This window comes from Rhodopseudomonas pseudopalustris (genome assembly GCF_900110435.1).
Taxonomy (GTDB): domain Bacteria; phylum Pseudomonadota; class Alphaproteobacteria; order Rhizobiales; family Xanthobacteraceae; genus Rhodopseudomonas; species Rhodopseudomonas pseudopalustris.
The window spans coordinates 57,672-112,816 of sequence record NZ_FODT01000012.1 but is presented as its reverse complement, the minus strand read 5'-3'; the positions used below and the strand labels follow the sequence as shown (position 1 = coordinate 112,816).

Sequence of the window (55,145 nt, the reverse complement as noted above, 5' to 3'; positions counted from 1 at the left end):
GACAGGTTTTGCGATCTCAGCATGTCGCCCGAACCGGTGCCGCTCGGGCCGGGCGGACCTGCGGGCAATTCGGCGATCAGCAACCACAAACCCGCCGCGAGATCCGACGCGAAAACCCCGGAGGTGTGCGCGGTGGTCGATCGATACAGCTTGCCCAGCAGAACAACGTTCGCCCCCGCCACGTAGGAGACACCCGCCTGCCACGCGTTCGCCGGCGCGAGCCCGGCAACCTGCAACCCCGGCGACAAGCTGTCGTAGGAGACAATGCCGTTGTTCAGCGCTCCGTCGGCTCGGATGGCTTTCTGCACGAAAGCCGCCACATTCTCGATGCTGGCCTGCAGCCCCGCCAGGTCGTCGTCAACCTGCGCGCCCGGAAACCCGCTGTTCCCTTGGGCTAGGCTGAAATCGGCGTAGCTGTAAGCTATGCTGTAGACTTCCGGGTATCCGACCAAGGCGAGACCATCGTTTTTGTCTGTTCCGTCGCAATACATAACAGAACGACAAGACAACGCAATCGACCCTCGATCGGCGCGGCCTGGCCCGGGCTAGTTCGGCCAGGTCAGGGCAAGGCCGCCGCCTGTGCCGGTAGTGCCCTGCTGCCTGGTCTTGACCGCAGCAATGTCAGACGTTGCGGCGATGCAGTTGCGTGATCCGCCGCACTTGAGCGTCACGTTATCAGCCACGAGGTAGTCCGAATTGAGCGTCGAGAGTTCCTCGTCGTGCGCGTAGATAACCGCATCGAGGCTGCTGACGTTAGCAATGAGGCCGTCGACAACAACGTTGACAGCCATATTGGCTGAACGGGCGCCGACATAAATCAATCTGGACGTCGAGACCGTGTCGTCGTAGCCGAGCTGGCTGTCTATCGTGATGTTTCGGAATATGAAGTTGCATTTTTGCTTTAGCGTGTTCCCGGGCGACAGGCGGATAAGCCCGTATGCCAAGTTTCCGTAGTGAACTATAAATTTGATGTTTTCGAGCGTGAATGTCCCGCCCAAGAACTCGGACCCGTAAACGGCGCTGCCGTTCGTGTCGCCCGGCATTTGCCTGATGATCGAATTTCTGGCGCTGACATTTTTCCCGGCAAGGACAAGGCCACCATCAAGTACGCAATTGTCGTAAAATATGCTCTCGACGCTGCCGTGCATATCGGCAGCACCGATGCCGTTGCTTGCATTGCTAAGCCTGGTGTTGACGATCCAAATGTAACGATTTGGACCGGCTCCAACCTCTTCGCGCTGCCCGAGAGCAATCGCGTGGCGCCCGGCGGCCGGCGATCCGCCGTCATACGTAAAGTTGGTGCAGCTATTGAGCGAGACGCCGTACATGCCGCCAGAAGTCGAGCTGTTCGAGCACGACACCCCGGAGAGCTTACCGTCAAAGCAACGGTCAATCTCGATCGCAGAGTAGTCTTTTGCCTTGAGTTCAACGTTTCGGATGTCGACGCCGCGAGCCCACAGCACGTAGACGATAGCTTCCACGGCCCCGCCCGTTATTGTAAGGTCGGACATGGAAAACGATATCGGATTGACCTTGTACATCGCCGTGTCTGACGGCGTGTAAAGGTCTGACGGGCGGCCGAATATCTTCACGTCTGTCGCGTTTGTAACGTTAGCGACTGTGAAGAACTCAGCCTGAGTGTAATTGCGCGCCTGTCCGGGGCGGTTAGAGTCGAAGAAGCTGTTCGCACCCGGCTTGAACGCAAGAAACAAGTCGTTCGGTGCAAGGCTGTGCGCGGACGAGAACGCCGCGTAGTCTCGTTCGGTGCGCATGTAAGAGCTAAGCGTCGGCAAAGCGCTGATTGACCCGTTGAACTGAAAACGAGCTGCGGCGTTGCTGAAATTGAGGACAGTGATCCCCTTCCCGTCTCCCGTGATTACTATCGAAGTGGTGCGCGGATCGGGGGACGTATCAATGCGGTACAACCCCGCGGGGAAGCGCAGCCATTTGACATCGGCCGTGCCGAAAATCCGGCTGATCAACCCGCCAGCGTCAACAACGCCGGTGGGATCAACGCCCCACCACGTCGCGATTGCGGGGCCGCTGAACACGCGCACCCACGCGCCGCTCGCGCCCGTAGGATCGAATGACGGTGCGACATAGAGCCCTTGAGATAGGTCGGAGGCAACCTTCGACGCCAGATTTTGCCCGACCCACTTGAAGCGACCTTCGCGCCCGGCTTCCATCAATTCAGCCGACCGATATGTCATAACGCTGGCAGGCAGGCCCGCCAATTCCGTTCGACCATTGACGATCGCCCCGACGCCGAGGTTATTCCGAGCGATTGTGTAGTTGGCAAGATCCGATAAATTCGCGGCCGAAAACATGTCACCGCTGCCAGGATCGCCAGCTAGGCTGATAGTCCAAGCCGCAAATGTGCCGCTACCGGCAAAACGCGTGACGTTAATCGTCATCGACGGGCCGATATACTCGGTGCAAATACCCTCCATGTAGTTAGCAGCACCGGCGGCCGGCGTGAGGCGCACGCGCGAACCATACACGTACGCGAGACCGGCCTGCGTCGTCACGGTCTTTACGCCGGGTTCGATCGTAAGGCTGGTGCTTGATGTTGCTGCGTAAGAGGCGCCGACCGGGCCGATCGCCCCGGTGTCCCCCTTCGGCCCGGTCGCGCCGACGTCACCCTTCGGTCCGACCGGGCCGAGCGGCAGCGCGAACACGAACTGCCAAAGCCCAGCCGCTAGATCAGCGGCGAAATTCGCTGACGCCGTATGCAGCGCGCGAGAGCGATAGAGCCCGTCGTTCACGACGGCAGGCTGGCCGGCAGCGAAGTTCACCCCGGGTGCCCAACCGTCGGCCGGTATCAGCCCTGCCGTCTGCAGCGAGGGCGCCAGGCTGTCATAGGTGACGACGCCGTTGTTCAGCGCGCCGTCCGACCGTATGACGCCCTGCATGAAGGCGGCCACGTTCGCGATGGTTTGGCTCAAGCCCGCCAGGTCCGCGTCAATACGCGTTCCGGGGAACCCGCTGTCGCCCTGCGCGGCCGAAAAATCGGTGTAGCTATAGCTCGGACTGTAAAGTCGTGGATACGGCACGCCCTGCCCTCATGTCCATCGTGTCACGAGACATATCAGACCATTGATTACAAGAAAAGGCCGCCGCGGAGGTGTCCGTGGCGGCCAAGTCAGTGCGTGGGAGACAACATGGCGAGTGACCGGCGGGTTCGCAACCTGAGAAGCCGGCCACGCGGTCAACGTATCGCCGTGTCTGTCACCCGTCAACGGCCTGAATTACGCCACCACCGGCATTTTGGGCGGCGGGTTCTGGATCAACCAAATCCGGCCGTGGTGCAGCATCATGAGGAACTGCGCCTCGGCGAGATCGTCATCGCCTTCGGGCAACATGATCGAGTAAGGCACCGTGCCGTCCTTGGCCCGGATGCAGAACATCCGCGGCGCACTGCTGTCGAACGGGATCACGCTCACCGACGGGACCTGTTCGACCAGCTTCCTCGCTGTCTTCCAATCCATTCACCGCCTCCGTGCAATTTTGCGGCGCGAGGACGGCTTGAACTTCCCGCACCAACTGTCGTCGAGGCCAACAATCGGGAAATGTGACGCGCCGGTTGCGGGGAAGACAGTCGGCGGGTTGAAGCAGCACAACGCGACGGCCACTTCCTCCCCCTGTGCGTTCTTCCCGGTGCCTGGGAGCGCCCTAGCATACACGCATCGGGCGCATGACGGCTTTGCTTCGGCCATGTCGTCAGTGCTTTCGCGACATGGCGGCCACGATCGCCTTGAAGACGTGGTCCTTCGCTTTCTGCCCGGGCGGCAATCGAGCGTACGGCACGAAACACGGATGCGTCTTCGCCTTGGCGTCCTTGGCCGGTCCGTAGCGCCAGCCGGTCGCGCGCTTCTCTTCGAGCCAACTGTCATGGTTGGCGCTCGGCGGCGCGCTGGGGTTGGCGATACAGAATTGAACACCCGCGATCGCGCTCACACGTTGCCATGCCGGGGCGTCGGCCCATGCAGGTTGGGTGTGATCGCCGAACGCCTCGCAAAGCGCCCGGTTCGCCTCGTGGCAAACCTCTGCGATCCTGCGCGGATCGGTCGTTGCGCTCCGCGGCTCGCAGCCGCCGGCGGGCAACCCCTCGTGCTCACTCATTGCGTTGTCCTCTCGCGTTGATGTCCTGCATGTATCTCATGAGTGACATACACCGTCAAGGTGAACGCCAAGCCCGGCGGCGTCTCGTCGCCTCGGCGTCTTGGCCGTCTCGGCCGTTTTCAAATTCGGATTTCGAGCGCAGCCCGAATTCGGATTTTGGGGCGCGATTTTGTGTGAGCACCCGACGCCGTCTGCGTTTTGGCGGGCAAACCGTCCCCCAGGGGCCAGCCCGGCCGCAGGCCGGTGCCGAGCCGCGTCGCCGACGCACCCCGCGTCCGATCGGGGTGTAACGATATCAGCGATGTTCACGCAACGCCCAATTTACTTAGGTTTCTGCGCGGATCGCCACCAGCTTTGCGCGCGGCCCTGCGCGCAGTCAGTCGAACACGTCGCCCGCTTCAACCTCGATCGCTGCGGGCTCGTGCTCGATCACGCGCGCCGCCGCCATGCGCTCGGACAGCAGCCGTTCCGCTTCTGCCAGCAGGCCGCGGATCTTCTCTGCCGGCATTTCAGCGAGGTCCGCCTCACTAAGCGCGTTAGCGCCCGCGATACCTGATAGCTGCACCAGGCTTTTCGCCGCCATGCCGCGCGTCGAACCCTTCTGTTTCTTGTCCTGGGCAAGCTCGATCAGCACGTCAACGCCGATCTGCGCGCCTTCGGTGCGCAAGCGGTGTTGCGCCTGCCGCCTGATTTCCTCCTGCACTTCCGGCCGCTGCAGCGTTTGCGACGAACGCACCGCAGGTTGCGCGTAGCCGGCCTTTGTCGCCGCATACAGCTTATCGCCTGTCCGCGCCATTTGCTTCGCAAACTCCCGCTCCATCGGCGTTAACCGCCCGTTCTTCAACGCCATTTCTCACAACTCCAATCCCCCGAATTACCCCATAGGCTTGTAAGCCGTTGAATTACTCCAGAAATCACCGTTTACACCCTACGCCTTTGATCTGCAAATTTTGTATCTCACACCACTTGACCACGGCATACAAATGACATACGTAAGGCATACGGCAATCACGCCGCTGAACACGAGGTTTCCCCAATGGCTCACAATATCGACATGACCAACGGCCGCGCCAATATCGCCTATCTCGGATCGCGCATGGATGTGTGGCACCGGCTCGGGCAGGAAATGCGCCCCGGTATGTCGACCGCCGACTGGTCGCGCGGCACCGCTGTATCAAATGGCGCAAGACAGTGAGGTGCAAATGCCCAACGGTTGGACGCTGCTAATCGGCTTCGCCGGCTCATTCGTCATCTTTGCTTTCATCATCTGACACGTAAACCATAGAGGTAACCTACGATGCTACGTTTCAACGCTAACTTGTTCCGCATAGCCATGCTCGCCGCTTCGAACGAGGAAACGAGATACTACCTCAATGGCGTTTTCGTCGAACCTCAGAGCGGCGGCGGTGTGCGAATGACCGCCACCGATGGCCGTAAGCTGATCTGCATTTTCGACGAAAGCGGCGAAGCCAACGAAAGCGCAATCATCAATCTGCGCGACGCATTGAAGCTCTGCAGGCCGAAAGGTAAGGAGCGCCGCGACGTTATAATCGACACCGGTTCCAATGACGCGCGGGTTTGTCTAGCTTTCGAATACAGCGACAAGAGCGGCAAGACGGAACGCGGGTTCGGACCGATGGGTGCCGCCTATAACGTTCGCATAGACGGGTCTTTTCCGGACTACCGTCGCGCTGTGCCGAAGGCGTTCAAGAACGTCGTGTCACCGGCTTTCGCCTCTCAGCACCTGGGGTTGATTTGCGCGATCGGTGCCGAAATCGCCGCGCACTTCCACGACTTCAGGCCTCGCGCATCAACAAGCGATGTCAACCGACTGGATCAGATCCTAATCACCGCGCAGGACGATGAGAGCCCTGGAGGTGGACCCGCGCTAATCACTTGGCCGCGGTCGCCTGCCGTGTTCATGTTGCTTATGCCGACACGGGCCTCTGAAATCCACGGCTCGTTGCCCGGCTGGTTCAACGCGCCGACGCCCGCGACGACGGCAACCGCGCAGGCCGCGGAATGACCGCGCCAACCTTGCCCGCAACTGGATGGATGGGCGATCCGAGAAGAGGCGCGGCGATGGGCCGCGCCGACCGCGGCGAAGCGACAACCGAAACCGTCAAGTTTTTCCTGTCCCGCGTCCGCCTGTTGCTGCCGTGATCGCCTGGGCAATCTTTTTCGCCGCGCTGCTGCTCGGCTTAACCGCGCCAGCCAGGATCTTCGGTTGGAGCTGTGAAACACTGCTGCGGAGGCTGATCAGAGACAACAAGCCGCCCGCCCCGCCGCCGAGAAAAGCGACACCGCGCTAAAACGTATGCTATCGAAGCCCCTCACGAGCCCCGTGAGGGGCTTTTTCGCGCCTGGGGGCAACCGATGCACGTCCTGACCCGATTTATCGCACTGGCGGCCACCGCGGGCGCGCTGGCGGGGTGCCAGACCGCCGAGCAATCCGAGCAATCGGCCGCTCCGAAGCTGCAGCGCCTGGTCGGACGGACCATCGCGCAGTTTTCCCGCGACGCCGGCTTGCTGCCGTCGGACGCGCTGCCCGTGCGCGGCGGCAAGGTGTTCATCGTGGTCAACGGCGCTTGTTGGCTTTGGCTCGACGCGGTGCCGGACGGCGCGGGGTCGACCGCGGACGATTGGCGCATCACGGCCGTGCGCTGGTCGGGGCCGTGCTGACGCGTCGGCCGCCCCCGGTTGGCGCCGACCGCCCGCCGCGCTCGACCCGTGCGGCCCTGCGCCGGCCGGGTGGCCTGGCGTCGGCCGCTGCCTTTGGCGTTTCAAAAGGCGTGGCAAACTTTTCATAAACCGCCCTTCGAATTTGTATGTCATCGCGCCCCTAGACCCCCGGGGGTGATGCTGCCCAACAGGGCATCACCCCCTTTAGGGGGTGGCCTCACTTGATGCACCCCGATGCACTGCGGAGCATTGAAATCGCTGGCGAATTTCCGCACTTGATGCACCCGAGAGCAGACATACATTTGGAACCGGAGCATTGAAATCATTGACGAATTTCGGCACTTGATGCACTCCGATGCACTGGAGAGCAGGCACTCGATGCACTGGAGAGCAGGCTGTTTTCGGTCAGTTGAAAACGTCTGCGCTTGTATGCAAAACGTATGACATAATCGGCATTCGATTAGCCTTCCTGCCGACGGGGGCCGCCCTCACCCGCCCCGCCTTGACGACGCGGTGCCAACCCGCCTCAACGTCGTCCATCGGGTAAAGCGACAGCACCGCCGAGCGTTTCCGCAGCACCTTGGGTGCGTACGCCCGGGCGTTAGCGGACGACGACAGCGCGACCGGCTCGGCCTCACCAGCAGCCTCGACAACGGCGGCCAGCAGCGCGTCGTCGATCACGTCGCTCATCGCCGGCGCGCCGCCGCCCGCCGCCCCAGCACCACCCGAAACGCCCGCCAAGCCGGCGTCGGCAGCGGCCGAAGCCGAGCCCTCGGCACCACCCCCGAGCGCGTCCATGTCGTCGGCGCCGAGCGTCTTGCCGCTTACCATGTCGAACGCACCGGCGTGCCAGCGCAGCATGAACGTGTCGCCCGCAGCGCCGTAGTTCGCCTTGCGGTTCTCCAGCCGGCGGAAGGGGCCCGAGCCATCTTGCGACGCGTGTTGCAGGTACAGCCGACTGCGGACTGACGCGTGCCACGCTGTCGACCCCGACGTGCCGTCGCCGCCGACCGCCTGGCCCGCCTTGGACGGGTGGCCGAGCGCGAGCACTGCGCCGCCGATGTCCTGCGCCAGCCGGCCGAGACACGCTTGCACGAATTGCCGGACCTGGCTGCGGTCGATCTCGGAGCCGCCGAAGGTGTCGGCGATCGTGTCCACGACGATCAGGCCCGCGCCCCACTTCACCGCGTCGTCGCGCAGGCGGTGCCAGACGTCCGACCGCTTCATCGTGCCGGTGGCGCGGTCCCAGGTGCACAGCAGGTTGTCCATGTATTTGCGGGACGCGATGCGCAGCACGTCCGAGACGTCGGCCATGCCGACGCCGAGAGCTTTGTTGATCGCCCGTTGCCGCAGGTGCAGTTCGTCTTCGCTGTCCTCGCACAGGAACATCATCACCTTGCACTGCGCGGTGCGGCGGCCGAGGAACGGCCTGCCGAGCGCAACGCATGTCATGCTCTGTTGCGCGAGCAGCGTCTTGCCGACGCCGCCGGCGCCCGTGAGCAACGTCACCTCGCCGTCCGGGATCATGTTGGCGATCTTGAACCGCCGGACGGGCGGCGTGACGCCCTCCCAATCGAGCGGTGCGACCCATTTGATCGTGATCGGTTCGGGGCGTTCGGGCGCGTCCTTGGGGAACAGGCTTTCCGGTTCGTCCGGCAGCTTGTCGAAAAAGGCGTCGACCTTTTGAAATTGCCCGCCGCTGTGTTGCTCGGCCAGCTCGTAGAGCCAGTTTGCGCCGCGGCGGAATGGCGGCTTCATGCGCCGCCAGTCGGCGGCTACCACGTCGGGATCGTTGTCGCCGTCTTCCCACCTGGCGCACCAGTCGGCGAAGATTTCGAAAGCCTCGGGCTCGTCGTCCGGGAGCGCGGCCTTGATCGCATAGCCGAAGTCCCGATAGGCCTCGCGTGAGCCGAACATGGCCGAGTTGTTGGGCGTCGCCTTCACGGCGGCGCGGACCTTCTCGGGGTCGCCTCTGAGAGAGGCTTGCGCGATCTCTGTTTGCGCGCCCTCGGTAACGATCTCGCCGGTGTTCGGCAGGATCTCACGCAGGTGCGCCATGAAGGCCTGCACCTGCTCGGGTGCGAAGATCGGGAGCTGGTGTTGCGGGACAAGCGGCGTGGTCCACACGTAGGGCTGCAGTGTGACCGGGTGGACGCCGTGCGCGACGAATTGCCTGCCGGCCGAGAGGCACTCGACGCGGCTGACGCGCCGGCCCTGTTCGTTCAGCGGCCCGAACTCGACGCGCGTGTATTGCATCGGCGCGCTGAGACGGATCAGGTACAGCGCCTTCGGCGAGCGGCCAATGCGGGTCGGCACTGCGCCGAAATGCTCCATCACCGCGATCAGGATCTTGCCGGCGCAGGTTTGATCGAGCGTGTCGGCGTCGATCGCGAGCGCTTCCTGGCCGGTCATGATGCCGATGCCGGCGCCCATGCGCTGCCAGCGGTTGAGGTCGGCGGCGTCCGGGTCGGGCTGGTTGAGCCAGTCGTAGCCGTACCAGCCGTTCGCTCCGCGGACGCCGACCGCCTTGCCGCGACTATCCTGCGGCGTGCCGATGCGCTTGAACAGCGACGACGTTTCGCTGATCGGCGCATTCGGCGGGATGATCGGAACTAAGCGCTTGTATCCGAGCGCGGCGTAATCAGCGAAGGTCTGCGGCGCGCGCATGATCTGGAGCATTTACTGTTTGTGTGCCGTCGGGGTGCAACCCTCGATCGCGCTCTTCAGCCGCGCCATTGCCGGCGCCACGTGGCCGTTAAACTCCCGCTCGGCGGCGAAGTCGCCAGGGTCGAATTCCTGCAGTCGGGCGAGCAGGAAGGCCGCAGCGAAGAGGACGGTTTCGCTTCTAACTTCCGCATCGGCGCACGCTTCCGCGGGCGCCGCCTGCTCGTTCCGCCACGCCCAATCGAATTGCTCCATCGCAGCGGCCGGTGTCGCGCCGAAGCCGGCGACGCCTTCCTGCAGGTTCTCGCCGTAGAGCGCGCACCACATATCGCCGTCCGGGAAAAGCGCCGGGCGCATCAGGACATGCGGCGCGCGGCGGGCGTCCTCGGCTGCGCAGGCCGCGCAGGCCGCGTTCCATTGCGCGTTTAGCACGCTCTGTTCCGTTGCACAGTTCATCGCCCAACCCCTTGTGCCTCGACCGCTTTCGCGCAAGCCAGCACCACGGCGCCGGCCGGTGTCAGCGCCCATCTGCGCAGCGGCCCGGTGCGCTCGATCAGGCCTCGCGCTTCGAGCCGTTTCGTCGTGCCGGGAAATTTGCGGATGACGTAGCTGTTCTCGATGTGCCCGAGAACGCGGCGATCGATCTCACGCATTGTCGGCCTCGACGGCGCAGCTTTCGATTTGCGGGTTCTCAACTTCGCCGCTGCAGTGGTGGCAGACAGATACTTGGCCGTTCGTGGCCATTGCCGCCCGCTCGGCCTCTTCCGCCGTCTCAGCCTCGAACGCGCCGAGATACTTCGTTGCGACTACGCTTCCGTAAACGTGCCACTTCTTCACTTCAATTCCTCCGCCAGCGCGCCGAGCGCGTCGGCCATCGTGTCGCGCGGCTCGGTTCCGCTGCCGGCGTATTTGGCGCGCACCGCGGCGATCACCTCCAACAGCTCGCGGCGAGACACGGGCTCGTCGAGGCGCTGCTCCGCCTCGGCCGCCCGGCGAGCGACACCGCGCGCTTCTTCGGCCTCCGGCTCGGCGATGTGCAGCAGTTCCTTTTCCTTGGCGGTGCGCTGCCAAGGGAGCTTGGCGCGTATGATTTCCAGGTCGGTCATGTCTAGCTCTCCGCGGGTTTGTCGTGGTGGTTCGCCAGCGCGACCATCATGAGATCGCACTTTGCCCTGCCGTGCTCGTTGACGAAGGCGGCGAGGTCGGCGCGGGCGCCGAGCCGGACGTCGTGGCGAGCGTCATTCGCCGCGAAGATCAGGTCCTCGAACCGGCGAAACTCTTCCTCGGTGCACGGGACCGCGAGGACGTGAACGGGGGCCTTGTTCACGATACGCGCTCGCCGCTCGACGTGCGTGCCTGGTGCCGGTGGCTGATGGTGTAGCCGGCGGCGCGCAGCTTCTTGACGTGCTGCTCGCGCTCGTTGGCGGCGCCGACCATCCACGAGCCCCAATCGGTCGCGGTATCGAACTTTTCATCGATCGCGGCGATGCGGGCGAAACGCCGCGTCTCTTCCATCAACCGCTTCAACTTCAAGACCGCGTCGGCGTGATTGGTGACGCCGAGCATGCCCCAAACGGCTTCGTGCGCGAGCGTGGCCGTTGACCCGGCTTCCGCGTCGAGTGCAGCGTAAAGAGGACGGAGCTTCCCGCCTCGCCGTTCAACAGCCTCGCGCAACGAGCGATTGACTATCGTCTTACTCGCCACGCCGCTAGGCCCTACGATCTGATAGCCCACCGGCTTTTGCTGGAGCCCCATCGAGCGCGCCGCTCCGATGATCACCGCCACTACGCGATCCCAGGCGGCAGCGAACACAGGATCGCTGCACCCGCTCGCAGCGAGAATTTCACGAGTATAGGCGGTGTCCGGCCAACCGGCCCAAGCGAGCCGTGCCCGCGTGCGCAGCTCCGTGGTCATTTCGACGTCTGTATGCTGTTGCATTTCTCCATTTAATACGCTAGTCATTGTGTTGTCCTCTGCTTGTCAGGTGGTGGATTGCGTTGGTGTCGGGCGGCGGGATCGAGAAATCGGCCCGCCGTTTCGCTTTGCCGGCAGAGCGTGAGCCTAAGCCCTCGTCTCTCGTTGCATCAAGTCAAAAGATACATTCAGGCCGTGAAGGCGAGCAGGATCAGCCCGAGCACGCCGGCGAGCGCGTAGCCGTAAGCGCCGGCGTTGCGCAGGCCTGCGATCTGGACGCGGATCACGAACAGCAGAAGCGCGATTGACGCGCCAGCGCTAAGCGCGGCGACATAAAGGCCGTGGATGATGGTCACTGCTTCGTCTCCAGGCGTTTGCGGATAGAGCGGTGCTTCGGCACGGCGCCGGGCTTCAAGAGCACGTACCCCTTGCAATGCAGCGTGTCGATCGTGAAGCCGCCCTTCTCCAGCAATCGACGCAGGTGCCACAGATGCGCGCCGAGAGCCTTGTCGGGCAGCTCGGGCGGTTGCGGGCTCTGACCCCACAGCCCGAAAATCAGTTCGTCAGCGGAGACGGATTTCGGGTGCGCGGCGAGCAGGATCGAATACAGCTCGGCGCATTTCGGCTTCACCCTGAACACCCCGCCGGGCAGCGCGATCAGGTTGGTGGTGAGATCCACGAGCGGCCACTCGGCCTCGGTCACGCGGCCACAGCAGGGGCAATTCAGGATCATGGCCTGTCGTCCTTCTGCGCGCACCGCGGCCCGCCGCCTCGGGCGTATCGTATCAAGTCGAGCCTGCGCTCCAGCTCCGCGGTGTCGGCGTCGAGGGTGTGCGCGGGGTCGCCGCCGCGAGTGTAAGCGCGATGGCGCGATCTGAGCTGCAACAGCAGTGCCGTCTCGTCATGTTCGAGCATGATGCGCCTCACTGGATCAGATCAACGGGCGGGAGAAGGGCTTCTACTACCCTCCGCATTTCGCGGGCTTCTTCCGGGGTAAGATGCGACGAGCCAACAGGCTGCGTAGCCGCGGGGAATTTCTGACCAAGCAGCACTGCGCTGAGCGCGCACCCTGAGGTGCGGCCGCCGTGGACAATTACCGATCGCACCACTGCGCGCAGGCTCTCGTGTTCAGCGGAGTTGTAAGACCCCCGCTGATTATGAATCGGGCCAAATTGCCACATGGCGCTAACTCGCCTTGCGGGGCGTCGTGTTGAAACGAACCTTCCCGTCGATCAGGCCATTGTACTTCGCCGCCTCGACAGCGAGGCCGATCAACATGAGCACCTGAGCTGCCGTCCGGCGGCGAGAAATCGTGTCGTTTCGCCCGGCGGAAACCCAATGCTTGCGGGCTTCTTTCAACGTGAGATACTTACATCCGGCCCTCACCATAGGCTCGCGCTCGTCGGTGCACTGCTGCAGGCGGATCGCGTAGCCGCGCATGTCGTAGCCGGCAAGAATTGACCAGTTACGTCCGATACGCAGGAAGGACACGCGATCGCGGTGCTGTGGGTAGCCAGCTTCTGGCGCAAAGGTGTTGCAGCTCATGTCGGTGGTCCTCCTAATCGAAAATGTCGCTGTCAGGCGGTGATGGCGCGGCTTCCGGCGGGGGCGCGAAAGCCGCGAGGATTGCTTCGGCGACAGTCGCGCCGGTGAACTTGTAGGACTGCCCGTCATGCAGGATTTCCAGCGTGACGGCGCCGCCCGGCGTGTAGGCGTAAAGCGCGAGCGACAATTCAGGTCGCGCCGCCCGGAGGTCATCCAAAGATGGAAGCATCGGCCGCCTTCCTGACCCGCTTGGACAGGCCGTCCCGCAGCAGCATTTCGATCATGCGGGCGAGCGAGCTGTTCTCCGCCTCGCATCGCTTGTCGAGCTGCGCGCGCAGATCGTTAGCGAGCCAGATCGACGTTCTGGTCTTGCTTGGCGCGGCTTGAGGTTTCTTTCTCGCTGCCAAGTCGCCCTCTCCTATAGTTGATGATTTGTATTTTGTATGTCATTTGTATGTTGGCGTCAAGTGACCATCAATCCTTGCGGTATCGCTTCCCGACAAAGCCGCTCGCCGTAAGCGGCAGGCCGTCCGCCCAGGGATCGAGCCGGCAGATCAGTTCGAGGAAGAAATCGAGATCGGCCACCCCGCGCGGCAGCTCGGCGATCAGTTCGTCATGGACGTGGCCGATGATCGGGTAGCCGTGCGCCTCGGCCAGCCGAATGCCGTTGCGCAGCAGGTCGGCCGCGATCGCCTGAACGATGTTCTCGAAGGCGAGCCCGCCGTAGAGCGCGAAGCGCACGTACTTGCGCGTCACACTGTCGACGCCGAGCGCGGTCGCGGCCGGCTTCGCCTTGCTTTCGACCTTCGCGAGCCCTGCCCGCTCCAGATGCTCGGCGGTCGTGCGGAGCATCACTTCGGCGTCGGCCCATGAGCCGTCCGGGTTTTTCTTCTTCGCCCAAACCTGCTCGCTGAGACGCGGCTTGCCGTAAGCCAGACACCGGCCCGAAGGCAGGCGGCACCAAAGGAAGCTGCGCGTCACAAGGTAGGTGCACTTCATCACCTGTACCTTGGCGCCGGGGTTCTCGATCGCCTCGCGAATGCCGTCTTCGAGCGCGCGCCAGGCGCCGACGATCGCCGGGTGCGTCGCCCGCCAGCCGACCTTGACCAGTTCGGCGGCGAGCCAGGCTTCGCGGGAGAGCTGCTTCGTTGTGGCCTCGCCGCGCTTGACGCACTGCTCGTAACGCGTCACGGCCGCCTCGCGGCGTTCCTCGCTGGCCGCCTCCCATGCAGGCCCGTAAACCGGATCGATCTTGAGCGAGTAGTTTCGCGCCATGGAACGGAACGCGCCGACGCCGCCCTGATACTGCAGCGACAGTTCGGACACCTTGCCGACTTGCCGGCGCGGGTCTTTCTTCGTCAGCAGATCGGTCGTGGTGTTGAAGATGCCGGCGGCGGCCCGCCGGTAGAGGTCCGGCAAACTCGGATCGGCGATCAGGTCGAACATCGCCTGCACTTTCCAGTGCTCGCCGGCGAACCACGCGGCAACGGCGCCCTCGATGCCCGAATAGTCGGCCGCCAGCAGCTCGTGGCCGGGCGCGGCCCAAATAAAGGACCGCAGCGCGTCGGAGATCAGATGCAGCGGCTTGCCCAGCTCGTCGCCGTAGCAGAAGCGCAGATATTTCGGGTCGGCGAAGCGGATCGCCTCGAACAGCGTTTCAAGGTTGAGCGCGTGCTTCTCCGCGAGGTCGCTGTAAACCTTCCGCGGGCGCGGCAGGTTGTGCATCTGCGCGCCGACTGATGACCATCGGCCCGTGCTCGCGGCGTTGAACAGGAATGCGCCTCGCACCCGTCCGTCCTTGCCGGCGCGGCCGAGGAAGGCCCTTAACTTCGATACGCTGCTTTTCGCGGCTTCCTGCCGCAGCTCCAGCACCCTGCGTACGTGCGCCGGCAGGTCGTCGGCTTCGAGCAGCTCTTCAATCTCAGCCTTCGCGGCGCTCGGGATTGGCACGCCCTGCGCGTTGACCCACTCGACGATCTTTCCGACCTGTGAGCAGGCCGTGACCGCGCCGCCGGTCGCTTCCTTCATGTCGCGATCGAGCAGGATCTTCGCACGCTCGGCGACGCGCAGCGCGGCGCGCGCCGAGCGCGTGTCGATCCGCATTCCGCGGTCATTGATGCGCTGGTCGAGCAGGTACATTTCCTGCTCGGCGTCGGACAGCGGCACCATACGGGCGGCGGCGCCCGCCTCGGCTTCCACGTCGTCATCGCAGTAGTCGTGAAACTGTTCGAACTTCTCCGGGAAGTCTTCAGGCTCGTTGAAGTAGATGCCGGGCGGCTCGCCTTTCTTTGCGCGCCTCGGGCTGGAGAAATGCCGGATCAGCGCCACGCCGTTCTTGTTTTTCTTGATCGGCAGATCGAGCGCGTCCGACAGGCCGCCTAGATCGCGCGGCAGCGCCATGGCGGCGGCCGTGGCGGCGGTGCAGCGGAATTGCTCGGTCGACACCTCGGGCCAGCCGAGCCGCGGCGTAAGCACCATCTGCCAGAGCAGGCGTTCGAAGCTGGCGTTGTGCGCCCAAATGAGCCCGCCGTTACGGACGTGCTCGACGATGTCCGCCGGGCATGGCTCGCCGTAGCACCAGCGGCGGAGCGGGCCGCCGTCGATCCTGTATGACGCGAGCAGCGCTCTGGTGTGCGCCGAGGCCATGTAGAGATAGGTGCCGGCCGTCTTGATGTTGACGTCGCTGCGCGTCTCGAAATCGATCTCCAGGCCCTTCATGCGAAAAGCCCAGCCGGTTCGCGCAAGCGGATGAACTTGCCGCGGATGCCTGACGTTTCGAGCCGGTAGGCGTCATATTCGCCGTAGGCGCAGAGCGCCGACGGCGCGCCGCAGTTGTTTTCCGCGCGACGGCCATCCGGGTAGTGGAAGTGAAGCCGCGGCGTACGTAGGAACAGGACGGCGTCGGCTCGCTCCCACACGAAGCGAAAAAAACTGTCCGTCTCTGTGCGCGCGAAGATCAGCGCTGTGCCGCTTCCGTGGTCGACCAGCCGCGGGAGCCAAGCCTTGATATCAGCCGTGCTGTAGGGCGGATTGAGCCAGACGCGCCCGCACCACGGCGACCGCAAGCCGTTTTCCGGGAGCGTGATGTGCCAAGCCGCTGTCGGCCACGGCCGGGGTTCGGGCGCGGCGCAGGGGTCGAGGTCGAACGGTCCGAGCGCAGCGATGATTTCCGGCGGTGTCAACCACACGTCGCTTTCAGCCGCAGGGCTGTGGTGCCCGCCCATCCCCTTCATACGAGCACCCGCTGAAGCGCGGCGACGCCGTGGCGGTTCGCACGGTTCTGAACGGGCGTCGCCCAAGCGAGATTTTCGCGCCGGCAGTTCAGGCTGTCGCCGTCGCGATGGTCGCCGATCGTGTGCTTGCGGCTCGGCGGGATTTCGCCGGCGCGGATCAAGATTTCCTTGTGCAGGAAGAGTTTCGTTTGCGGGCCGCCGCGACCGCTGAGCCGCGTCGACCGCGTCGCGTAGAACTTCCGGCCAGTGCTGTTCGGCGTGACCGACCAGGCCCATTGAAGCGCCCAGGCGTAATCGATCATGTCGACCACGGCGAACAGGTCATTCGCCGGGTCGAGCCAGACCCGCCCGGTGTCCGGCGGCGCGTCCCAGGTGTTCGGATCGAGGAAGTCGATCATCCGAACACTCCGACGTTCAGTCGAAGATGTTCGATCGCTTCGTTGGCGGCTCGGACGAATCCTTCGGCTTGCGCGAGGTTGACCGCGTTGCCATAGGCGCGCAGGCGTCCCACTCGGCCGGCAAGCCCATGAGCCAGCGGGAATGCGCCGGGTTCAACTGGCCGCCATTTGTCATCCCGGCAGAGCAGCCAGTCAGGATCTTGCCAGAGGCCGTTAGTCGGGCCGGGCCGCCAGTTGCGCCCTCCGCCGACCACGCCGCCAGATGCGTTGCTACCGCCGTCAGCGTATCGAACGTGCCCCGGCTCCAGCGCGCTCCGCTGCTCTCGCTGTCCTCTGCCCGTGGCGTCGGCCACGCCGCCAGATTGAACGCGGCTTGCTGCGTCAGCGAAGTCCCCGTCATGTTCGGCGTCAAAGACCCACCGCGGTCGCCGTCCGTCGCGGACGGCGTTGTCCAGCTCGCGAGCTGCGCCTGCCGCGGTAGCTGATCTACTCGTGAGCGCTCCGAACCGTCCGGGTTGGTCCCGGTCGTTGCCATGCCCGCTGTGTCCTTCCAGTCGCGAGCGCTCGGCGTCACCCATGACGTAAGCGCTGCTACCTGCCCGAGAGGCCGCCCCGTATCCCACGGGCGCGCGTCCTTCACTCCCCGGTGCGCGTCCGTCACGGTTGGCGTCGGCCACCCAATACAGTCGCTGTCTGATGTGCGGCGCACCGAAGCCCGCAGCGCAGGTATCAACCGCCCAAGAGGTGTAGCCCAGGATTTCCAGCGAAGGACAAACAGTGTCGATCCAAATTCGTCCGTCGTTGCTCGCAACCTGCTCGCCGTAAATTCGGCCAGGCCGGCAGTCTCGCGCGAGCCGCCAAACCTCGGGCCAGAGGTGCCTGTCGTCGGCCAGCCACGCGTGGCCGCAACCGCAGCATACGAAGTAGCCAGTTCGTCCAACATGCGGGACAGGGTTTGTACCACCGCAGCTTGGGCAGGCTTTTTTCTTTCCTGCGGAGCTGAACGGCGGGCATGGGCAACTCGCGCTCCAACCGTGTTCGTCGTCCCGGATGCCGCCCCCCCGGAAAGCCCGGCTCCAGACGCCGATGCCGGCGAACAGGTGGACTTGTCTGTATCCTCGGAGGTCAGAAGGCCGAACATCCCGAATGTCCCTTTCGTCCACGTCGCCGGGCGCGATGTGGCCCGCAACTATCAGGTTGCGAAGCCACGCCGCCGCGAACGGGTCGATCTCGTTGTAGTAGGCGGTCATCCGAAGATGCTGTCTTCGTCGTCACCAGCGGGCGGCTCGTCGCCCTCTTCAGCGAGCACGTCAGCCAGCGCAGCCTCCGCGAAATCCGCCTCGCTGCGCGTCATGATCGGCAGCGGCGGTTCGCCGAGCGCGTCGTCGATCGCGTCGACATAATCCATGTCGAGCACTTTTCGGATCGCTTCGCCCGGCGTCGCGCCACGCATACAGCGCCACCCGGCCGACGCCCCGGTCTGCATGTTCGCCTGCCAATGGTCGGGGCACTTCCAAAGCGTGAAACCGTGCAGGCGGCCGTCGGCGGCGAGCTGGTTCAGCTTGTCTTCGATCCCGTTTTGCTGCGCGAAGCTTGCTATCTCACGAGCCAAGTCTTGGCGTTCGGCTTCGACGTACGCCAAGCCCATTTCTCTCTGTCGGGCGTCCGCGCGGGTGGTGTATTTGCGATCGACGAAGGCTTGAGCGCTGGCAAGCAGCCCGGAACCAACAGCCTTGATGCTCATGCGAACACCCCGCCGTCTTGGGCCGGCAAGCCTTTCTTCAGCGCAGCGGCGACGCAATCGACTTGATAGATCGCATCGTCTAATGCGTTGTGGTGCACGCCGCGGCGGCGTAGATCGCGTGTTTCGAAGTTGAAGACGTGATACACGGTGCGCGTGTCGCGGACGTTCCAGAACTTCCACGGCACAAGAGCTTTGGCAGCTACGCAGGCGGCCTCCCATAACGGCGGGTCGAACGACGCGCCGTGGCCCCATGCAAACTCGGCATTGGCAGTGAACCACGCGCGAAACTCTTCCGCCACCTCGCGCAGAGGGCGTTGGTCGTTGCTCAGCGCTCGCTGAGCAGCAGGCGCTTGTTCAGCCCACCAGCGTTCAGTCGCCGGGTCGACGACGAGGCCAACGTCGAGGCACGATTGCTTGCTGATATTCCGGTAGAACGTCGCGCCGGTGTTGCCGTCGAGGTCGAACTGCACGGCGCCGATTGACCGGATCACGCAGCCGGGGCGCGTGCCGAAGGTTTCCAAATCGATCATGGCGTGGTTCATCCGAACACCCCCATGCCGAGCGCGTGCGCGTAGGTTTCGAGGATGGTCATTTCTTCGGTGAGTTCGTTCTGATCACGCTTGCGCATCGCGATCAGTTTGCGCAGCACCTTGACGTCGTAGCCGTTGCCTTTCGCCTCGGCATACACGTCCTTGATGTCCTGGGCGATCGACGACTTCTCGTCTTCCAAGCGCTCGATGCGCTCGACGAGCGCTTTCAGCGCGTCCTTTGCGAACTTGGTAGCAGCCTGTTCGGTGCCGCTGTTGTCGCCCGCGACGGCCCGCGGATTGTCTACCTTTGCCACGTTGTCAGTCTCCGGTTGCGGTGCGCGGCGGGCGCCATTGCCCGCCGCTGTCTTGCTCTATTTGATACACTTTAGCCGAAGAGGCCCCCAGCTCCCGCGCCGGTCTTCGTGCTCTCGGGCGCGTTGCCCTCGTCGGGAATGCTCTCGGCCCATTTGTCGACGTCGACACCACCGCCCCCACCTAGCCGGTCGCCCTTCTCGGTCGACTGGAACATGGAGATCCCGAACGTCAGGCCCTTGCCCTTCTTGTCGTTGTCCCAGGTGAAGCAGTGCAGCACTCCGTAGCCCCAGCAGCCGCTATAGAGCTTCGCCTTGTCGACGATCGGCAGTTTCTGGCGGTCAATCAGTGCCGGCCGATAATCGGCGCCCGACTTCACGCGAATGAAATTGTGCCCGGGGAAGCCGGCGTGCGGATCGCCCGTCTTTTTCGACTTGCCTTGCGGGCCGTCACCGTCGAGGAACGGGCTGTGAATGACCTTATCCTTGATCATCTGACGCGCCTTGTCGCCCCACTCGGCCGTGGCCGCTTCAAGCGCGGCCTTCTCGTAGACCGCAAGGCTATCGGCCTTCGGGATCAGCAGCGACGCCGTCCAATTCTTGTTACCCCAATCGTCTTCTTGCAGTTCGAACAAGCCGTTGGCGAACGCCACGCGCACCAAACCCGTCTTGAAGTCTTCCGATCTCGATCCCATGTTATTCAGTCCTTCAGTTCTTCGAAAAATCGATCCGCGGCAGGCCGAATTGCCTCCCGCGTCGTCTTGTCAGCACGCACTAGGTCGCTACCTTCGGATGGCGTGACCGACAGGCCAGCCAACAAGCTCTTTTTCGCCTTGCCGAGCGCCTTCCTGATCTGCTTCGGCGTCTTCGTCTTGGCCGGGTTCAGGTACTTACTTTCGGGCAAGCCTGCGTCGCGGCAGACCGACCGGGCCTTCGCTTCGGCTTCGTCATCGATAAATTTCTCCCGGCCGACCTTCGGCACGCGCACATAGTTCGGGATATCGACGCCCGCCTCGGACTGCTGGTGCGCGAAGGCGCGCCGTGCGTTGATCCAGTCTTGGATCATATCGAGCAGATCGAGCGTCTTCGACAGCGCCTCGGGCGTGTCGTTAGTTGGCGAATTGCTGATCTGCGGCCTGTCAAGGTCGTCGAACCACACCTGCGCCGCGTCGAGCGCGCGTTGCTCCAGCGCGGGGCATGAGCCTTCGGAGCGGCAGAATTTGCACGATCCCGGCGTCAACCACTTCGCCGTCCACGCCGCGAAAGGTAGCTCGCTGATTTCGTCTTGCGCCTGCTTCGAGAGCGCCATGCGCTGCAGCAGCTCGGTCGTCCAATCGATCAGGTCGCCAATGTGGAACGTCTCGCTCCGCACCCGGCCGTCCTTGTGCGGCGCGCGGGGCTGAACGATCGTCACCTTGATATCCTCGACGTCGCGCCCCGGGTTCGCCAGCACCGCGCCGAGTCCATAGGTGCGCAACTGCTTGTTGTCGGCCGCCTCGACGACGCCCCGGCCGCCCTTCAGGTCGACGACTTCGAGCGACCGCCAGCGCGGAAAGTGGATCACCGTGTCGCCGGTGCCGCCCGCATCGAACGGCGTCTTGAGGTCGTTCAGCGAGAAATACTGCTCGTGAACGACGATCGGCGCTGGGCCTTCTGGAAACTCGGCGTTGTATTCGGCCACGCGGCCACGGACGTAGTCGACATAAACCTGCGCCGTCTCGGCCATTTCCTCGTCGACTTCGACCGAACGCTGTTTCGTTCGCTCGGTCGTGCCGATGAATTCGTCGGCGTCCCGCCCCGCGGCGAAACACTTCTCGCTGAGCTGGTGGCACGCCGTCCCCCAGGCCGACGCTTCGCTTTCCTTCTCCGGCGTGGTGATACGCGTGTTGAGCGCGATCGCGCCCAAGCAGAGCCAGTTACGCGCTGTCGAGCTGGCCGACCACGTCGCATGGTCACGGGCTCCGTGATCGACCGGCTTCGTCATTGCGAGCGCTCCCCTTACTTGCCGCTGACGGCGAGCGCCGCCTGAACGATCGCCTTCATTTCAGCCAGCTTCTCGGCCGAAAGCTCGCCGGTCATTTCGCGCTTGTTGGGGTTCTTCTCGACGCCGTTGGCGATGCCGATCACGGCCTTCGCGAGCGCCGCCTGATCGTCGGGCAAGTCGCTGACCTTGTCGGCGCCGATGAAGCCCTTGCCGTCTTCTTGCACGGCGGTCATGCCGTAAGCCTGAACGTAGCCGCTGAGCATCTTCTTGACGTCGTCGTGCGTCAGTTTCCGCGGTTCGGCCGCCTTCTCCTTCGCGGTGTCGGCCGCTTCGTCCTTGGCGTCCTGCTTGGCCTCGGCTTCTTCGCCGGGCGCGACGCGCTCTTCGCCGGTCGAAATGTTCTGCGCAGTCTCGGCAGCGGTCGTTCTGGTGTTGCGGCGGCCCCTCGGTTTCTCCGCTTCGGCCGCGTCGGCGGTCGACGGCGCGCCGCCGACAGTGCCGCTGCTGATCGCAGTCGTGTGCCGACCGTAGCCGTTCAACAACGTCTGCAGATCGTCGTGCAGCGCGGCGACGGTCTCGGCGTGAAAGTTGACGGTGATGCTCATCCTAGAACCTCTCTGATTGCGGCCCATAGCCTCATGAGGCTGGCCTGTATTGCCTCGTCGATAGAGCCTTCGATCACACAGACGCGGACGACGGCCTGGCGCGCCTGGTTGTGATTGGTGATGCGGAGTGATGCCTGCTGCATGTCCTTCGGCGTGAAGGATTGCTCGACGAACCAGAGCAACGCCGCCGAGCTGAGATCGATCGCTTCGCCGGCCGCAACTATCTGGCCGAGGAAGACGCGTTTCGATTTGTCGTGAAGCCAAGCCTGCTCGATCGGCCCGCGCTGCGCGGGCGGCGTCGATCCGTCAAGGCGCAGCACACCGAACTTTTCGAGCGCCAATTGCAGCGCGTCGCCGACTTCCTTGTGCCAGTACATCAGCACGATCTTGTCGAGGCCGCCGTCGAACTCGTCTTTCACGGCGTCAACAACGGCGCGCGCCTTCAGAGCGCCGGTGTTGCGGCGCAGCGGCCCGAGGTGCATTTCCAGCTCGCGTGTACGGCCCTCGTCGATCGCTTTCAGGATCGCCGCGCGGTCGACGTCACCTTCGGCGTGCTGGCGCAGCGCCCCGCTGATCATCAGCGGCAGCAACTCGTACACGGGGGGCCGAATGCCGACGTCGGCCTGCGTTCGCCGAAGCATGAACCCCTTCAGGCGGGCGTTCAGCTCTTCGGTGTTGCGCCCGCCGACCACGACGTTGATGCGCCGAAACTGAGACGTTTTCTTCTTCCGCACGATGCAGTAGCGGCTCTCGAAAGCGCTGTAGCGCGTGACGTCCGGCCAGCCGCGCGCGGGGTCGGCGGCCAGGCGCTCCGGCGCAAGCGCGCGCAGCATCGGGTAAGCATCGCTCGGGTCGTGCGGCAGCGGAGAGCCGGACAAGCACCAGACGCCCGCCGCGCGAGCGGTGATCGAGGTTCGCTTTTCAAGCGCTTGCCCATCGTCTCGCAGGTCGCCGTACACGGCGGCCGTACGCTTGGCGTCAAAGCTCTTCGCGGCGTGGCTTTCGTCGAGGATGGCTCTGTCGAAGTCGCGCGACATCAGCGCTGCGCGCATCGCCGGCTCGGACACCTGCCCCCATCCGACGATCGTCACGCCGCCGAGCTTTTCCCGAGCGGTGGGAGGCCCCGAGAGAACGCGCACGGGGCGGCCGAAGTCCGACCACAGCGGCCATGAGCGGCGCCACACCGGCCGCCCCGAGGCGGTCGTGATAACGAGAATGTCCTGCTCAAGATTGAGGTCAGCGCCGATGATCGCCGTGCCTGTCTTTCCCACGCGAGGGGCGTCCGCCAGCAAGGCGTTCGCGTTCCGCGCGAGGAAAAGGCTTCCCGATAGTTGGGTCGGCAAGGGTTTCATTCAGGCCTGCGAGCAAATCTATCTTGGTGGCTTGGTGTTGTATGTCACTGTATGTTGTTATTTGATACAGTCAAGACACATCGAGAGCGATTTCACCTGCGATCGCGAAGTACGTGGCGCCGTCGACATAGGTGTCGCGCACCGGCTTCGGCGAAGTGGCCACGCGACCGACCTTGGTCAGCACCATGTCGATCGCTTCGAGTTCGCCGGCTGAAAGCTGCCGCCGCATATGCTTCCGGAAGACCGCTTTGAGTTCGCCCGAGCACGCGAGATTGACCTTCGGCGGGCCGTAGCTCGCATCACGCGAGCCGTTCGTCAGCCCGGCGCCCTCTTCGAGGATCGTCACACGAACGGGCTTCACGGCCACGTCTCCGCAATCGCAGGCCGATGCCTTCTTTGCGCAACCAGAGCAATAGATTTCGGGGCTCATGCGAATATTCCTTCTGCTGGATTTATGGGCGTCACGCGGACCTCGGTGCGCGGCCGGTCGCTATACCACTTCTCGACGTGGCCGGAGACAATCTGCTTGTCGTCGATCCACACGATAAGGTTGAGCGCGTCCGTGAGCTTTCCACCGTTATCCCAATCGGGTTTAACCGTCGGCCTGATGTCGCCCCGCAGCGCGGCCGAGCGCCACGCCTTCGGCTTCGACGCTGGGATGGGCATGTGCATAGTTACTTCAAGGCGAAGCGGCCCCTCGAACGGCGGTCGATCGCCCATCGCGAGTTGCGCCGCGTAGGCTAGACGCCCCTCGAAGGTGACGGTGCGCTCGGGGGTGTATGAGTGGCCGTCGCGCGCCTGCTTCACGCGCTCTTTGCCGCGGGGCGCGCCGGCTAACTCGAAATAAATCATGCGTGGACCGCGACAGCCTCTTGCGCCGCGTTGATCTGCGCGGTGCAAGCGCGTCTGATCCGGACGCTTTCGCTGTGCATCCGCATGATTTCCAGCTCGTCTATGTGGTGTTCTACGGCCGCACAGTCACAGGCCCGTCTCGCCGCGGCCAGGTCTGATGAGATCGCGAAAAACTGCTGCAGCTCAAGCATCGCGTCGTGGCCACACGGCATTATTCCACCTACGTATCAACTGCCTAGTCAGGCTGATTGCGTTTGTCTCATGTATTACACTGTATGCCGACCAAGCTGGACGGTCAAGATATAATATCGCCACATTCACGCCGGCGTCACGCGAACGGCGACCGGCAATTTCAGGTTGCGTCAATCTTTCTGATGTTATGCTGACTTTTTGGCGTTGACCGCCCGCCATACGTATGCTAGTTGCAGCATACAAAAGGCATACGAATATTGCATACGTAAATTGAGGCTACTATGGCTAAGTCTTATCGAACCCACCTCCCCGCGTCGGAGGGAGATATGCCCAAATTGATACCGAAGCACCTCGCGAAAGACGAATTTGCTCGTCGCCTGTTGACCCTGATGCGCCGCAAGGGTTGGCGCCAGGCCGAATTCGCTCGGCAGGCCGGGCTCGCGCGCAACGCGATCTCTGTTTACCTGCGTGGCAGCAGCCTCCCGAACCCGGAAAGCCTGCAAAAGCTCGCCAAGGCGCTCGGCGTGAAGCCCGAAGAGTTGCTGCCGAACTACCAGGAAGCCGCGATCGAGCGCGACCACCCCGAGCTGGAGCTGCGCGTTTCTCCGGGCGATTCGAAGACGGCCTGGATCAGGATCAACCGGGCGATGCCGACGACGCTCGCTATCAAGATCATGGGACTGATCGAAGCGCATGATACCAAGACAGATGAGTGAGGCCGAAGCCGCGGCCCTGCTGAACCGGACCGTCAGCCAAATTCGGCGGCTGCGCCACACCGGCAAGCTGGGATACACGCCGGGGCGACCAGTCCGCATCGGCGAAGACGACATTGAAATTTACCTTCGGTGTATCAAATGCCATCCTACATCCTACGACAACATGACAACGGGGCCTTCTACATCCACTGGACAGAAGGTCGACGAAGCCGCCGTCGCAGCACGGGTACGGAAAGCGAGGCTGAAGCGCAGGTGTTCCTCGCGCGCTGGATCTTGAGCGATCAGCAGGAAGCCGAAACGGGCGCGCCGAGCTACACGGTCGGCGAGCTTTGGGCCGCCTACTACGAGCGCCACGTCGAAAAGAACAACGTCGAGACCCGCCCCGCCGACACGGCTTGGAAAAATCTCTCGCAGCACTTCGCGGCCTTGACGTTGGCCGACTTCGCGAAAAAGGACGCCTCCGGCGCCGACGCGGTCGAACGCTACGTGGCGCTGCGCGCCGCCGGGAAGATCGGCCGGTGCAAGGCCGCGCCGGCCACGATCAGGCACGAGGTCACGTTGCTGCGTGCGGCCCTCAATTGGTGCGCGAAACCGAAAGTCGCGATCATCCCGGCCGCCCTGATCCCGGTATTTGATATACCGCCAGACAGCGACCCGCGCGATCGGTGGCTGCGCGTTGACGAGATACAGGCGCTGTTCGCCGCCGCGGCCGCGCTGCGGTCAGGCCCTCGCCTGTCGCGTGGCGAGCGGTTCCTCTGGTTGGCGCTCGAAACGGCGGCGCGCCTGCAGGCGATCCTTGATTTAACCTGGGATCGCGTCGATTTTGAAACCGGCATGGTTCACTACAACGTGCCGGGCCGGAGGAAGACGAAGAAGCGGCGCGTCAGCGTCCCGATCTCGAAGGCGCTGCGCCCTGTGCTGCTGCGGGCGCACGACGAACGCGAAGGCGATCTCGTGATGGACAACAAGGTGCTGACGATCTGGCGGGCAACGCAGGCGATCGCCAAGCACGCCGGCGTCGAGCGCGTTAGCCCGCACGTCTTGCGCCACACGGCGGCCACGCACATGCTGCGCCGCGGGGTGCCGATCTGGACGGTTGCCGGCGTCCTCGGCAACACGGTCGCGCTGGTCGAGAAGGTGTACGGGCACCATTGCCGGGAAGGCCTGGCCGGCGGTGTTGAAATGATCTCTGGCGGGCTTTTGGAGTTGGCAGAATGAGCGACAACCCGTTTTGGAGTTGACAGAATGACATGCGATCACACCGTCACACGAGGCCGGGAAGGCGTTGAAGGCTACTGGTGCGAAGCCTGCGGCGTTCAGGTTATGGCCGTGAGCGCTCGTTACGACGACAAAGGGCACCTGCACCACCGCCCGCGCGGGCCGGACGGGAAGCTGATTTGATGCGCGCACTTTGGGGTGCAAAGCGCTCAAATTGAGCGCGAAACGAGATACGTTGTAATACGAAATGGGATACAATGCAGCATACAAACAGAAGAAGACGAAGCTAAATCAGGGCTATTTCGGGTTAAGTGGTTGAGATACAACCGAATTACAAATCGCGCGAAATGATATTCGGAATGCTCACGCGACGTTCCCGGATTCCGGCCCAGAGCCGGCGATACCCTTGAACTTTCGACGGCGGGACGGGCTCGTTGTCTACATAGTACATGCTGGGCCCCCTTGCGAGCCATTGCGCGCTGGCGGAATCCGACGTAACCACCCCAAAACCATCGTTCGGGCGCGGGCAAGCGGGACTTAGGTCTAGCGCGACCGACGGGGTCAATCGGCGGCGGCTTCGTGCCGGGCGGCAATCCAGGCCGCGCAGCGCCTTTATCTTTGAGGGAGCCGGCCATGACCGAGCGGAAGCACGGCCTCACCTATGCTGATTCCGGCGTCGACATCGACGCGGGCAATCGTCTTGTCGACCTGATCAAGCCGATGGTGCGGGCCACCGCTCGCCCCGGCGCCGATTCCGAAATCGGCGGCTTCGGCGGGCTGTTCGATCTGAAAGCCGCAGGCTTCAAGGACCCGGTTCTGGTGGCGGCCACCGACGGCGTCGGCACCAAGATCAAGGTTGCGATCGAGGCCGGATTGCACGCCGGCATCGGGATCGATCTGGTCGCAATGTCGGTGAACGACCTCGTGGTGCAGGGCGCCGAGCCGCTGTTCTTTCTCGACTACTTCGCCTGCGGAAAACTCGATCCAGAAGCCACGGCCGAAATCGTCGCCGGGGTGGCCGAAGGCTGCCGCGAGTCCGGCTGCGCGCTGATCGGCGGCGAGACCGCCGAGATGCCGGGGCTCTACAAGGACGGCGACTACGATCTCGCCGGCTTTGCGGTGGGCGCGGCCGAGCGCGGAACCCTGTTGCCCTCCCCGGACATTGCCAAAGGCGATGCAGTGATCGGGCTCGCCTCTTCGGGCGTACATTCGAACGGCTTTTCGCTGGTGCGCAAGATCGTCGAGAAATCCGGCCTGCCCTATGACGCGCAGGCGCCGTTCTCGCCGGTGATGACGCTCGGTGGCGCATTGCTGACGCCGACCAAACTCTACGTGAAATCGTGCCTGAACGCGATCCGCACGACCGGCGCGATCAAAGGACTGGCGCATATCACGGGCGGCGGATTCACCGACAACATCCCGCGCGTACTCCCTAAACATCTCGGCGTCGGAATCGATCTGCCGCGACTTCCAGTGTTGCCGGTGTTCAAATGGCTCGCCGAGCAAGGCGGCATCGCCGAACTCGAATTGCTGCGCACCTTCAACTGCGGCATCGGAATGATCGCGATCGTCAGAGCCGACGCCGTCGACGCCGTCACCGAGGCGCTCACCAGCAGCGGGGAAAGCGTCCATCTGCTCGGTGAAGTGATCGAGGCCACGGGCGAGCATCGCGTCGTTTACGACGGTCACCTCGATCTCGGTCGGTGACCCCGGTGAAGCGTCGCGTCGCTATCCTGATTTCCGGGCGCGGGTCGAATATGGCCGCGCTGATCGAAGCCGCGGCCGAGGACGGGTTTCCCGCCGAAATCGCCGTCGTGATCGCCAATACAGCCAGCGCTGGCGGCCTCGCGATCGCCCAGCGCAGCGGCATCGAAACCCTGGTGATCGAAAGCAAGCCGTTCGGCAAGGATCGCGCTGGCTTCGAGGCCGTGCTGCAGGCGGCGCTCGACGAGCGCCGGATCGAACTGATCTGCCTCGGCGGCTTCATGCGGCTGTTCACGGCGGACTTCGTGAATCATTGGTACGGCCGGATGCTCAATATTCACCCGTCGCTGCTGCCGTCGTTTCCGGGGCTCGATCCGCACGGTCAGGCGTTGCGCGCGGGCGTGAAGATCTCCGGCGCAACCGTGCATTTCGTCATCGCCGAAACAGACGCTGGCCCGATTGTCATTCAGGGTGCGGTGCCGGTGCATGACGACGACACAGCGGATGCTCTTGCCGCCCGTGTTCTCGCGATCGAGCATAGCATCTACCCGAAGGCGCTCAAGATGGTTGCGTCCGGCCAGACGCGGTTCGAGGGCGATCTGTGCAAATCGACCCCGAGTGACGCTTCTGATCAGACGTTGATCGTGCCCGCGTAAAACTCGTCGATACCAGGAGAACACCCCGGACTGTCGCCGAGGTAATAGCTCCGGCGATCGCACCCGTTCAAGAGACCTTCAGGTTCTCTGCCGACGTCTTGCCGCGATTGTCGACCAGTTCATACTCGATGGTTTGGTTTTCATTGAGCGTGCTGAGCCCGGCGCGCTCGACCGCCGAGATGTGGACGAACACGTCCTTGTCGCCGCTGGTCGGACGGATAAAGCCATAACCCTTGGTCGGGTTGAACCACTTGACGGTGCCCTTTTGCATCGCCTGTCTCCTCTCTAGACACAAAAAAGACGCGGCGCGCTCAATGCACGCCACGCCACAAACGGCGCTCCAGAAATCTGCTTGTATTTCCAGTCGCGAAACATAAAGCCGAACGACCCAAATCCGATTGCGGGTCAATTGCAACACGATTTTTTGCAGTTAGCAAGTCTTGCGAGTGCCGCAGAAATGAGCGCCGCAACGGTTAGGTTCCGAAAGCCGATCGCGCGCCGACGTCGCAAGGATCTATCAGTCGGCAGCGATCGCTGTTTCGCGATGAAATTTCTCATCGAGCGATGCGTAGCAACGCAATCCCAATCGAGCTCGGCAGCGAGGCAATTTCTTGCTGCAGCGCGAAAGCCCCCTTTGTTCCCGCGCATGCGACAATATTGAGCACCCGCTACGGTGTTCATACGTCTTGCTCATGACTATCGTTGCCGTGAATCGGCTCCAGCCCGGTTCCCTCCCCTAAAAAGCCCCCGCGCGAGGAGTTGAGTTCTGCCCCTTTCAAGCGACATCAACGAATGCCCTTCAACGGTGAAGAACCGCGTTCTGGCGCAACTGCCGCCGGACGATTTTCTCGCCCTCAAGCCGATGTTGACGCCGGTCGAGTTCAAGGGACGAGCCGTGCTGCAGGAGGCCAACCGCCCTGTCGAGTACGTGTACTTCATCGAGGACGGCCTTGTTTCGCATATGGCCGGTAGTCGAACCGACTACGTCGAGACCGCCATGGTCGGCGTGTTCGGTTATGTCGGCGTTCCGCTGCTTCTCGGGAATCCGGTCGCTGCACAGCGCTCGATTGTTTCAGTGCCCGGAACCGCTTTGCGGATTGAGGCAGAGGATCTTTCGCGCGTGCTGACAACTCGGCCGCAGGTCCGCGACCAGCTGTTGCGCTACATCTCGGCGCTGATCGCACAGAATACCCAGAGCGTGCTGTGCGCTGCCCGGCACGAAATTAACCAGCGGTTGGCGCGCTGGTTGTTGCTCGCCAACGATCGCATTCAGAATGACGTGCTCTACATCACTCACGAATTGCTGGCGACCAGCCTGGGCGTTCGCCGCGCCAGCATCACCAATGCGCTGTTGCATTTCGAGGCCGAAGGCATTCTGCAAAAGTCGCGCGGAGCAGTGCGGGTGATCGACCGGCTCGGCCTCGAGAAGCGCGCCTGCGATTGCTACAACATTGTCCGGGACGCCTATGCGTGGGCGCAGGTCACGCACGACGACCACCATCACGCCGGATGCGCTCATGGGCAGGACGGCGACATCATCGCCGGCACCGCCTGACGGCGCCGCGCCGCGGGCGCGGAGTTGCCTTCGAAATCGGTGATCAGTGCTGCGCGGTCGAGCCTGCAGCCTGATCACCTGCCGCCCTCCGCCGCCAGATCGATCCTGCAATCAGGACCATGGCTGCGCCCGACAGCGCAAACAGATACTCGCCGAAATTGCAGCTACCGGAGAAATCGGTAGCCAGACCGATCGTCCTGAACAACGCATCGATCGGAGCGCCTGGCCCGTCGAAGCTCGACATCAGCGGACAAATCGCCGGGTCGGTCGCGCGATCACTTCGCCGGCGATCCAGCCGAGCAGCGCCGCTCCGGCCCACACCAGCGGCGTCAGTTTCTCCAGCACCAGCATGATCAATGCGGCGCCGGCAACGATCATCGGCGCGCTGATCGTGAGGCCGAGGATCAACAGCGGCACGCTGCCGTTGGCGGCCGCGGCCACGGCGATGACGTTGTCGAGACTCATGATGATGTCGGCAACGACCACGATCTGCACGGCGTGCCACAGATGCACGCCTGATTCGACGCTGTCTTCGTCGTCATTCACAGGCACCAGCAGCTTCGCAGCGATCACCAGCAGAGCCAGTCTACCGACCAGCTTGAGGTAGGGCCACTCCATCAGGGAGACGACGATGCCGGTGAAGATGATGCGGAGATGCAAAGCGGCGCCGGCGCCGAGATCATCCCCATAGCCGATGCCGCAGATTGGGCCCCCGGCAGGTCAACGCGATCCAGCGCGTGGTCGCCCGACAACAGCACGTTGATCCGGATGATCTTGCCGATGGAGAGCCAGAAAGCAGGGCCGTTCAATGCTCTTGAACTGAGCGATGAGCCCCTAAAGGGTCGCGGGGTCGAAGGTGCTCAGAACCCAGTCCATGGCCTCTGCTCCCCTCGCTTTTCTAAGACCGCGGCCGCTCGATCAGCGGTCCGCGGTCTCGGTTGGTCAACGTTCAGCCGACGATTTCGTTGCCGGCGAAGAACTGGGCGATCTCGATCGCCGCGGTCTCCGGCGCATCCGAGCCGTGAACCGAGTTTTCGCCGATCGACTTCGCGTGGGCCTTGCGGATGGTGCCATCGGCCGCCTTCGACGGATCGGTCGCGCCCATCACGTCGCGATACTTCGCGATGGCGTTCTCGCCTTCCAGCACCTGGACGACCACCGGGCCGGAGATCATGAAGTCAACCAGCTCGCCGAAGAACGGGCGTTCCTTGTGGACAGCGTAGAAAGTCTCGGCCTGACCGCGGGTCATGTGGATCCGCTTCTGCGCCACGATGCGCAGGCCGGCCTTTTCGATCAGGGCGTTGATCGCGCCAGTGATGTTGCGCTCGGTCGCGTCGGGCTTGAGAATCGAGAAAGTCCGTTGAATCGCCATGGAAATATCCTTGAAATGCTGGGCGGATGAGTTGCGGCGCTTATATCGACGCCACTGCGGCACGGCAAGCCGCGCCGTCGGCTGATCCGACCGCTTCGGACACGTTGCGCCCCTGCCCGATCACAATCGATCCGATCCCGGTTGCCTTTGCCGGCCGTCCCGGTCAAAACGCGCCATGCTCACACTGTCCGACATATCGGTCCGGATTGCCGGACGACTGCTGATCGATCAAAGCACGGTCCAGATCGCGCCTGGCGCGCGGGTCGGGTTCATCGGCCGCAACGGCGCCGGCAAGTCGACGCTGTTTAACGCCATCCGTGGCGAACTCGCCACCGAGACCGGCCGCATCACCATGCCGCCACGCTGGCGGGTTGGCAGCCTGGCGCAGGAGGCCCCCAACGGTCCGGAGACCCTGCTCGAAGTGGTTCTCAAGGCCGATCTCGAACGCGACGCGCTGCTGCGGGAGGCCGAGACCGCGCACGATCCGCACCGGATCGCCGACATCCAGACCCGGTTGGTTGATATCGATGCGCATTCGGCTCCGGCGCGCGCCGCTGCCATTCTCAGCGGCCTCGGCTTCTCGGCCGCGGATCAGGCGCACTCCTGTTCGGAATTCTCCGGCGGCTGGCGGATGCGGGTGGCCTTGGCGGCGACGCTGTTCGCGGCGCCCGACCTGCTGTTGCTGGACGAGCCGACCAACTATCTCGATCTCGAAGGCACGCTGTGGCTCGAAGATCACCTCGCCAACTACCCGCGCACGGTGATCGTGATCAGCCACGACCGCGATTTGCTCGACACCTCGGTCAACGAGATCCTGCATCTCGACCGCGGCCGGCTGGTGCATTTCCGCGGCGCCTACTCGGCCTACGCTGAATTCCGCGCCAACAAGGAGGCGCTCGACGCCAAGAACGCCAAGCGCGAGGAGGCGCGTCGCAAGCATCTGCAGGAGTTCGTCGACCGCTTCAAGGCCAAGGCCTCCAAAGCGCGCCAGGCGCAGTCGCGCGTCAAGATGCTGGAGAAGATGAAGCCGGTGGCGCGGCTGGTGAGCGACGACGTGCCCGACATCGTCTTCCCCGCGCCCGAGAAGATCCTGTCGCCGCCGATCCTCGCCGCCGACAACGTCTCGATCGGCTACGACCCCAAGCACCCGGTGCTTCGCCATGTCACGCTGCGGATCGACACCGAAGACCGCATCGCCCTGCTCGGCGCCAACGGCAACGGCAAGTCCACACTGGTGAAGCTGCTGGCCGACCGGCTGACGCCGTTCTCCGGATCGGTGACGCGCGCCGACAAGCTCTCGGTCGCTTACTTTGCCCAGCACCAGCTCGACGAACTCAACGAGGACGGCTCGCCCTACGACCACATCCGCCGGCTGATGCCGGATGCGCCCGAGAGCAAGATCCGCGCCCGCGCCGGCGCGATCGGCTTTTCCGGCAAGGCCGCAGACACGCTGGTGAGGAGCTTGTCAGGCGGCGAGAAAGCACGGCTGCTGCTCGGGCTCGCGACCTTCTACGGCCCGAACATGATCATCCTGGACGAGCCGACCAACCATCTCGACATCGACAGCCGCGCGGCGCTGGCCGAGGCGATCAACGACTTTCCCGGCGCGGTCATCATGGTGTCGCACGATCGCTACTTGATCGACGCCTGCGCGGATCAGCTCTGGGTCGTCGCCGATCACAAGGTGAAGCCTTACGACGGCGACCTCGACGACTATCGCCGCGCTGTTCTGTCGTCACGCGGCGCGCGCAGCGGAGCGCGTGACGCCAAGGAGCGAAGCGCGGACAGCGCCGCCGCGAAGGCAGCGCGTCCGAAGGCCGAAAAGCGCGTCCCGCTGAAGCAGAAGATCGCCGAAGCCGAAGCCGAGATCGAGCGTATCACCGCGATCATCGCCAAGATCGATGCGGCGCTCGCACTGCCGGATCTCTTCACCCGCGATCCGAAACAGGCCGCACAACTCTCGACCGCGCGCGCCAATGCACAGGCAGCGCTTCACAAGGCCGAAGAGCAATGGCTGGAAGCGAGTTCGGCCTGAGACATGGCGCAGGCTGAACGGCCGAGGCTACGCGCCCGGACTACGACGCCTGCTTCTGACGCTTCGGTCTCGCTGATTTCGGTTGCGCGACCGGATCCGGTCCACGCTCGATCGACGTCAGCCGCCCTGCGGTGAACGTGTAGATGCCGGCGCGCGAACCGCGCGAGTAGTTCAGCAGCGCAACGCGCTGGCCGCGTTCATTGGTCGACAGATTCACGCTGTCCGGCGCGCCGGCGCCGCGCGCGACGTCGCATTCGGTATGGCCGAGCGCCACCGTGCCGCCGCGGGGCGCCGTCGGCGCTGCGGCGTCACCACCCGGAGCCGAATTTGCGTCAGGCGATCCGGGGGCCGCCGACATGCCGGGGCACATCCCATCGGCGCTGATCAAATCCTCCGCCATCACCGGCTTGTCCGGCGTCAGCGGCGGGGTTTCGATCGAGATGTTCTTGATGAACACCCGGCCCGGACGCGAAAACCAGTCGGCATCGCGCGACATCAGCTCGGACGCGCCCGAACAACCGGCGAGCAGCGGCGCCGCCAGCACGAGGGTGAGCACGACCAGGCGGCAAGAAAGCTTGTGTTGCACGATTGATTGGGTCCCATCCCGCAGCATAAGCATCTGTCCAAACATCGATTTACGGCACGACCGTGGCCGCGTCGGCGCAACCGCCAGGTTGCCAGAATAACGTTAACGGCCTCGCGAGGCTATTCCCGCCGCTGCCAGCGCCCCGCGGCGTCGGCCTGCCAGTAGGTGACGTCGAAGCCGCGCGACTTGCTCTGCTTCCACGCGACACGCGCCATCGCCACAGCATCGTCATCGTCGCCGTCGAACAGCAGCACCATTCTTTCGTAGCTTTCCGCGTCGGCCGGCAAAGCCACGTTGTCGAGCAGAAACCGCACCATCGCAGCGTTCGGATTCCCCTCCTCGGCCGTCAGCACGATCGGCTGGTGGGCCGCATCCGCAACGCGCGAGGTGGCATGCGGCAGAAACGAATCATCACGATAGGTCCACAGATGCGCGTCGAGCGTTTCGGTTCTCTCCTCGGAACCCGACTGCACCACCACCCGCCAGCCGCGCGCCAGAGATTTCTCCAGCAACGGCGGCAGCACCTGTTCGATCGTCCGGCCCTGCAGATGATAGAAGAGGACGTCGGTCATCGCATTGTCTTGGGGTTATTTCTTGGCTTCGTAGTGCTCCGCGACGAGCGCGTTCAACAGCCGCACGCCGTAACCGGATCCCCAGCTGTGGTTGATGTCGGACTTGGGCGCGCCCATCGCCGTGCCGGCGATGTCGAGATGCGCCCACGGCGTGTTGTCGACAAAGCGCTGCAGGAACTGAGCGGCAGTGATCGAGCCGCCATTGCGCGAGCCCGTGTTCTTCATATCGGCGAACTGCGAATCGATCTGCTTGTCGTATTCGGGTCCGAGCGGCATCCGCCAGACACGCTCGCCGGTCGAGAGGCCCGCGGCGGTGAGCCGCTCCGCGAGTTCGTCGTTGTTCGAGAACAGGCCGGCGTGATCGGTGCCGAGCGCGACCATGATCGCGCCGGTCAGCGTCGCCAGGTCGACCATGAATTTCGGCTTGTGCTTCTGCGCGACGTACCAGAGCACGTCGGCGAGAACGAGACGCCCTTCGGCATCGGTGTTGATGATCTCGATGGTCTGACCGGACATCGAGGTCACGATGTCGCCTGGGCGCTGCGCGTTGCCGTCCGGCATATTCTCGACCAGACCGATCGCGCCGATCACATTGATCTTGGCCTTTCGCGCTGCAAGCGCGTGCATCAGCCCCACCACGCAGGCGGCGCCGCCCATGTCACCCTTCATGTCTTCCATGCTGGCCGACGGCTTGATCGAGATGCCGCCGGTATCGAAGCAGACGCCCTTGCCCACGAAGGCGACCGGCTGCGCGCCCCGCTTGCCGCCGTTCCAGCGCATGATCACGGTGCGTCCGGGATGGGCCGAGCCCTGCGACACGCCGAGCAGCGCGCCCATCTTCAGCCTGGTCATCGCCTTGACGTCGAGGATCTCGACCTGAACGCCGAGCTTGCGCAATTGCGCCGCGCGCTTGGCGAATTCTTCCGGGTAAAGGACGTTCGGCGGCTCATTGACGAGTTCCCGCGCCAGGATCACGCCATCGACGACATGGCTATCAGGCGCAAACGCCTTCTTCGCCGCGGCAACATCGGCAACCGCGATCGACACGTTGGCGTTCGCCGCGTCGGCGTCGTCGTCCTTCTTTTTGGTCTTGTAGCGATCGAATTTGTAGGCCCGCAACCGGATACCCGACGCGACCGCAGCCGCCTGCTCGGGCCTCATCGCCCCACCCGGCAGTTCAGCGATCACGGTGACCGCACTATCGCCCGCGCTCAACTTGCCGGCGACCGCCCCACCCAGCTTGACGATATCGTTGTCCTTCAGGGCCGCAGCCTTGCCCGTACCGATCACGATCAGGCGACCGACCTTCAGTCCTTCAGGCGCCAGCAGATCCAGAGCGGAACCCGACTTGCCCTTGAACTGACTTGCCGCGACCGCGCGCTTCACGGTGCTGGCCGCCGCCCCCAGCGCTTTGCCGGTGACCGAACCGAATTTCAGCGTGTCGTCGCAGAACACCACCAGCGTGCCGCGCGCGGCAGCGGAAAACGGGACGAAGCCGACCTTGACGGCGTCGGGCATGGATATTCCTCCAATCAGGGCTGTCGGACCCGACCAGAACCGGCGGGCGCAGGTGTATGTTGCTGTTTTGGTGTCCTATGGCTCCAAGTCAAGCCAGCAAGTCAAGCCAGCATTCGCTCGGGACGATTCTCTCGTCGAGAGAAAATGGCCGGTCGATTCCGATGCGATCGTCAGAGCCGGTTCCCAGGCCGCGCCGACCTAAGGTGCTCAGACACCCTCTTCCCGGTCGATTTAGTGGCCCGCGTGCGACACTTGCACAAGATTAACCATATCCGGTCGCCGCCGCCGATCAGCCATTTTGTTGACAGATCAGACAGATGGTAATGCGTTTGTGGGATAGCCCGTGAGGTCGGCCGCCATGGGGAGGATTCGGATCGAATCCTGGCGGCGAATATTGGGCGCAGGGGATTTCGTCAGCCGATGGGTGCCATCGACAGCTATATTTTCCGCACGACGTTGACGTCGTTTGCGGTGGTCATGGCCAGCCTGACGGGCGTGATCTGGATTACCCAGGCGTTGCGTGGCATCGATCTGATGACCAGCCAGGGCCAGACGATCGTGACCTTCCTCGGCCTGACCGGCCTGGCCGTTCCCGTCTTGATTTTGGTGATCGCTCCGATCGCTCTAATGATCGCTGTGGCGCATACGCTGAATCGTCTCGCGACCGATTCCGAAATCATCGTCATGAACGCCGCCGGCCTGTCGCCGATCCGGCTGTTCCGTCCGTTCGTGTATGCGACGATCGCGGTCGCCGTGCTGGTGACATTGATCGGGGCCTATATTGCGCCGGACGGATTGCGCCGCATCGCCCGATGGGACAGCGAAATCACTGCTGACGTGCTCGCCAACGTGCTGCAGCCGGGCCGCTTCGCCCAGCTCGAGCAGAATTTGACCATCCGGGTGCGCGAGCGTCAGGCAGGCGGGCTGCTCGTCGGCGTATTCATTGATGATCGCCGCGACCCCAATGACCGCGTCAGCATCATCGCCGACCACGGCACGGTGGTGAAGAACAGCGACGGATCGTTTCTCGTCCTGGAAGACGGCCATCTCGAACGCTTTCAGGCGGGAAAGCAAGAGCCGGCGCTGGTTGCCTTCAGCCGCTATGCGTTCGACATGTCGAAATTCTCGCGCGCCCGGGACGTGACCTACGGAATTCGCGAGCACTATCTCTGGGAACTGATCTGGCCGGACCCGAAGGATCCGCTGCTGGCGCAAGTGCCGACACAATTTCGCGCGGAGATGCATGACCGGCTGCTGGCGCCGATCTATCCATTCTTCTTCGCTGCGGTCACTTTCGCCTTTCTCGGGATGCCGCGGACAACGCGCCAGAGTCGTAACTTCTCGATGGTCGGCGCAGTCGCTTGCGCCTTTGTCGTGAGGCTTGCCGGTTTCGCATTGTCTGTGGTCGCCAACCACACACCCTACATCGCCGGGATCCAGTATCTGCTGCTTGCGGTCGCGATCGGGGTCAGCCTGTGGCTGATCCGGCGGCACGTGGTGATCGAACCGCCCGCCAGACTTGTCGAGGCGCTCAACGCCCTCACCGCTTCGCTGAGCCGGCTGGTCCGGCGCCCGATGACGGCATGATGTGGTGTCCACCATGGTCATGAACACGCTCGGACGCTATTTCGCAGCCCGATTCGTCACCTCTGCGCTCGGCGTTTTCTTCGGGCTGTTCGTGCTGCTCGTATTCGTCGACTACATCGACCTGCTGCGCCGCGCCGGCGGGCTCGCGGTTTCAGCACTGGTGATCGCGCAGGCGTCGTTCTACCGGGTCCCGCAACTGCTCGAGCGGCTGATGCCGTTCTGCATTCTGATCGGCGGCATGACGTGCTACCTCGCGCTGTCCCGCAGTCTGGAACTCGTGATCGCGCGGGCCGCCGGCCTGTCGGCTTGGGAGTTTGTTTCGCCTGCGCTATGGAGCGCCCTCGCGCTCGGGGTGTTCGCGAGCGCCGTCTTCAATCCCATGTCGGCGTATATGCAAGAGCGGGCCAAGCAGATGGAGGCCGAATTGTTCGGCCAGGGATCTGGAAGCCTTCAGGACGCAAGCGGTTTCTGGATGAATCAAGTGAGCCCGGAAGGACAGTCGATCATCAATGCAGCGCGGAGCCAGCAACAAGGCGCCGTGCTGAGCGGGATCAGCGTGTTCCGCTTCGAGCCCGACTTCCAGTTCAAGGACCGAATCGAAGCCCGTGAAGCGGTCCTCGAACCCGGGCATTGGCTGCTGAAGGACGTCCGGCGCTATACGCTCGACAGCGCGCCGGTTCAGGAAGACACTTTCCGGCTGCCGACTGCGCTGACGCTTGCGCAGGTCCGGAACAGCTTCGCCACTCCAGAAAGTGTGTCTTTTTGGCAACTCCCGTCCTACATCAGAGCATCCGAGAGTTCGGGCTTCGCGACCTCGGGCTATCGTCTGCAGTATCATAAGCTTCTGGCAAAGCCGTTTTTGCTGGCCGCAATGGTGATGCTAGCTGCTTCTGTCAGCTTGCGATTCTTCCGTTTCGGCGGCGTGCAAAAGATGGTTTTGAGTGGCGTGGGGGCAGGCTTTCTGCTCTATATCCTGTCGAAAGTGACTGAGGATTTGAGCAAGGCTGAGTTAATGCATCCGCTTGCTGCGGCGTGGTTGCCCGTTTGTGTGGGCGGCCTCGCTGGTTTTTTGGCCTTGCTGTACCAGGAGGACGGGTAGTGGCCATGATCGCCGCCCTCCTAGAAAAGCTGCCTGCTTCGCGGCTGCGCACCATCGTGCGCAGCAAGCGTTCGCTCATGGCGAGTTGCGCGATTCCGCTGGCCGCCCTGCTGCTCGCGGGCGCCGCGGACCTTGCGTCGATCTCGTCGGCGGAGGCGCAGAGCTATACCTATAATCCGCGCCCGGCCCGGCCGCGTCCGCCCCAATCGGGGCAGGATGGGCAGATGCTCGTGCAGGCGACCGAGGTCAATTACGACTATAACAACCAGCGCGTGTCGGCGATCGGCAACGTGCAGATGCATTTCAACGGCACCAGCGTCGAAGCTGATCGCCTCGTCTACGACCAGAACACCAAACGTCTGCGGGCCGAGGGCAACGTCCGCATGACCGATGCGACGGGCAAGATCACCTACGCCAATATGCTCGATCTCAGCGACGACTACCGCGACGGCTTCGTCGATTCGCTGCGCGTCGACACCGCCGAAGACACCCGCATCGCGGCGTCGCGGGCCGACCGCACCAACGGCGACTACAACGTCTTCCAGAACGGCGTGTACACCGCTTGCGCGCCGTGCCGGGACAATCCGAAGAAGCCCCCGCTGTGGCAGGTCAAGGGCGCGCGGATCATCCACGATCAAACCGACAAGATGCTGTATTTCGAGAACGCCCAGCTCGAATTCTTCGGCGTTCCGTTGGCCTATCTACCGTATTTCTCGACTCCGGACCCGACGGTGAAGCGCAAGACCGGCTTCCTGATGCCGGCCTACTCGACCAACACCACCTTCGGCATGGGCTTCGAAGTCCCGTTCTATTGGGCGCTTGCACCGGACTACGACGTCACCCTGACGCCGCGGATCACGACCAAGCAGGGCGTCCTGATGCAGGCCGAGTTCCGGCAGCAATTGCTGAACGGCGCCTATCAGATCCGAGCGTACGGTATCAATCAGGCCGATCCCGCTGCGTTCGGCAGCAATCCGGGCAACCGTGATTTTCGTGGCGGCGTCGACACCAAGGGCCAGTTCGCGCTGAACGACAAATGGGTGGTCGGCTGGGAAGGCGTGCTGCTGTCCGACCGGGCGTTCTTCCTCGACTATCGGCTCGCCCAATACCGGGACAGCTGGGGCACCTTCCTCAATCAGAGCACTGAAGCGACTTCTCAGGTCTATCTGACAGGCGTCGGTAATCGCTCCTATTTCGACCTGCGAGCGATCCACTATCTTGGTTGGGCTGCCGCCGACATCCAGGGGCAAATCCCGGTCATCCACCCGGTGATCGACTATTCGAAGACGCTCGATCAGTCGATCTTCGGCGGTGAGGTCAGCTTCAAGACCAATTTTGTGAGCCTGACCCGCCAAACTGCGCAGTTCGACCCGATCACCACGATCGCCAACACCTCCGGCCTGTGTCTGACCACGTCGGCCGATCCGCTAGCGCGAATGCCGTCGAGCTGCCTGCTGCGCGGCATCCCGGGCACATACACGCGGGTATCGGCCGAGGCCCAATGGCGCCGGTCGTTCACCGATTCCTACGGTCAGATCTGGACCCCGTTTGCATCGATCCGAGCCGATGCGATCGATGCGTCGATCTCAAATCAGCCCGGCGTGTCCAACTATCTCCCGGTCGGCGATACCCAGGCGTTCCGGGTAATGCCGACAATCGGCCTGGAATATCGCTACCCGTTCATCAACGTGCAGCCGTGGGGCACCACGACGATCGAACCGATCGGCCAGGTCATCATCCGCCCCAACGAAACCTACGCCGGCAGGCTGCCGAACGAAGACGCGCAGAGCATGGTGTTCGATGCCAGCAACCTGTTCAGCGTCGACAAATTCTCCGGTTACGACCGGATCGAAGGCGGCGGGCGGGCCAATGTCGGCGTTCAGGCGACCACGCAATTCGATCGCGGCGGCGCGGTTAATGTGCTGTTCGGTCAGTCTTATCAGCTGTTCGGACTGAACTCCTTCGCGGTGCGGGATATCACCAACACCGGCCTCGATTCCGGCCTGGCGACGACCCGCTCCGACTATGTCGGCCGGGTGTCGTACTCGCCGAACTCGACCTACAAATTCACCACCCGCGCGCGTCTCGACGAAGCGACGCTCGCCGTCAACCGATTCGAGGCCGAGGCCAGCGCCTCGTTCAATCGCTGGTCGGTCTCCGCGATTTATGGAAGCTATGCTGCACAGCCTGAACTCGGGTTCCTGGGCCGCCGTCAGGGCATCCTGGGAACGGGTTCGATCAAGGTGGCATCGAACTGGGTGGTGTCGGGCGGCGCCCGTTGGGACCTCGAGGCCAACCGCATCAATCAATACATCGTCGGCGCCGGCTATGTGGACGATTGCTTCGTCATGGCCGTGAACTACGTCACCGGCTATTCCTACACGAATTACGGAACGACACCGACGCTGAATCACTCGGTCATGCTGCAGATCGGGCTCCGCACCATCGGAATGGGCGCGATTCAGCAGAGCGTGTCGAACGCCTCAAGCGGCGTCTTCGGCCAGTAGTACCGAAAACGCATACGGGCAGCCTCGTTTTGAACAAGCGCAAATCGGCTGGGAGGCATACGCGACCCATGACGACAAAGTTCTTATTTCGCATTCTCGGCTTGGCTCTGTTCTGCGCGGTGGCGGTGGGCGGCGGACTCGGCGTTGCGACCGCGCAATCCGTGGCCGTGATGGTCAATGGTGAGCCGATTACGAATTTCGACATCGAACAGCGCTCCAAACTGGACAGGCTGTCGCGTGCGTCGAGGACTCGCCAGCAGGTGCTCGACGAACTGATCGATGAGAAAGTGAAGATCCGGGAAGGCAAGAAGTACGGCGTCAGCCCGAGCGATTCCGACATCGAATCGTCGTTTTCAACGATGAGTTCGCGGATGCGCATGTCTCCGGATCAGATGACCAAAATGCTGAGTGCCCAAGGCATTCGTCCCGAGACCCTGAAGTCCAAGATCAAGGCCGAGATGGTCTGGGCCAGCCTGGTGCGCGGACGTTTCAAGGACAGCCTGCTGGTCGGCGAAAAGGACATCCAGGCGCAGCTCGGTGCGAAAGGCGGCGACGAGCCGGCCACGACAGAGAGCTTCGAGTATCAGCTGCGACCGGTCGTGCTGATCGTATCGCGCGGCTCCGATTCGAGCGCATTGGAAGCCCGGCGCAAGGAAGCCGAGTCGCTGCGCAGTCGCGTCCAGAGCTGCGCCGACGCCGACCGGATCTTTAAAGCACTGCCGAATACCGCGATCCGCAGCACCGTGGTCAAGACATCGGCCGACCTGCCGCAGGCCTTGCGCGAGATCCTGGACAAAACACCGGTCGGGCAAATGACCGCGCCGGAAGCCACCAAGCAAGGAATCGAAATGGTGGCGCTGTGCTCGCGCAAGCCGACCACCGCCGATACGCCGAAGAAGCGCGAAATCCGCGATAAGTTGTTCGCCGAAAAATTTCAGGCCAAATCGAAGGAATATTTGCGGGAAGTCCGCAATGCCGCGATGATCGAGGTTCGGTAGAGCATTTTCGGTATTTTGCTCGAAAACGCGATAGAAGTTCCGCTGCCGCGCCTCGACGAGCAAACGCGGCGAGCGCCGACGGTGGCGGCGGACGGAAGCGAGATGATCAAACCTCTGGCTGTGACGCTGGGCGAGCCCGCAGGAATTGGCCCCGACATCACAATTGCGATGTGGCTACGCAGGGGAGAATTGCGACTGCCGCCCTTCTATCTGCTTGGCGACCGTGACTGCATTGCGCGCCGCGCCTGTGCGCTCGGCGTCGACCTTCCGATCGCTGACGTCGGCGTCGAGGAAGCGATCAGCGCCTTTCCCAATGCCCTGCCCGTGGTCGCCACGGGAAACCTCGCCACCGCCGACCCGGGCAAGCCGGACGCCACCAGCGCCGCCGCCGCGGTCGGCGCGATCCGCCAGGCCGTCAGTGATGTCGGCGCCGGCCGAGCCTCCGCCGTGGTCACCAATCCGATCGCCAAGAGCGTGCTGTATCAGGCCGGCTTCGCGCACCCCGGACACACCGAATTCCTCGCCGAGCTGGCTCGCGGCGATGGCGCCGCGCCGCAGCCGGTGATGATGCTGTGGTGCCCGAGCCTCGCGGTGGTGCCGGTCACGATCCATGTTTCGTTGCGCGACGCGATCGCCACGCTCACGACCGAGCTGATCGTGTCGACTGCGCGTATCGTGGTGAAGGATCTGCAGAGCCGCCTCGGCGTCGCGGCGCCGCGGCTCGCGATCGCGGGACTCAATCCACATGCCGGCGAAGACGGCTCGCTCGGGACCGAAGACCGCAGCGTTGTCGCGCCCGCGGTGGAGATCCTTCGACGAGACGGAATCGACGCCCGCGGCCCACTGCCCGCCGACACCATGTTTCATGCCGCCGCGCGGAAAACCTACGATTGCGCAATCTGCATGTATCATGATCAGGCGCTGATCCCGATCAAGACCATCGCCTTCGACGAAGGCGTCAACGTCACGCTCGGCCTGCCCTTCATCCGCACCTCGCCCGATCACGGCACCGCCTTCGATATCGCCGGCACCGGGCGCGCCGATCCGTCGAGCCTGATCGCGGCGTTGCGGCTCGCGGCGCGCATGACCGCTGCGCAACCCGCATGAGCGCGATCGACGGTCTGCCTCCGCTCCGTGACGTGATCCGGCGTCACGATCTCGCCGCACGGAAGTCGCTCGGCCAGAATTTTCTGCTCGACCTCAATCTCACCGCCCGGATCGCTCGCGCCGCGGGACCGCTCGACGACGTGACTGTGGTGGAGATCGGCCCCGGTCCCGGCGGCTTGACGCGGGCGCTGCTCGCCACCGGCGCGAGGCGCGTCATCGCGATCGAGCGCGACGAACGCGCGCTCGGCGCGCTCGAAGAGATCGCCGCGCACTACCCCGGCCGGCTGGAGATTGTCTGCGCCGACGCGATGGAGTTCGACCCGACGCCGCTGCTCGGCGGCGAGCGCGCCAAGATCGTCGCCAACCTGCCCTACAATATCGCGACGCCATTGTTGATCGGTTGGCTCTGCACCGAACCCTGGCCGCCCTGGTACGACATGATGGTGCTGATGTTTCAACGCGAGGTCGCGCAGCGGATCGTCGCCCGCGAGGACGACGACGCCTATGGTCGGCTCGCGGTTTTGTCGAACTGGCGGTGCGAAACCAACATGCTGTTCGACATCGCGCCATCCGCCTTCGTGCCGCAGCCGAAGGTGACCTCCTCGGTGGTGCGTCTGGCGCCGCGCGCTGCGCCGGAGCCGTGCAATCGCGCAGCGCTCGAGCAGGTCGCCGCAGCCGCCTTCGGCCAGCGTCGCAAGATGCTGCGGCAGAGCTTGAAATCGCTCGGCGTCGATCCTGCGCGGCTGGCGGCGGCTGCCGGAATCGATCCGACGCGGCGAGCCGAAACCGTCGCCGTCTCCGGCTTTGTTGCCATGGCGAATGAATTGAACAATATACGCAACACAAAAACACAGACCTAAAGGGAGAGCCCCGACATGACGCAGATGCGTCGCCAATCTCTGGTGAAATTCGACGCCCCGCTGTGCGAGACCATCATCGACGCGCCAAAGCCGCAAGGCCGCGAAGTGCTGGTCCGGATCGAACGCTGCGGTTTGTGCCACTCCGATCTGCATATTCAGGACGGCTATGCCGACCTCGGCGGCGGCAAGAAGCTCGACACCACGCGCGGCATGACGCTGCCGTTCACGCTGGGGCACGAGATTGCCGGCGTCGTCGATCAAGTCGGCCCCGATGCGCCCGCCGATCTGATCGGCAAGAAGATGGCGGTGTTTCCCTGGATCGGCTGCGGCAAGTGCCGCGACTGCCTGACCGGCGACGAGAACCTCTGCGCCCGGAACCGCTTCCTCGGCGTCTCGATCGACGGCGGCTTCGCCACGCATGTGCTGGTGCCCGATGCGAAGTACCTGCTCGACTACGATCCGCTGCCGACCAATGTCGCGGCGACGCTGATGTGCTCCGGCATCACCGCTTATGGCGCGCTGAAGCGCCTTGTCGATCGGCCGCGCCAGCGCAACATCCTGCTGATCGGTCTCGGCGGCGTCGGCATGATGGGCCTATCGCTGGCCCAGGCGATGTTCAAACAGCCGATCTCGGTCGCCGATCTCAGCGAGGCTGCGCGCGAGGCTGCGCTCAAGAATGGCGCGTCCTTCGCGTATGATCCGTCGGAACCTGATGTGATCAAGCGCATCGTCAAGGAAACCGATGGCGGCTTCGACTGCGTGGTCGATTTCGCCGGCAACGACAAGTCGATGAACTTTGCGGTCGGCGCAGTGGCGCGCGGCGGCAAGATCGTCGTGTCCGGGCTGATGGGCGGACAGTTCAGCCTGCCGATGGTGCAATGGATCTACAAGCGCATGACCGTCGAAGGCTTCATGGTCGGCACGTTGGAAGAGACCAAGGAGCTCTTGGCGCTGGCGCGTACCGGCAAGATCAAGCCGACGCCGATGAAGGAAGAGCCGATGGGCGACGCGCAAAAATGGATCGATCAGTTGCGCGCCGGCAAGGTCGTCGGCCGTATCATGCTGACGAACTAATCGCGCCTCGCCGACGCGGGAACAGGCGCTGAATATCTGCGTTGCGGGTTCCAAGACACCCGCAACGCAGGCCCGATTCTTGTCTCAACCCCAACGAAATTGCGGCTTATTGCGACCCCATTTCATGCGGAAAACACGGAACGCTAAATTTCCGTTACCGCATCACGATCGGGGGATGCCATGCGTAAGCAGACCGCAAATGTTCTTTGCGCCACCGGCGTAGGATTGCTCGCAAGCCTCGCGCTCACCGCCATTCCAGGCGGCGACGCACAAGCGCGCGAATGCCTCACCCAACCAAAGGGACCGGCGCCTGCCGGGAGCCATTGGTTCTACCGAACTGATCATGCCAGCAAGCGCAATTGTTGGTACCTTCGCGCAGCGAGCGAGAAGTCGGGGAAACCGACAGAGGCCGCGTCGAACGACGGAGTTCCCGATAGCGCGGCGGTCGCAACCACCGCGCCGACAGCCACGAGGGAAACGGTACCGGCCGACCCCGCTGCTTCTCCTGCTTCTGCCGCCGCACTGAAGACCTTGCCGAAGCCTGTGCGAACAACTGCGGTTCCGCTGCATTCGTCGATCGCAAATGCGCGTGCCGAGTTTCAGTCTCCGCCGGAACCAGCGCCGATGCGCGACGTCGCTGCTCAGGATGCGGCATCGCAGTTTCCGGCGCCTCTACCGGCAACAAGCTCGGCCCAACAAAGCGATCCATCGGCCGAGGCCAGCCAAGGCTCACCGATAGAGCAGCGCTGGTCGGATGCCACCTCGAGCGATTCATCCTCAGCCAACCCCGCTTTGGCGGCCGATGCGTCCACCAAATTGCGCACGGCAGCGCAAGCGGCCGTTGCCAACGGCGCCGCGCCGGCAACGGCAGCACTCTCCTCGACCGGATCAGCATCCACGCTGATCATTGCACTTCTTGCCGCGCTGGCTCTCGCGGGCGTGATTGTCGGTGGCATCGTGAAATTCGGCAGGCGCGAACCGGTCGTTCGCCGCGATCTCAATGGTCGTCCGGATATCTGGGGCGCCGCGGCTAGACCGGCAGAACACGACATCGCGGCTGATCGAATTGATCTGGACGTCGACCCCTCGCCCCCGATGCAGCCGACCGAGCCTCCGTCTTGGATCAAAGCGGCGCGGCAGCGGCAGACCGACATCAAAGGCACCGACGAGATCGAGCAATTGCTGTCCCGCGCGCAAAAGCGTCCGGCGGCCTGATCGAATGCAAGATAGAAGCGGCAGCGGCGCTCGCCGCTGCGGTTTTCACCCGTGTTACTTCTCGAGCTGCCTGCGCATGTCGCGCACGAAGGCCTCGATTCCGATCTGACGTTCGCGCTTGAGCTGCTCGGCTCGCAGGATCGCTTTGACCGATTCGAACGCGACGCCGATGTTGTCGTTGACGACGATGTAGTCATAGGCGTCGAAATGGCTCATTTCGTCGCCGGCCTTCTTCATCCGTCCGCGGATCACTTCATCCGAGTCCTGCGCGCGGGTGTGGAGACGATGCTCCAGATCCTGAACCGATGGCGGAAGGATGAAGACGCTGACGACATCGTTCGAAGCCCGGCTGCGCAGCTGCTGCGTGCCCTGCCAGTCGATGTCGAACAGGACGTCGCGTCCCGCGGCCAGCGCGGCCTCGACCGGGGCGCGCGGCGTGCCGTAGCAATTGTCGAACACATGCGCCCATTCGAGGAATTCATCTGCCTCGACCATGGCGTCGAACTTCGGCCGGTCGACGAAGTAGTAGTCCCGGCCGTCGACTTCACCCGGTCGCCTCGGCCGGGTGGTCGCCGACACCGACATCGTCAATCCGGGCGCTTCGTCGACGAGCATCCGCGACAGCGTGGTCTTGCCGGCGCCCGACGGCGACGACAGCACGAACATCAGTCCGCGTCGCTCGACGCCATTGAAGCCGCCCGACCCGTCTTTCATGCTCACTCCAGATTCTGCACTTGCTCGCGAAACTGCTCGACCACATTCTTCATCGCGAGGCCGGTGTTTGTCAGTTCGAGATCGATCGACTTGGAGCAGCAGGTGTTGACCTCGCGATTGAACTCCTGAGAGAGGAAGTCGAGCCTGCGGCCGACGGCGCCGCCCTTGCTCAGCATTTCGCGCGCCTGTGCGACGTGCGAGGCGATGCGATCGAGTTCTTCGCGAATGTCGGCCTTGGTCGCCATCATGATGGCTTCCTGATGCAGCCGATCCTGGTCGAAGCGCTCCGAGGTCTCCAGCAGCGCCGCCACCTGTTCGGCGAGCCGAGCCTTGATCGCGTCCGGCTTGCGCCCCGGCGCGGCCTCTGCCTTTTTCGCAAGGGTTTCGATTTCGTCGAGACGCTGTAACAGCAGGCCGCCGAGCGTCGCGCCTTCGCGCTTGCGCATTTCGATCAGGCTGCCGAGCGCTTGCGTGAACGCGGCCTCGACCGCGGAACGGGCGGCGGTCTCCTCCGCCTCGTCGGCCTCGGACTCGACCATCTCGATCACGCCCTTGATCGACATCAGGCCGTCGATGCTCGGCGCGACCGCATCAACCCGCCCGGCCAGATCGCTCGCGACCTTCAGCACCGAGGACAACACCTCTTCGTTGATGCGCACGGTCGATCCCGCATCGGCGCGCTTGACGGTGAGGTTGGCGTATACGGTGCCGCGGGACAGCGCATCGGCCGCACGCTTGCGAACGCCGGCTTCGATGTCGTCCCACCCTTGCGGAATCCGGAGCCGAAAATCGAAGCCCTTGGCGTTGACTGACTTCAATTCCCATTCGAACGTATAGGGGCCGCTGCTCCCGTGGTGACGCGCAAACCCCGTCATGCTCGACAAAGACATCGCTGGCCGACTCCACAGATTGCAAGGTTGAGATTCGCTTGAAGCGTGAGCGGCGGACCTTAGCCCATCATGCCTTGGAATGGGAACAGGATGCGTGACGACCAGGGCTTTCCGTCAAAGCAGGCGTCGACGCGCGCACAAAACGATCAAACAGGAACTCTGAAGCAACGGTCGTGAGCACTCAGACCGGGAATTCTAGTTCTGGTCTGCGGCCGCCGGCGCGCCAGTTGGAGCGGCGCTGTCTTGCGTCCCGTTGCGCGTTCGCTTCTTCGGCGCCCCGGCATTTTTCGCGGGCTTGGGCGCCGCCGCCGGCGCGGCCGCCGATGACGCGTTGGCATCGGGAGTGATCGTTGCCGTCGGCGGAGCGTCCTCCGCCGGCTCGACGGTGTCGTTCTGCATCTGGCGTTCCTGCGCCCGCAGCTTCGCGACGTTCTTCAAGTGCTGATCGTAGCCGTCGCTGAAGGCGTGACCGCCGGTGCCGTCGGCGACGAAATAGAGATCGCGCGTGCGCGCCGGATTCGCCACGGCTTCGAGCGACGCACGGCCGGGATTGGCGATCGGCCCCGGCGGCAGCCCTTCGATGACATAGGTGTTGTACGGGGACGGCTGCTGGATTTCGCTGCGCTTGATCGGCCGTCCGAGCGTGCCCTTGCCGCCGACCAGGCCGTAGATGATCGTCGGATCGGATTGCAACTTCATCTTCTTCTGCAGTCGATTGATGAATACCGAAGAGACCCGGCTGCGCTCATCCGCCTTGCCGGTCTCCTTCTCCACGATCGACGCCAGCGTCACCAATTGCTCGGGCGACTTGATCGGAATTTCCGGATTGCGCCGCTCCCAGACTTCTGCGAGCACGCGCTTTTGAGCCTGCTGCATCCGATTGATCACCTGATCGCGCATCGTCCCGCGCGGGAATTTGTAGGTCTCCGGCAACAGCGTTCCCTCGCGCGGAATTTCGCGCAGGCTTCCGCTGAAGATGTTGTTCTCGGACAACCGCGCAACGATTTGTTCCGAGGTCAGGCCTTCCGGAATCGTCACGGTGTGCTGCACCACCTTGCCCTCAACGATGGTGCCGATGACGTCGCGCAGGCTGGCCTTCTTATGGAACGAATATTCGCCGGGCTTCAGTTCCGAACGCGCCTTCAAGGCCAACACGCTGCCGATGAAAGCCCAGCGATTGTTCTCGATCACGCCTTCACGCTGCAGGATCTCGGCGATATCGCCGAGCCCCGCACGCTGCGGAATATTAACAACCTTGTCTTCCTGCAGCGGACCGGCCGCCTCGATCTTCTGCTTGCCGTAGACGTAGATGCCGCCGGCACCGATCATCAGGACGAGCAGGATGGTGATGATGGCGTTGCCGATGATGACCAACGGGCTGCGCGCCCGATCGGACCGCTTCGGCGGCGGCGGGAGTTGCTCCGGTTCCAGCGCCGCACGCGGGCTTCTCGGCGAGATCGGCGGCCTTTCACTCATCAATGCAACCTGATTCCTGTCGTCTCGTGGGTGGTCTCGTTCAAGATTGCACCAGCGGCGCTGGAGATCACGGCATCACTCGATGGTCAGGCATTGGATCGCTCCGGACCGATCTGGCCACTGTCGATCATACTCCCAAATCAACGATTGTCGTAGGGTTTAACGGGGATTACGGCGGAACGTTGAAGTCGGGCCTGACGCGTCAATTCGCGACGCGTTGCAGGATCAACGATGCGTTAGTGCCGCCAAAGCCGAAAGAGTTCGACAGCACGACATTGATTTCACGCGCACGCGACTTCCACGGCACGAGATCGATCGCTGTTTCAACCGACGGGTTGTCGAGATTGATGGTGGGAGGCGCAACGTTGTCGCGAATCGCCAGCGTGCAAAAGATCGCTTCGACTGCACCGGCCGCACCGAGCAGGTGCCCGATCGAGGATTTGGTCGACGACATCGAGACCCGCGACGCCGCGTTGCCGAGCAGCCGCTGTGCGGCGCCGAGTTCGATCTCGTCGCCGAGCGGCGTCGAGGTGCCGTGCGCGTTGATGTAGTCGATGTCCGAAACGGAGATGCCAGCACGCTTGATCGCCGCCGTCATGCAGCGGAAAGCGCCATCGCCATCCGGGGTTGGCGCCGTGATGTGATAGGCGTCGCCGGACAGGCCGTAACCGATGACTTCGGCGCAGATCCGCGCGCCGCGCGCTTTCGCGTGCTCGTATTCCTCCAGCACGACGACGCCGGCGCCCTCGCCCATGACGAAGCCGTCGCGATCCTTGTCGTACGGACGCGACGCTTTTTGCGGCGCGTCGTTGAAGCCGGTTGAGAGCGCGCGGGCGGCGCAGAAGCCGGCCATCGCCAAGCGGCTGATCGGGGATTCGGTGCCGCCGGCCACCATCACGTCGGCGTCGCCGAGCGCGATCAGCCGTGAAGCGTCGCCGATCGCATGCGCCCCGGTCGAACACGCGGTGACCACAGCATGGTTCGGCCCTTTGAGTCCGAACTCGATCGACACATAGCCCGACGCCAGATTGATGAGGCGTCCTGGAATGAAGAAGGGGGAGATCTTGCGCGGTCCGCGCTCTTTCAACAGCAGCGCAGTCTCGGCGATTCCTTCGAGGCCGCCGATACCGGAACCGATCAGCACGCCAGTGCCGCAACGCTCGTCTTCCGTAGACGGATGCCATCCAGCGTCATCGAGCGCCTGCCGCGCCGCAGCCATGGCGTAGACGATGAAGTCGTCGACCTTGCGCTGGTCCTTCGGCTCCATCCATTGATCGGGATTAAAAGTACCGTTGGTACCATCGCCGCGCGGGATAATGCAGGCGATCTGGCTGGTCAGATCGGAGACGTCGAACGTCTCGATCCGACGTGCGCCGCTCTCCCCGTTAAGCACCCGGCTCCAGGTCGCGTCGACGCCACAGCCGAGTGGCGAAACCATGCCAAGGCCTGTGACGACGACACGTCTCATATCCTGTACTCCGGGCCAGAATGCGCGGTCCAAAGCAAGAAGCCGGTGGACCGCTGAAACACGGCCCGTCCGGCTTCATCATCACCGCGCAGAGCTTCAGCTCTTTGCGTTTTTCTCAAGGAACTTGGTGGCGTCGCCGACGGTGAGAATCGTCTCAGCAGCATCGTCTGGAATCTCGCAGCCGAACTCTTCTTCGAACGCCATGACGAGTTCGACCGTGTCGAGGCTGTCGGCGCCGAGATCATCGATAAAGCTGGCGCTATCGACCACTTTTTCGGGTTCGACACCAAGGTGCTCCACCACGATCTTCTTAACCCGCTCGCCAATCTCACTCATTCTATAAACCCCGTGCTGTTCCGACCCGACCGACAGACGATACGAGCCATCGTGGTGCGTCAACTCGCTATGTTCCCGTCGCAATCGCGAAAGTGTCTTGATTTTGCCCCGTCCCCGAGGTCGACCCCTGACCGCCTGAGCGGCCGGTCTCCATCGGCAATATACAGGGTTTGGACTTCCTGCAATGGCCTTCTTTGCCTATCCGCCGGAGCCTCGGTTATCATACTTCCGCTGCATTGACCACAAGCCCCGACCGCCGCCAAACAGGCGTTTCTGCCGCCAAAAGCCTGCATCCGTCGTCAGATCATGGCCATCCCGCCGTTGACGTGGATGGTCTGACCGGTGACGTACGCGGCCTCGTTCGAACTGAGATAGACCGCCGCCGCAGCGATATCCTCCGGAGTGCCGAGCCGGCCGGCGGGCACCTTGCCGAGAATCGCTTCGCGCTGCTTGTCGTTGAGCACGTCGGTCATCGGCGTCGCGATGAAACCCGGCGCGATGCAATTAGCCGTCACATTGCGCTTGGCGTATTCGGCGCCGAGCGTCTTGATCATCCCGATCAGTCCGGCCTTCGAGGCCGTGTAGTTGCCCTGCCCCGGATTGCCGGTGACGCCGACCACCGAGGTGATCGCGATGATTCGGCCGAACTTCTTGCGCATCATCAGCTTGGTCGCGGCGCGGGTCAGGCGGAAGGTCGCGGTGAGATTGACCTTGATCACCTCGTCCCAGTCTTCGTCGCGCAATTGCACGAAGAGATTGTCGCGGGTGATGCCGGCGTTGCAGACCAGAATGTCCAGCTGGCCCATCGCCTCGGCCGCCGCCGGCACCAGCGCCTCCACCTCGGACGCATCCGACAGGTTGCACGGCAGCACGTGAACGCGATCGCCGAGCTTGGCCGCCAGCGTGTCGAGCGCCTCGCGCCGGGTGCCGGAAATCGCCACCGTCGCGCCCTGGCCGTGCAGCGCCTGCGCAATCGCGCCGCCGATGCCGCCGGTCGCTCCAGTCACCAGCGCGGTTCGTCCCGTCAAATCGAACATAGTGCCCTCGTGAGAAGTCTCCGGCTCAGACCGAAGTCAGGATTAAGCGATCGTTTGCCGCAAGAAAACGCCCCGCGTCAATGACCTGACCCCGACCTTCGCCCCCCCCCCCCCCCCCCCCCCCCCCCCCCCCCCCCCCCCCCCCCCCCCCCCCCGCGACCCGGCTGCAACCAGCCGTGGCATACGCCTTGCTTTGCATCGTTTACCGCAAAGGAGACACCACCCAATGGCAGCCACTCACGTCCCGTCCGATTCCACCGGCCTACGAAAGGTTCTTGGCCCGTTCCAGCTTTGGGGCATCGCGGTGGGGTTGGTGATCTCCGGAGAATATTTCGGATGGAGCTACGGCTGGGCCAGCGCCGGCACGCTCGGTTTTCTGGTCGCCACTGCGCTGGTTGCGACCATGTACACGACGTTCATTTTCAGTTTCACCGAACTGTCGACGGCGATTCCGCACGCCGGCGGCCCGTTCGCTTATGCGCGCCGCGCGTTCGGACCGACCGGTGGTTTCATCGCCGGCTTCGCCACACTGGTTGAGTTCGTCTTTGCCCCGCCGGCGATTTCGCTCGCCATCGGCGCCTACCTCAATGTCCAATTTCCAGGCATCAATCCGAAATATTTCGCACTCGGCGCCTACATCATCTTCATCGGGTTGAACTGGATCGGCGTCGGTATCGCCGCCGCGTTCGAATTGTTCGTCACGGTTCTGGCCATCGCGGAACTGCTGGTGTTCATGGGCGTCGTCGCACCCGGCTGGTCGCTGGCGAATTTCGTCGCCAATGGCTGGGCCGGCGGCGACGTGCTCAATGGCGCGGCAATCTCCGGAATCTTCGCAGCCATTCCCTTCGCGATCTGGTTCTTCCTTGCGATCGAGGGCGCCGCGATGGCGGCGGAGGAAGCCAAGGACCCGAAGCGTACGATTCCGATCGCCTACGTCACCGGCATCCTCACACTGGTGACGCTGGCATTCGGCGTCATGATTTTTGCCGGCGGCGTCGGCGACTGGAGCAAGCTCGCCAACATCAACGACCCGCTGCCACAGGCCATGAAAATCGTGGTCGGCGAAAACAGCGGCTGGCTGCACATGCTGGTGTGGATCGGCTTGTTCGGACTGGTTGCCTCGTTTCACGGCATCATGATGGGCTATTCGCGGCAGATTTTCGCGCTGGCGCGCGCCGGCTACCTGCCGAAGACTCTCGCAGCGCTGAGCCCGCGCTTCAAAACGCCGCATCGTGCGCTGCTGGCAGGCGGCGCGATCGGCATCATCGCCATCTTCAGCGACGAATGGGTTCAGTTCGGCGGACAATCGCTGACCGCCAACATCGTCACCATGTCGGTGTTCGGCGCGATCATCATGTACATGACGTCGATGGCCGCTCTGTTCAAGCTGCGCCGCAGCGAACCGAATCTGGAGCGCCCCTACCGCGCACCGTTTTACCCGGTGTTCCCGGCGATCGCCCTCGGACTGGGGCTGGTTTGCCTGATCGCGATGGTGTGGTTCAATATCATGCTGACGCTGTTGTTCCTGGCGCTGATGGGCGTTGCTTACGCCTACTTCAGACTGACAGCAGGCCAGCGCGACGCGGCGGCGCCGGACGCGATGTTGACCGTGCCGGTCAGCTCCGTGCCGGCAGAGTAAGTCGGACCAGGGGATCAACGCCGTTGCGCTACCGGACCGCAATCGACCAGCAACTATTCGCCTTCGACAGCCTGAAGCAGGTGATGGCTTACGCCAGCCCCGCGCGCTCGGGTGACTATCTTGCGGGCATCGGCGCCGCCACCGCGCAGGAGCGGATGGCGGCGCGGCATGTGCTGGCGGAGGTGCCGCTGAAGCAGTTCCTCAACGAGGCGCTGATCCCCTATGAAGACGACAACATCACGCGGCTGATCATCGACGGTCATGATGCAAAGGCGTTCGCGCCGGTGTCGCACATGACCGTCGGCGATTTCCGTAACTGGCTTCTGTCCGAACAGGCGACGACGCAGGCCCTCGCCGCGCTGGCGCAGGGCCTCACCCCGGAGATGGTCGCGGCCGTCTGCAAGATCATGCGCAATCAGGACCTGATCGCGGTGGCGCGCAAGGTCCGGGTCGTCACCCGCTTCCGCGACACCATCGGGCTCGCGGGGCACCTCGCGGTCCGCCTGCAACCCAACCATCCCACCGACGATCTGCGCGGCGTCGCAGCATCGACGCTGGACGGCCTGTTGATGGGCTCCGGCGACGCCGTGATCGGGCTCAATCCCGCCTCCGACAGCCTGCCGGTGCTCGGCGATCTCTTGCGGATGCTGGACGAGGTGATCGATCGGTTCGAAATCCCGACCCAGAGCTGTGTACTGACCCATGTCACCAACACGGTGCAACTGATCAACGACGGCGCACCGGTCGATCTCGTCTTCCAGTCGATCGGCGGCACCGAGAAAACCAACCTGTCGTTCGGGGTGACGCCGGAGATTTTGCACGAGGCGCGCGAGGCGGCGCTGTCGTTGAAACGTGGCACCGTCGGCGACAACGTGATGTATTTCGAGACCGGGCAAGGCAGCGCGCTGTCGGCCGACGCGAATTTCGGCGTCGACCAGCAGACCTGCGAGGCGCGCGCCTATGCCTTGGCGCGGCTCTACCAGCCACTGCTGGTGAACACCGTGGTCGGCTTCATCGGCCCGGAATATCTTTATGACGGCAAACAGATCATCCGCGCCGGGCTGGAGGATCATTTCTG

60 protein-coding genes and 2 pseudogenes (2 of these 62 cut by a window edge) are annotated in these 55,145 nt (G+C 63.5%); 20 read left to right on the top strand and 42 right to left on the bottom strand.

The window, feature by feature from the left end; translation table 11 throughout:
- From BMY71_RS20335 to BMY71_RS20315, 5 genes are all read right to left on the bottom strand, one after another.
- Window positions 1-452, bottom strand: partial view of a carbohydrate-binding protein gene (locus BMY71_RS20335; protein WP_139202697.1) — the 5' portion only. The gene continues 802 nt to the left of window position 1, outside the view; the window shows 452 of its 1,254 coding nt (coding positions 1-452); the start codon lies at window positions 450-452; its stop codon lies beyond the left edge, outside the window.
- Window positions 453-545: 93 nt separating this feature from the next.
- The gene (locus BMY71_RS20330; RefSeq protein ID WP_139202696.1) at window positions 546-3,053 is read right to left on the bottom strand and encodes a phage tailspike polysaccharide lyase family protein; all 2,508 of its coding nucleotides are present in this window, start codon (window positions 3,051-3,053) and stop codon (window positions 546-548) included.
- Window positions 3,054-3,248: 195 nt separating this feature from the next.
- Complete coding sequence (locus BMY71_RS20325; RefSeq protein WP_092685940.1) at window positions 3,249-3,488, bottom strand: hypothetical protein; 240 nt, start codon at window positions 3,486-3,488, stop codon at window positions 3,249-3,251.
- A gap of 232 nt (window positions 3,489-3,720) precedes the next feature.
- Complete coding sequence (locus BMY71_RS20320) at window positions 3,721-4,104, bottom strand: RyR domain-containing protein (protein ID WP_210185069.1); 384 nt, start codon at window positions 4,102-4,104, stop codon at window positions 3,721-3,723.
- 394 nt (window positions 4,105-4,498) lie between these two features.
- Window positions 4,499-4,972, bottom strand: a complete 474-nt coding sequence (locus tag BMY71_RS20315) for a terminase small subunit (RefSeq protein ID WP_092685938.1) — start codon at window positions 4,970-4,972, stop codon at window positions 4,499-4,501.
- Window positions 4,973-5,158: 186 nt separating this feature from the next.
- Between BMY71_RS20315 and BMY71_RS25035 the strand changes: the two genes are divergently transcribed.
- From BMY71_RS25035 to BMY71_RS20305, 3 genes are all read left to right on the top strand, one after another.
- Window positions 5,159-5,317 carry a hypothetical protein gene (locus BMY71_RS25035; protein ID WP_175557742.1) on the top strand — a complete coding sequence of 53 codons (159 nt, stop codon included), beginning with the start codon at window positions 5,159-5,161 and terminating at the stop codon, window positions 5,315-5,317.
- Window positions 5,318-5,419: 102 nt separating this feature from the next.
- On the top strand, window positions 5,420-6,148 hold the full coding sequence (locus tag BMY71_RS20310) for a hypothetical protein (protein ID WP_092685937.1): 729 nt from the start codon (window positions 5,420-5,422) through the stop codon (window positions 6,146-6,148).
- Between the two features lie 350 nt (window positions 6,149-6,498).
- The gene (locus BMY71_RS20305; protein WP_092685936.1) at window positions 6,499-6,804 is read left to right on the top strand and encodes a hypothetical protein; all 306 of its coding nucleotides are present in this window, start codon (window positions 6,499-6,501) and stop codon (window positions 6,802-6,804) included.
- 405 nt (window positions 6,805-7,209) lie between these two features.
- Here the strand turns inward: BMY71_RS20305 and BMY71_RS20300 are convergent, their stop codons facing one another.
- The 25 genes from BMY71_RS20300 to BMY71_RS20185 all read right to left on the bottom strand — a co-directional run bounded on the left by BMY71_RS20300 (window position 7,210) and on the right by BMY71_RS20185 (window position 23,936).
- Complete coding sequence (locus BMY71_RS20300) at window positions 7,210-9,483, bottom strand: AAA family ATPase (RefSeq protein ID WP_092685935.1); 2,274 nt, start codon at window positions 9,481-9,483, stop codon at window positions 7,210-7,212.
- Entirely contained in the window at window positions 9,484-9,960 is a 477-nt protein-coding gene (locus tag BMY71_RS20295) for a hypothetical protein (protein ID WP_139202695.1), read from the bottom strand. It abuts the gene before it with no gap.
- Window positions 9,921-10,121: a hypothetical protein gene (locus BMY71_RS20290; RefSeq protein ID WP_092685933.1), complete on the bottom strand. Its 201-nt coding sequence runs from the start codon at window positions 10,119-10,121 to the stop codon at window positions 9,921-9,923. The genes BMY71_RS20295 and BMY71_RS20290 overlap by 40 nt, the downstream gene beginning before the upstream one ends.
- Window positions 10,114-10,305: a hypothetical protein gene (locus BMY71_RS20285; RefSeq protein WP_092685932.1), complete on the bottom strand. Its 192-nt coding sequence runs from the start codon at window positions 10,303-10,305 to the stop codon at window positions 10,114-10,116. Before BMY71_RS20285 ends, BMY71_RS20290 begins: the two co-directional genes overlap by 8 nt.
- Window positions 10,302-10,574 (bottom strand): hypothetical protein, encoded by a 273-nt coding sequence (locus tag BMY71_RS20280; RefSeq protein WP_092685931.1) that lies wholly within the window; start codon window positions 10,572-10,574, stop codon window positions 10,302-10,304. The genes BMY71_RS20285 and BMY71_RS20280 overlap by 4 nt, the downstream gene beginning before the upstream one ends.
- 2 nt (window positions 10,575-10,576) lie before the next feature.
- Entirely contained in the window at window positions 10,577-10,795 is a 219-nt protein-coding gene (locus tag BMY71_RS20275; RefSeq protein ID WP_092685930.1) for a hypothetical protein, read from the bottom strand.
- On the bottom strand, window positions 10,792-11,382 hold the full coding sequence (locus tag BMY71_RS24540) for a hypothetical protein (protein ID WP_139202694.1): 591 nt from the start codon (window positions 11,380-11,382) through the stop codon (window positions 10,792-10,794). The genes BMY71_RS20275 and BMY71_RS24540 overlap by 4 nt, the downstream gene beginning before the upstream one ends.
- Before the next feature lie 188 nt (window positions 11,383-11,570).
- Window positions 11,571-11,738 (bottom strand): hypothetical protein, encoded by a 168-nt coding sequence (locus BMY71_RS25030; protein WP_175557741.1) that lies wholly within the window; start codon window positions 11,736-11,738, stop codon window positions 11,571-11,573.
- Entirely contained in the window at window positions 11,735-12,115 is a 381-nt protein-coding gene (locus BMY71_RS20265) for a helix-turn-helix domain-containing protein (RefSeq protein WP_092685928.1), read from the bottom strand. The genes BMY71_RS25030 and BMY71_RS20265 overlap by 4 nt, the downstream gene beginning before the upstream one ends.
- 452 nt (window positions 12,116-12,567) lie before the next feature.
- Window positions 12,568-12,927: a hypothetical protein gene (locus BMY71_RS20255; RefSeq protein ID WP_092685926.1), complete on the bottom strand. Its 360-nt coding sequence runs from the start codon at window positions 12,925-12,927 to the stop codon at window positions 12,568-12,570.
- Between the two features lie 13 nt (window positions 12,928-12,940).
- Window positions 12,941-13,156, bottom strand: a complete 216-nt coding sequence (locus BMY71_RS24535) for a hypothetical protein (protein WP_139202693.1) — start codon at window positions 13,154-13,156, stop codon at window positions 12,941-12,943.
- On the bottom strand, window positions 13,137-13,334 hold the full coding sequence (locus tag BMY71_RS20250) for a hypothetical protein (RefSeq protein WP_092685925.1): 198 nt from the start codon (window positions 13,332-13,334) through the stop codon (window positions 13,137-13,139). Before BMY71_RS20250 ends, BMY71_RS24535 begins: the two co-directional genes overlap by 20 nt.
- A 67-nt stretch (window positions 13,335-13,401) precedes the next feature.
- Window positions 13,402-15,645, bottom strand: a complete 2,244-nt coding sequence (locus tag BMY71_RS20245) for a DNA polymerase family A protein (RefSeq protein WP_092685924.1) — start codon at window positions 15,643-15,645, stop codon at window positions 13,402-13,404.
- Window positions 15,642-16,160 (bottom strand): DNA N-6-adenine-methyltransferase, encoded by a 519-nt coding sequence (locus tag BMY71_RS20240; RefSeq protein WP_092685923.1) that lies wholly within the window; start codon window positions 16,158-16,160, stop codon window positions 15,642-15,644. The genes BMY71_RS20245 and BMY71_RS20240 overlap by 4 nt, the downstream gene beginning before the upstream one ends.
- Window positions 16,157-16,558, bottom strand: a complete 402-nt coding sequence (locus BMY71_RS20235; protein ID WP_092685922.1) for an HNH endonuclease family protein — start codon at window positions 16,556-16,558, stop codon at window positions 16,157-16,159. The genes BMY71_RS20240 and BMY71_RS20235 overlap by 4 nt, the downstream gene beginning before the upstream one ends.
- A 16-nt stretch (window positions 16,559-16,574) precedes the next feature.
- On the bottom strand, window positions 16,575-17,093 hold the full coding sequence (locus BMY71_RS25025) for a hypothetical protein (RefSeq protein ID WP_175557740.1): 519 nt from the start codon (window positions 17,091-17,093) through the stop codon (window positions 16,575-16,577).
- Between the two features lie 711 nt (window positions 17,094-17,804).
- Entirely contained in the window at window positions 17,805-18,302 is a 498-nt protein-coding gene (locus BMY71_RS20225) for a hypothetical protein (RefSeq protein ID WP_092685920.1), read from the bottom strand.
- The gene (locus BMY71_RS20220; protein ID WP_175557739.1) at window positions 18,299-18,832 is read right to left on the bottom strand and encodes a 3'-5' exonuclease; all 534 of its coding nucleotides are present in this window, start codon (window positions 18,830-18,832) and stop codon (window positions 18,299-18,301) included. The genes BMY71_RS20225 and BMY71_RS20220 overlap by 4 nt, the downstream gene beginning before the upstream one ends.
- An 8-nt stretch (window positions 18,833-18,840) precedes the next feature.
- Complete coding sequence (locus BMY71_RS20215; protein ID WP_092685918.1) at window positions 18,841-19,146, bottom strand: DUF2312 domain-containing protein; 306 nt, start codon at window positions 19,144-19,146, stop codon at window positions 18,841-18,843.
- Between the two features lie 71 nt (window positions 19,147-19,217).
- Window positions 19,218-19,838, bottom strand: coding sequence for an ssDNA-binding protein (locus BMY71_RS20210; protein WP_092685917.1), 621 nt, complete (start codon window positions 19,836-19,838; stop codon window positions 19,218-19,220).
- Between the two features lie 5 nt (window positions 19,839-19,843).
- Complete coding sequence (locus BMY71_RS20205; protein ID WP_092685916.1) at window positions 19,844-21,127, bottom strand: DUF2800 domain-containing protein; 1,284 nt, start codon at window positions 21,125-21,127, stop codon at window positions 19,844-19,846.
- Between the two features lie 14 nt (window positions 21,128-21,141).
- Window positions 21,142-21,732: a hypothetical protein gene (locus tag BMY71_RS20200; protein WP_092685915.1), complete on the bottom strand. Its 591-nt coding sequence runs from the start codon at window positions 21,730-21,732 to the stop codon at window positions 21,142-21,144.
- Window positions 21,729-23,084 carry a DEAD/DEAH box helicase gene (locus BMY71_RS20195; protein WP_139202692.1) on the bottom strand — a complete coding sequence of 452 codons (1,356 nt, stop codon included), beginning with the start codon at window positions 23,082-23,084 and terminating at the stop codon, window positions 21,729-21,731. The genes BMY71_RS20200 and BMY71_RS20195 overlap by 4 nt, the downstream gene beginning before the upstream one ends.
- A gap of 70 nt (window positions 23,085-23,154) precedes the next feature.
- Window positions 23,155-23,445, bottom strand: coding sequence for a DUF6378 domain-containing protein (locus tag BMY71_RS20190; protein WP_139202691.1), 291 nt, complete (start codon window positions 23,443-23,445; stop codon window positions 23,155-23,157).
- Between the two features lie 65 nt (window positions 23,446-23,510).
- Window positions 23,511-23,936: a RusA family crossover junction endodeoxyribonuclease gene (locus tag BMY71_RS20185; protein ID WP_092685912.1), complete on the bottom strand. Its 426-nt coding sequence runs from the start codon at window positions 23,934-23,936 to the stop codon at window positions 23,511-23,513.
- Between the two features lie 473 nt (window positions 23,937-24,409).
- On the opposite strand from BMY71_RS20185, the gene BMY71_RS20175 reads away from it, so the two are divergent.
- The 5 genes and pseudogenes from BMY71_RS20175 to purN all read left to right on the top strand — a co-directional run bounded on the left by BMY71_RS20175 (window position 24,410) and on the right by purN (window position 28,422).
- Window positions 24,410-24,844: a helix-turn-helix domain-containing protein gene (locus tag BMY71_RS20175; protein WP_092685910.1), complete on the top strand. Its 435-nt coding sequence runs from the start codon at window positions 24,410-24,412 to the stop codon at window positions 24,842-24,844.
- Window positions 24,822-24,962, top strand: a pseudogene (locus BMY71_RS25580) (helix-turn-helix domain-containing protein); the annotation flags it as partial. The gene BMY71_RS20175 and the pseudogene BMY71_RS25580, both read left to right, overlap by 23 nt.
- A gap of 20 nt (window positions 24,963-24,982) precedes the next feature.
- The gene (locus BMY71_RS20170; RefSeq protein WP_092685909.1) at window positions 24,983-26,062 is read left to right on the top strand and encodes a tyrosine-type recombinase/integrase; all 1,080 of its coding nucleotides are present in this window, start codon (window positions 24,983-24,985) and stop codon (window positions 26,060-26,062) included.
- Window positions 26,063-26,695: 633 nt separating this feature from the next.
- Window positions 26,696-27,769, top strand: coding sequence for a phosphoribosylformylglycinamidine cyclo-ligase (gene purM, locus BMY71_RS20165; protein WP_011503357.1), 1,074 nt, complete (start codon window positions 26,696-26,698; stop codon window positions 27,767-27,769).
- A 5-nt stretch (window positions 27,770-27,774) separates the two neighbouring features.
- Entirely contained in the window at window positions 27,775-28,422 is a 648-nt protein-coding gene (purN, locus tag BMY71_RS20160; RefSeq protein ID WP_092685992.1) for a phosphoribosylglycinamide formyltransferase, read from the top strand.
- A 67-nt stretch (window positions 28,423-28,489) separates the two neighbouring features.
- Here purN and BMY71_RS20155 read toward each other — a convergent pair whose 3' ends face one another.
- A complete protein-coding gene (locus BMY71_RS20155; RefSeq protein WP_011503359.1) occupies window positions 28,490-28,693 on the bottom strand; it encodes a cold-shock protein in 204 nt (67 codons plus the stop codon).
- A gap of 534 nt (window positions 28,694-29,227) precedes the next feature.
- Between BMY71_RS20155 and BMY71_RS20150 the strand changes: the two genes are divergently transcribed.
- Entirely contained in the window at window positions 29,228-29,977 is a 750-nt protein-coding gene (locus BMY71_RS20150) for a Crp/Fnr family transcriptional regulator (protein ID WP_092685908.1), read from the top strand.
- 43 nt (window positions 29,978-30,020) lie between these two features.
- Here the strand turns inward: BMY71_RS20150 and BMY71_RS20145 are convergent.
- A pseudogene (locus BMY71_RS20145) lies at window positions 30,021-30,805 on the bottom strand (YjbE family putative metal transport protein).
- A 121-nt stretch (window positions 30,806-30,926) separates the two neighbouring features.
- Entirely contained in the window at window positions 30,927-31,349 is a 423-nt protein-coding gene (gene ndk / locus BMY71_RS20140; RefSeq protein ID WP_011503362.1) for a nucleoside-diphosphate kinase, read from the bottom strand.
- Window positions 31,350-31,524: 175 nt separating this feature from the next.
- Between ndk and BMY71_RS20135 the strand changes: the two genes are divergently transcribed.
- Window positions 31,525-33,384, top strand: a complete 1,860-nt coding sequence (locus BMY71_RS20135; RefSeq protein WP_092685907.1) for an ABC-F family ATP-binding cassette domain-containing protein — start codon at window positions 31,525-31,527, stop codon at window positions 33,382-33,384.
- A gap of 40 nt (window positions 33,385-33,424) precedes the next feature.
- Here BMY71_RS20135 and BMY71_RS20130 read toward each other — a convergent pair whose 3' ends face one another.
- The 3 genes from BMY71_RS20130 to BMY71_RS20120 form a co-directional block, all read right to left on the bottom strand.
- Entirely contained in the window at window positions 33,425-33,970 is a 546-nt protein-coding gene (locus BMY71_RS20130; RefSeq protein ID WP_092685991.1) for a hypothetical protein, read from the bottom strand.
- 119 nt (window positions 33,971-34,089) lie between these two features.
- On the bottom strand, window positions 34,090-34,542 hold the full coding sequence (locus BMY71_RS20125; RefSeq protein ID WP_011503365.1) for a DNA polymerase III subunit chi: 453 nt from the start codon (window positions 34,540-34,542) through the stop codon (window positions 34,090-34,092).
- A gap of 15 nt (window positions 34,543-34,557) precedes the next feature.
- Window positions 34,558-36,060, bottom strand: a complete 1,503-nt coding sequence (locus BMY71_RS20120) for a leucyl aminopeptidase (protein ID WP_092685906.1) — start codon at window positions 36,058-36,060, stop codon at window positions 34,558-34,560.
- Window positions 36,061-36,480: 420 nt separating this feature from the next.
- On the opposite strand from BMY71_RS20120, the gene lptF reads away from it, so the two are divergent.
- The 8 genes from lptF to BMY71_RS20080 all read left to right on the top strand — a co-directional run bounded on the left by lptF (window position 36,481) and on the right by BMY71_RS20080 (window position 46,507).
- Window positions 36,481-37,647, top strand: a complete 1,167-nt coding sequence (gene lptF / locus BMY71_RS20115) for an LPS export ABC transporter permease LptF (protein WP_011503367.1) — start codon at window positions 36,481-36,483, stop codon at window positions 37,645-37,647.
- Window positions 37,648-37,660: 13 nt separating this feature from the next.
- On the top strand, window positions 37,661-38,746 hold the full coding sequence (lptG, locus tag BMY71_RS20110; RefSeq protein ID WP_092685989.1) for an LPS export ABC transporter permease LptG: 1,086 nt from the start codon (window positions 37,661-37,663) through the stop codon (window positions 38,744-38,746).
- Between the two features lie 5 nt (window positions 38,747-38,751).
- Window positions 38,752-41,253 carry an LPS-assembly protein LptD gene (locus tag BMY71_RS20105; protein WP_092685990.1) on the top strand — a complete coding sequence of 834 codons (2,502 nt, stop codon included), beginning with the start codon at window positions 38,752-38,754 and terminating at the stop codon, window positions 41,251-41,253.
- 68 nt (window positions 41,254-41,321) lie between these two features.
- Window positions 41,322-42,251 (top strand): SurA N-terminal domain-containing protein, encoded by a 930-nt coding sequence (locus BMY71_RS20100; RefSeq protein ID WP_092685905.1) that lies wholly within the window; start codon window positions 41,322-41,324, stop codon window positions 42,249-42,251.
- 102 nt (window positions 42,252-42,353) lie between these two features.
- The gene (gene pdxA / locus BMY71_RS20095; protein ID WP_092685988.1) at window positions 42,354-43,358 is read left to right on the top strand and encodes a 4-hydroxythreonine-4-phosphate dehydrogenase PdxA; all 1,005 of its coding nucleotides are present in this window, start codon (window positions 42,354-42,356) and stop codon (window positions 43,356-43,358) included.
- Entirely contained in the window at window positions 43,355-44,218 is an 864-nt protein-coding gene (rsmA, locus tag BMY71_RS20090) for a 16S rRNA (adenine(1518)-N(6)/adenine(1519)-N(6))-dimethyltransferase RsmA (protein ID WP_092685904.1), read from the top strand. The genes pdxA and rsmA overlap by 4 nt, the downstream gene beginning before the upstream one ends.
- A gap of 15 nt (window positions 44,219-44,233) precedes the next feature.
- Complete coding sequence (locus BMY71_RS20085) at window positions 44,234-45,292, top strand: alcohol dehydrogenase (RefSeq protein ID WP_011503373.1); 1,059 nt, start codon at window positions 44,234-44,236, stop codon at window positions 45,290-45,292.
- A 180-nt stretch (window positions 45,293-45,472) separates the two neighbouring features.
- A complete protein-coding gene (locus BMY71_RS20080; protein WP_092685903.1) occupies window positions 45,473-46,507 on the top strand; it encodes a hypothetical protein in 1,035 nt (344 codons plus the stop codon).
- Window positions 46,508-46,561: 54 nt separating this feature from the next.
- Here the strand turns inward: BMY71_RS20080 and gmk are convergent, their stop codons facing one another.
- The 6 genes from gmk to fabG form a co-directional block, all read right to left on the bottom strand.
- Window positions 46,562-47,221 (bottom strand): guanylate kinase, encoded by a 660-nt coding sequence (gene gmk, locus BMY71_RS20075; RefSeq protein WP_011503375.1) that lies wholly within the window; start codon window positions 47,219-47,221, stop codon window positions 46,562-46,564.
- Window positions 47,222-47,223: 2 nt separating this feature from the next.
- Window positions 47,224-48,111 (bottom strand): YicC/YloC family endoribonuclease, encoded by an 888-nt coding sequence (locus BMY71_RS20070; RefSeq protein WP_092685902.1) that lies wholly within the window; start codon window positions 48,109-48,111, stop codon window positions 47,224-47,226.
- Between the two features lie 195 nt (window positions 48,112-48,306).
- Window positions 48,307-49,587 carry an endolytic transglycosylase MltG gene (gene mltG, locus BMY71_RS20065; RefSeq protein ID WP_092685987.1) on the bottom strand — a complete coding sequence of 427 codons (1,281 nt, stop codon included), beginning with the start codon at window positions 49,585-49,587 and terminating at the stop codon, window positions 48,307-48,309.
- 202 nt (window positions 49,588-49,789) lie between these two features.
- Window positions 49,790-51,055: a beta-ketoacyl-ACP synthase II gene (gene fabF / locus BMY71_RS20060; protein ID WP_092685901.1), complete on the bottom strand. Its 1,266-nt coding sequence runs from the start codon at window positions 51,053-51,055 to the stop codon at window positions 49,790-49,792.
- A 96-nt stretch (window positions 51,056-51,151) separates the two neighbouring features.
- Window positions 51,152-51,391, bottom strand: coding sequence for an acyl carrier protein (locus BMY71_RS20055; protein WP_002716125.1), 240 nt, complete (start codon window positions 51,389-51,391; stop codon window positions 51,152-51,154).
- Window positions 51,392-51,690: 299 nt separating this feature from the next.
- Window positions 51,691-52,428: a 3-oxoacyl-[acyl-carrier-protein] reductase gene (gene fabG / locus BMY71_RS20050; RefSeq protein ID WP_011503379.1), complete on the bottom strand. Its 738-nt coding sequence runs from the start codon at window positions 52,426-52,428 to the stop codon at window positions 51,691-51,693.
- A gap of 226 nt (window positions 52,429-52,654) precedes the next feature.
- Here fabG and eat point away from each other — a divergent pair, with 226 nt between their 5' ends.
- Window positions 52,655-54,067: an ethanolamine permease gene (gene eat, locus BMY71_RS20045; protein WP_092685900.1), complete on the top strand. Its 1,413-nt coding sequence runs from the start codon at window positions 52,655-52,657 to the stop codon at window positions 54,065-54,067.
- Between the two features lie 23 nt (window positions 54,068-54,090).
- A protein-coding gene (locus tag BMY71_RS20040) for an ethanolamine ammonia-lyase subunit EutB (protein ID WP_092685899.1) crosses the window boundary here: on the top strand, window positions 54,091-55,145 show its 5' portion. 340 nt of this gene lie beyond the right edge of the window; the window shows 1,055 of its 1,395 coding nt (coding positions 1-1,055); it begins with the start codon at window positions 54,091-54,093; its stop codon lies beyond the right edge, outside the window.

Excerpts from the sequence above, each read along its gene's own strand:
- BMY71_RS20325 (WP_092685940.1), bottom strand. The coding sequence starts at position 3,488 with ATGGATTGGAAGACAGCGAGGAAGCTGGTCGAACAGGTCCCGTCGGTG.
- BMY71_RS20315 (WP_092685938.1), bottom strand. The coding sequence starts at position 4,972 with ATGGCGTTGAAGAACGGGCGGTTAACGCCGATGGAGCGGGAGTTTGCG.
- BMY71_RS25035 (WP_175557742.1), top strand. The coding sequence starts at position 5,159 with ATGGCTCACAATATCGACATGACCAACGGCCGCGCCAATATCGCCTAT.
- BMY71_RS20310 (WP_092685937.1), top strand. The coding sequence starts at position 5,420 with ATGCTACGTTTCAACGCTAACTTGTTCCGCATAGCCATGCTCGCCGCT.
- BMY71_RS20305 (WP_092685936.1), top strand. The coding sequence starts at position 6,499 with ATGCACGTCCTGACCCGATTTATCGCACTGGCGGCCACCGCGGGCGCG.
- BMY71_RS20300 (WP_092685935.1), bottom strand. The coding sequence starts at position 9,483 with ATGCTCCAGATCATGCGCGCGCCGCAGACCTTCGCTGATTACGCCGCG.
- BMY71_RS20290 (WP_092685933.1), bottom strand. The coding sequence starts at position 10,121 with ATGCGTGAGATCGATCGCCGCGTTCTCGGGCACATCGAGAACAGCTAC.
- BMY71_RS20280 (WP_092685931.1), bottom strand. The coding sequence starts at position 10,574 with ATGACCGACCTGGAAATCATACGCGCCAAGCTCCCTTGGCAGCGCACC.
- BMY71_RS24540 (WP_139202694.1), bottom strand. The coding sequence starts at position 11,382 with ATGACCACGGAGCTGCGCACGCGGGCACGGCTCGCTTGGGCCGGTTGG.
- BMY71_RS20265 (WP_092685928.1), bottom strand. The coding sequence starts at position 12,115 with ATGATCCTGAATTGCCCCTGCTGTGGCCGCGTGACCGAGGCCGAGTGG.
- BMY71_RS20255 (WP_092685926.1), bottom strand. The coding sequence starts at position 12,927 with ATGAGCTGCAACACCTTTGCGCCAGAAGCTGGCTACCCACAGCACCGC.
- BMY71_RS24535 (WP_139202693.1), bottom strand. The coding sequence starts at position 13,156 with ATGCTTCCATCTTTGGATGACCTCCGGGCGGCGCGACCTGAATTGTCG.
- BMY71_RS20245 (WP_092685924.1), bottom strand. The coding sequence starts at position 15,645 with ATGAAGGGCCTGGAGATCGATTTCGAGACGCGCAGCGACGTCAACATC.
- BMY71_RS20240 (WP_092685923.1), bottom strand. The coding sequence starts at position 16,160 with ATGAAGGGGATGGGCGGGCACCACAGCCCTGCGGCTGAAAGCGACGTG.
- BMY71_RS20235 (WP_092685922.1), bottom strand. The coding sequence starts at position 16,558 with ATGATCGACTTCCTCGATCCGAACACCTGGGACGCGCCGCCGGACACC.
- BMY71_RS25025 (WP_175557740.1), bottom strand. The coding sequence starts at position 17,093 with ATGGCAACGACCGGGACCAACCCGGACGGTTCGGAGCGCTCACGAGTA.
- BMY71_RS20225 (WP_092685920.1), bottom strand. The coding sequence starts at position 18,302 with ATGAGCATCAAGGCTGTTGGTTCCGGGCTGCTTGCCAGCGCTCAAGCC.
- BMY71_RS20220 (WP_175557739.1), bottom strand. The coding sequence starts at position 18,832 with ATGATCGATTTGGAAACCTTCGGCACGCGCCCCGGCTGCGTGATCCGG.
- BMY71_RS20210 (WP_092685917.1), bottom strand. The coding sequence starts at position 19,838 with ATGGGATCGAGATCGGAAGACTTCAAGACGGGTTTGGTGCGCGTGGCG.
- BMY71_RS20205 (WP_092685916.1), bottom strand. The coding sequence starts at position 21,127 with ATGACGAAGCCGGTCGATCACGGAGCCCGTGACCATGCGACGTGGTCG.
- BMY71_RS20200 (WP_092685915.1), bottom strand. The coding sequence starts at position 21,732 with ATGAGCATCACCGTCAACTTTCACGCCGAGACCGTCGCCGCGCTGCAC.
- BMY71_RS20195 (WP_139202692.1), bottom strand. The coding sequence starts at position 23,084 with ATGAAACCCTTGCCGACCCAACTATCGGGAAGCCTTTTCCTCGCGCGG.
- BMY71_RS20185 (WP_092685912.1), bottom strand. The coding sequence starts at position 23,936 with ATGATTTATTTCGAGTTAGCCGGCGCGCCCCGCGGCAAAGAGCGCGTG.
- BMY71_RS20175 (WP_092685910.1), top strand. The coding sequence starts at position 24,410 with ATGGCTAAGTCTTATCGAACCCACCTCCCCGCGTCGGAGGGAGATATG.
- BMY71_RS20170 (WP_092685909.1), top strand. The coding sequence starts at position 24,983 with ATGCCATCCTACATCCTACGACAACATGACAACGGGGCCTTCTACATC.
- purM (WP_011503357.1), top strand. The coding sequence starts at position 26,696 with ATGACCGAGCGGAAGCACGGCCTCACCTATGCTGATTCCGGCGTCGAC.
- BMY71_RS20155 (WP_011503359.1), bottom strand. The coding sequence starts at position 28,693 with ATGCAAAAGGGCACCGTCAAGTGGTTCAACCCGACCAAGGGTTATGGC.
- ndk (WP_011503362.1), bottom strand. The coding sequence starts at position 31,349 with ATGGCGATTCAACGGACTTTCTCGATTCTCAAGCCCGACGCGACCGAG.
- BMY71_RS20135 (WP_092685907.1), top strand. The coding sequence starts at position 31,525 with ATGCTCACACTGTCCGACATATCGGTCCGGATTGCCGGACGACTGCTG.
- BMY71_RS20125 (WP_011503365.1), bottom strand. The coding sequence starts at position 34,542 with ATGACCGACGTCCTCTTCTATCATCTGCAGGGCCGGACGATCGAACAG.
- BMY71_RS20120 (WP_092685906.1), bottom strand. The coding sequence starts at position 36,060 with ATGCCCGACGCCGTCAAGGTCGGCTTCGTCCCGTTTTCCGCTGCCGCG.
- lptF (WP_011503367.1), top strand. The coding sequence starts at position 36,481 with ATGGGTGCCATCGACAGCTATATTTTCCGCACGACGTTGACGTCGTTT.
- lptG (WP_092685989.1), top strand. The coding sequence starts at position 37,661 with ATGGTCATGAACACGCTCGGACGCTATTTCGCAGCCCGATTCGTCACC.
- BMY71_RS20105 (WP_092685990.1), top strand. The coding sequence starts at position 38,752 with ATGATCGCCGCCCTCCTAGAAAAGCTGCCTGCTTCGCGGCTGCGCACC.
- BMY71_RS20100 (WP_092685905.1), top strand. The coding sequence starts at position 41,322 with ATGACGACAAAGTTCTTATTTCGCATTCTCGGCTTGGCTCTGTTCTGC.
- pdxA (WP_092685988.1), top strand. The coding sequence starts at position 42,354 with ATGATCAAACCTCTGGCTGTGACGCTGGGCGAGCCCGCAGGAATTGGC.
- rsmA (WP_092685904.1), top strand. The coding sequence starts at position 43,355 with ATGAGCGCGATCGACGGTCTGCCTCCGCTCCGTGACGTGATCCGGCGT.
- BMY71_RS20085 (WP_011503373.1), top strand. The coding sequence starts at position 44,234 with ATGACGCAGATGCGTCGCCAATCTCTGGTGAAATTCGACGCCCCGCTG.
- BMY71_RS20080 (WP_092685903.1), top strand. The coding sequence starts at position 45,473 with ATGCGTAAGCAGACCGCAAATGTTCTTTGCGCCACCGGCGTAGGATTG.
- gmk (WP_011503375.1), bottom strand. The coding sequence starts at position 47,221 with ATGAAAGACGGGTCGGGCGGCTTCAATGGCGTCGAGCGACGCGGACTG.
- BMY71_RS20070 (WP_092685902.1), bottom strand. The coding sequence starts at position 48,111 with ATGTCTTTGTCGAGCATGACGGGGTTTGCGCGTCACCACGGGAGCAGC.
- mltG (WP_092685987.1), bottom strand. The coding sequence starts at position 49,587 with ATGAGTGAAAGGCCGCCGATCTCGCCGAGAAGCCCGCGTGCGGCGCTG.
- fabF (WP_092685901.1), bottom strand. The coding sequence starts at position 51,055 with ATGAGACGTGTCGTCGTCACAGGCCTTGGCATGGTTTCGCCACTCGGC.
- BMY71_RS20055 (WP_002716125.1), bottom strand. The coding sequence starts at position 51,391 with ATGAGTGAGATTGGCGAGCGGGTTAAGAAGATCGTGGTGGAGCACCTT.
- fabG (WP_011503379.1), bottom strand. The coding sequence starts at position 52,428 with ATGTTCGATTTGACGGGACGAACCGCGCTGGTGACTGGAGCGACCGGC.
- eat (WP_092685900.1), top strand. The coding sequence starts at position 52,655 with ATGGCAGCCACTCACGTCCCGTCCGATTCCACCGGCCTACGAAAGGTT.